Genomic DNA, 49,782 nt, shown 5'->3' on the forward strand with positions numbered 1-49,782 from the left:
ACGTTGCCACAGGACGTGGCGTTCTTAGTCTGCGTTCATTCGTGAGCAAGGCGCTTGCGCTTTTGTTCTTTAAATTTCAATAATGATCGGCAGGATCATTGGTTTACGCTTTGTTTTTTCAAATAAAAACTGTCCAAGTGATTTTTTGATGCTCTGCTTGATGACATTCCACTGGCTTTTATCCTGTTCAGGAAGCTCGTTGACGGTCTTTTCGGCAATCCGGTTTATGTCTCTCAGCAGGTCTTCGGATTCCCGTGCATAAATAAAGCCCCGGGAGATGGTATCCGGCCTTGATATCATTTTACGTTCACTCTTGCTCATGGTCAGCACGATCACAAGCATGCCATCTTCGGAAAGCTGCTTCCTGTCGCGGAGCACAATGCTGCCAATATCACCGACACCCACTCCATCCACATAAGTATCACCTGCAGGGACCCGCCTTGTCTGACGTGCTTCCCCGTTTTCAATATCAACGACATCCCCATTTTTAATGATAAAAGTGTTCCCCTTTTCAACACCGATTGATTCAGCAAGCAATTTATGATGATGAAGCATTCTGTATTCACCGTGAATAGGAATAAAATATTTCGGCTTCATCAATGTGAGCATGAGCTTTAAATCCTCCTGGTAGCCATGCCCGGACACATGCATTCCTGTGGAGCTGCCTGAACCGTAAATCACTCTTGCTCCCAGTTTAAACAGGTTGTCAATGATTTTAGAAACATCCCGTTCGTTCCCTGGGATTGGGGAGGCAGCCAGAATCACCGTATCTTCAGGATGAATTTCAGCGTCACGATAATTTCCGGAAGAAAGGCGTGAGAGGGCAGCCATCGGCTCACCCTGGCTGCCGGTACAAAGTATGCAAACCTTTTCAGGAGCGAGATTCATGGCCTCTTTTGGGTTGATGATCATTCCCTCTGGTACGGTCAGATACCCTCGTTCAATGGCTACATCCACCACATTCACCATGCTTCGGCCAAGCAGGACAAGCTTCCGGTTTGCTTTAATGGCCGCAGCGACCACCTGCTGGACACGGCTCACATTGGAGGCGAATGTGGAGATGATGATTTTGCGGGGTGCTTTCATAAATGCTTCCTCAATGTTCTCCCCGACAATATGCTCGGTAGGCGAAAAGCCGGACCGCTCTGCGTTTGTGCTTTCTGAGAGAAGTGCGAGGACTCCTTCCCGCCCGATCTCAGCCATCCTGTGGATATCAGCATGCTCCTGATTTACAGGTGTCAAATCAAATTTAAAATCACCGGTATGGACGACATTTCCTTCTGGTGTTTTAAACACAATTCCCAGACAGTCCGGTATGCTGTGATTCACTTTGAAGAAGCTGACGGCTATCTCACCAAAATCAAGTTTAGTATCAGAATCAATGGTGATCAGCTCGGAGTCACCAAGCAGGCGATGCTCCGTTAGCTTTAATTCAATGAGGCCCAGTGTAAATCGCGTGGCATACACAGGCATATTAATTTTTTTCAGAAGATAGGCAACTCCGCCGATATGATCCTCGTGTCCATGAGTGACAATCAGGCCTCGTATTTTTTCCCTGTTTTCCTCAAGGTAAGTGATATCCGGGATGATCAGATCAATCCCCAGTAATGTCTCATCAGGAAATTTCCCCCCGGCGTCTATCACGATAATATCGTCATCATATTGAATCACATACATGTTTTTGCCAATTTCATTGATGCCGCCAAGAGAAAAGAGGGATAACTGCTTTCCGATTGACTCCATATGTACATCCTCCCGTTAGTCTTTTTTCTTAGCATTCCCGAATGGGCGTGCATTATCATGGGATTGCACCTTAACGGCAAAATAAGAATTTTACCCCTTTAAATCAGCAAATTAATCATTGACATAAAATACTGAAGCATGCATAATAATTCTAATCTTATGAAAATACCAACAGCATTGACAGGGAATCAGTAAATAGAACTCAGGCAAGAAGAGAGCGGGATTCACCGGCTGAAAGGTCCTGCAGCCTGCAAAGCTATTGAACCTAGCCCTTGAGCTGCCAGGCAAACCTGGCCGAATTTCCGGCGTTATAGGATTTTTAAAGCGGGCACTTGCAGTGTGGAGTGCCAATGAAGGTGGTACCGCGAAAGACAAAGCTCTTCCGTCCTTTTTTTAGGGATGGGAGGGCTTTTTTTATTCCGCTTCATGAAGCGGGCGAACGTTTTTTAACTTAAGGGTGGTGTCTTAGTGAAGAAGGAACGGATTGTTGTGAAAATAGGAAGCAGTTCGCTGACTAATAACAATGGCGGATTGTGCATGGAAAAGCTGGAGGGGCATGCAGCTGCCCTTTCACGGCTGAAGGAGAAGGGGCATGAAGTTATTTTAATTTCATCCGGAGCCGTTGCTGCAGGGTTTGCGGATCTTGGCTATCCTTCACGCCCGGTGACCATAGCCGGAAAACAGGCAGCCGCCGCAGTGGGCCAGGGGTTATTAATGCAGGGATATACGGAAGCATTCAAAAAGCATGGCATCGTTGCAGCGCAGTTGCTGCTGACTAGGCAAAACTTCCTTCATAAGGAGCAATATCAAAATGCACATGCCACATTGTCTGAACTATTGAAGCGGAATGTACTTCCGATCATTAACGAAAATGATTCTGTATCAATTGAGGAGCTGGCCTTTGGTGATAACGATATGCTGTCAGCACTTGTCTGCGGGCTGGTACAGGCACACCGCCTGATCATCCTGACAGATGTGAATGGAATTTATGATTCCAATCCCCGCACAAATTCAGAAGCAAAAAAGTTCAATTTTATTTCAGAAATAACCGAGGAATTGATGAATGCTGCTGCAGGGTCAGGCTCAAAGGTGGGAACCGGCGGAATGGTGACAAAGCTTGCGGCGGCAAGGACAGCTCTGGCACTGGGTGTGCAGGTTTTCATAGGTGTCGGGCATGGTGAGGAAAAGCTGATTGAGATCCTTGAAGGCAAAGGGGATGGGACTTGTATTGGCACGGGGTCACAGCCGAGTGTCAAAACCTCCAAGCAGTGGCTTGCGCTGCATTCTGTTCCGAATGGGAAAATAGAAGTGGATCACGGTGCTGCACAGGCCATAGTAACTCAGGGAAAAAGCCTTCTGCCTGCAGGTGTGACCAGCATAACAGGCCATTTTCATATTCAGGATGTAGTGGAAGTGATTGGCCCAAAAGGAGATTTGATCGGCAAGGGGCAGGTTAACTTCTCATCCGATGAGCTTCGGGCTATTAAAGGGCTATCCAGTGCGGAAGCCATGCAGCTGGCCGGGAGTGACAGCCGGGTTGTCATTCACCGGGATCACTGGGTAACCCAGAAAAGAAAGGAGAAAAGTTCATGGAGTTAATTCATAAAGGCCAAAAAGCGAAAAAGGCAGCGGCAGAGCTGGCGAAAAAGACGACACAGCAAAAAAATCGTGCGCTCGAACTGATCTCAGGACAGCTGATGCAGGAAAAGAATTTTATTTTAACAGAAAATGATAAGGACCTGGACGAAGGAAGGAAAAATGGAATGAGCGATGCTTTATTGGACCGTCTGAGGTTAAATGAAGCCCGCATTGAGGATATGGCAGACGCACTTCTCCAGCTTGTCCGGCTGGAAGATCCAGTTGGGGAGATTATTTCCGATTGGGAACGCCCGAACGGGCTTGAGATAACACAGGTCCGGGTCCCGCTTGGAGTTGTCGGCATGATCTATGAAGCGCGTCCCAATGTAACGGTCGATGCATCCAGCTTATGCTTGAAGACAGGCAATGCTGTTATGCTGCGAGGAAGTTCAACTGCCATTCATTCCAATAAAGCGATTGTGCAAGTGATTCATCATGCTTTGGATAAGAGTGACCTGCCGCGTGAAGCGGTTCAGCTTATTGAAGATACAAGCCGGGAAACTGCATCAGCTATGTTCAGGCTGAACGATTACCTGGATGTCCTGATTCCGCGGGGAGGAGCAAAGCTGATCCAGACAGTTGTTGAACAGTCCACAGTCCCGGTGCTTGAAACTGGTGCCGGCAATTGCCATATCTATATTGATGAAAGTGCTGCTAAGGAAATGGCGATTAGCATAGCGGTTAATGCCAAAACACAGCGTCCGTCCGTTTGCAATGCCTGCGAAACGATCCTTGTTCACAGAGATTGGCAGGGGCTGAACGATCTTGTTAATGCGCTAAAGGAAAAAGGGGTTGTGATTCATGGCGGTGAAGGTGTCAGCGGGGAAGGAATCATCCCGGCCGTGGAAGAGAATTGGGCCGCTGAATACCTAGGCTTGGAAGTCGCAATGAAAGTGACGGAAAGCGTGGACGAGGCCATTACTCATATCAACCGCTTTGGGACAAAACATTCTGAAGCGATTATTTCATCACACCCGGAAAATGTGCAAAAATTCCTGAATGAAGTCGATGCAGCGGCAGTTTACCATAATGCATCCACCCGTTTCACAGATGGCTTCGAGTTTGGGTTCGGAGCTGAAATCGGCATCAGCACCCAAAAGCTCCATGCCCGTGGTCCGATGGGGCTGCCGGCACTGACATCGACGAAATATATTGTGAAAGGGAATGGGCAGGTGAAGAAATAAGCTGCCATAACTTTTTAAAACTCTTGACCTATTTTCCTATTTATTGGTGCCTCTTAGAAATGAATGGTAAGATACATTTAGGTGAATGCGATGAAAATAAAGACATTATTTATTGCTCCTTATCCTGCTATGCTTCCATTAATTGAGGAATGCAGGAAAGAGGAAAAAGAACTGGACATTAAAATAGCAACTGGAAATCTGGGGCAGGCACTCCCCCATGTGTATAATGCCGAATCTGAAGGTATTGATATGATCATCAGCAGAGGTGGAACCGCAAAGCTGATCCAACAGGAAACAAATATCCCTGTTATCGATATTCAGGTATCCGGGTATGATATGCTTCGGGTGTTAACCCTTGCCAATGATTTTCCAGGTAAGAAAGCGATTGTGGGCTTTTCCAACATAACGCTTGGTGCCAAAACGATTACTGACATATTGGATATTGGTATAGAGGTTTTTACGATTCAAAAGGAAGAGGAAGTAGAAACCCTTGTTCTGGAACTGAAATTCAAGGGTTTTGAATTGATCATGGGTGACGTTGTAACGATGGAAGCTGCTGCTAAAGCAGGTCTCGAGGGAATCCTGATACAATCCGGCCGTGAAGCAATCTTTGATTCGTTCCAAAAAGTGAAATCGGTGTATCATTCTTTTCGCAGAAAACAGCAGGAAAACGACCTGCTTCGGGCAATCATAAAGAAGAATACTGATAATATTATCATTTTGGACAGTAATGCTGAATGTGTCTTTGAACAATGGAATACTTTTTCCTCTCCTCCCATTCTCGTAAGTGATATACAGACTCTTGTACACCGGAAGGGAAATGCAGAGTCTGTTGAAATGATAGAAGGTATTAAGGGAGACATGCTTAAAGTTCAGGTTTCAAACCTTGAAATTGCGAATGAAATCTATACTCAATTCATTATTAAAGAGCTTAATCATATGAAGAGTTCTTCAGAAGATCTTAACGTGGAATCAGTGTCGCAGCTGCCGATGATCATCAATGAGAGTGACGCAATGAAAGATTGTCTGGCTGCTATTTCTGCAGGAATAAACCGAAATTTATGGCTTTTAATTGGTGCTGCCGGCACTGGAAAAGGATTATTAGCGCGCTATATCCATTACTTAAAGCATCAGGGGGCCGGGTTGCTGCTTTCTATACATGCAAAGGAAACAAGAAGAGGTATGGATCCCTTTGATGACGACGTCCGATCTATATATGTTTACGGCGCTGAGGACATATCAGCAGAAGAGAAGCCCCATTTGTTAAAGCAGTGTCAAAGCTGGGCAGAATCAGGGAAAGAAGTAATTCTGTCCATGCCCAGTGAAATGCAGGAGTTCTATTCCCTTCTTTATAATGAAGAAGCCGTTCGCATCTATATCCCCTCTTTATTAGAACGCAAGGATGATATAAGAGCTTTAACAGCTTACTTTATTGCCCATTTTCATCAGCAGTATGGAACCTCCGCTGTAAAAATCAGGGAGGATGCGATGGAGCTGCTGGAGCAATATAAATGGCCTGGCAATACGGCTGAGCTGAAAGCATTCCTTTTTGATGTCTTAGCAGCTGAGAAAGGTTATACCATCAGTAAAGAGACTGTTTCAAGACAGCTGAATCTGAAGCACAGGCCAGTTCAAATTGAAGACAGTCTGTTAAATGGAACGTTGGATCAGATTGAAAAACGAATTATCGAAGCAGTTATGGAAGAAGAAAACCAAAATCAAACAAAGGTGTCAAAACGGTTGGGCATTAATCGGTCGACATTGTGGAGGAAGCTGAAGCAGTAGTATTCAGCTTCTTTTTTTTGTTTAATAAGTGTTTAAAATTGCAACAAATAATATAAATCTAGAAAATACCAAACTATATTTCTGTGAAAAGTGTTGAATTTTGCATTGAAAGCGTTTAATATAAAGCTGTAATCGTTTTCAATAATGTTTAAAATTGAAACATATATAAAGGGGATGTTAAAATTATGAAGATCAAAGCAACTCTTGAACGAATTCCAGGCGGAATGATGGTAGTTCCGTTGCTAATTGCAGCAATACTTAATACTTTTGCACCTGACTTGCTCCGTATCGGAAATTTTACTCAAGCATTGTTTGTTGACGGTGCATCAGCTTTAATCGCTTTATTCCTGCTATGTACAGGTGCTCAAATTAACGTAAAATCATTTGGTGTTTCAATAGGAAAAGGGGCAACCCTTTTAGCTACGAAGTGGGTAGTAGGTGCGGCATTCGGGTTAATCGCTTACATGTTTGCAGGTGAAAATGGCCTTTGGCTGGGTTTGGCTCCAATTGCAATTATTGCAGCTATGACGAACAGTAATGGCGGCCTATTCGTCGCACTTGTCGGCCAGTATGGGAGCAAGGAAGACCGTGCAGCTTATTCATTGCTGGCACTAAATGACGGTCCGTTTCTAACAATGGTGGCCCTATCCATATTTGGTGCTATGGGCTTTGTTGATGGCATGTTCTCACTGCAATCCTTCATTGCCGTACTGCTTCCAATCCTGGTTGGTATGGTATTGGGTAACCTGGATGAAGAAATGCGCGGATTCCTTGATAATGGAAGCTCCATGCTCATTCCATTTTTCGCTTTCGCCCTTGGAATGGGGATTGACTTCGGTGCCATTGTAGAAGGTGGTCTATCAGGTATTATCCTTGGCCTGTTAACAGTATTCGTAACGGGTACAGCTGGGTATCTAGTGTTCAAAGCCTTTAAGTGGAATCCAATTGTAGGTGCTGCTGAAGGTTCAACGGCCGGAAATGCTGTAGCAACACCAGCTGCCATTGCAGCCGCAAGCGCCGGGTTTGCACAGTATGCTGAATTGGCGACAGTTCAGGTTGCTGCATCTACTGTGACAACCGCAATTCTGCTTCCGCTCTATATAGCGTTTTTGGTTAAGCGTCTAGAGAGAAAAGGTTATGAGTTTAATGAAGGAAAACTGAAGAAAGTTAATGGTTAAGGATGTGGTTCTTGTGTCTGAAAAATTTGGCATTATCGCGGATGATTTGACTGGCGCTAATGATTCAGGAGTGCAGCTGGCGAAAAAAGGGCTGACTGCCACTGTTATGATGGATCTTACCGGGAAAAACATTCAATCTGACCCTGATGTCTTAATTGTGGATACGGACAGCCGTGCAAAAACACAAGAAGAAGCATATGAAGCAGTAGAAAAAGCTGCTTCTCTTCTTTTTGAAAAAGGCTATGCTCATGTCTATAAAAAAGTGGATTCAACTTTGAGAGGAAATATATCAGCTGAACTGGCAGCGCTTGAAAAGGTATATCAGCCGGAAATCGTTGTTATTGCCCCAGCATTTCCCAAAATGAATCGTACAACGGTATCTGGACATCATTATGTAAATGGTGAACTGATCACAGAAACAGAGTTTGGAAGGGATCCAAAGACACCTGTAACGGAAAGCTTTCTTCCTCACATGTTAAAAAAGGATGCAGGAATGGATATTGCATTGCTTGATCTGGCTTTGATCCGCGGGGACAAAGCAAAACTCCTTAAATTCATTGAAGAAGTTTTAGCGGCGGGTAAGAACTGGATTGTATGCGACAGTGAAAGAGAAGAGGATCTGCAGGTAATTGCCGAGATTTTCACAAGCCTTCAGAAAAAAACGGTTTGGACTGGTTCTGGTGCTCTAGTTGAATATTTACCCGAAGCATTAAAGCTTAAATCTCATAATGAAAATGCTCATGAGGAAAATAACATCAGGAAAACACTCACAGTTTCAGGGAGTCTGTCACAGGTTACAAGAAAACAGCTTTCCCGGATTAGAGAAATTGATCAATCTTATTTCGCAGAAATCAATCCTATCCAATTGGTTGATCAGTCAATAGATTTTGAAGAAGTCATTGAGAAAATTGGACAAAATCAGGATAATACCCATTTTGTTGTTTATGTAGATTCTTCCGATCAGAATCGGGATGCAGCCCGTATAGCGGGAGAGGCAATAGGATTATCAGGGAATGAGATTGGCGAACGGATTGCCATGGGACTGGGGAAAATTGCAAACAGACTTGTAAATAAGTTCCCGGAACTCGACGGCTTGATTTTAACAGGCGGGGACATTGCAAAAGCTGCTTGTTCAGAATTGGGTATACAGGAAATGGAGCTCTATGCAGAAATAGAGCCGGGTCTCCCTTTTGGCCGGCTGCGCAGCAGGAAAAAAGGCTATTGGGCTGTAACAAAAGCAGGGGGATTCGGCAATGAGCAATCCCTGGTGAATGCAATACATTATATGACAAGAAAGGTTGAGTGCAATGAGTCAAACTAAACCAGTAGTAGGCATTACAATGGGGGATGCAGCGGGGGTAGGACCGGAAATAATTTTAAAAAGCCTTGCCGATGCTGAAATGTATGAAATAAGCAACCCGCTTGTCATTGGTGATAAAAAAATTTTAGAGCGGGCCAAATCATTTGTTAACAGCGGGCTTGTTATTGAAGCGGTAAGCGCAGAGCAATTACGCGAGATCCCATATAAGCATGGGGTAGTACATTGCCTTGATTTGGACCTTCTGCCGGAAGACCTCCCAATTGGGCAGGTGTCTCCGGAGGCTGGGAACGCAGCATTTCAATACTTAGCCAAAGCGATCGAAATGGCAAAAGAAAATCGGATTGATGCGATCTGTACTGCACCTTTAAACAAGGAAGCATTACAAAAGGGCGGCCATATGTATCCAGGCCATACAGAGATTTTAGCGGTTTTGACCAATACGAAAGATTATTCCATGATGTTATCCGCACCAAACTTAAGAGTTATCCACGTGACAACACATGTCGGAATTATTGATGCAGTAAAAATGATCAACCCGGAAAGAGTGTATCACGTACTGAAGCTGGCTCATGACACATTGAAAAAAGCCGGCATTGAATCACCTAAAATCGCTGTTTGCGGAATCAATCCTCATGCAGGCGAAAATGGATTATTCGGATATGGCGAAGAGGAAGAAAAAGTCGTTCCTGGAGTAGAGAAAGCACAGGCAGAGGGGATTAATGCTATAGGGCCGCTGCCGGCTGACACATTATTTTTCAGAGCTGTGCGAGGCGACTTTGATATTGTCGTAGCCATGTATCATGATCAGGGGCATGGGCCAGTTAAGGTATTAGGGCTGGATGCCGGGGTTAATATCACAGTCGGCCTTCCCATCATCCGTACAAGCGTTGATCATGGTACAGCCTTTGATATTGCCGGAAAAGGCATAGCTGACGAGAAAAGCTTAATGGAGGCAATGCGTCAGGCAGTAGAGCTTGCTCCAAAGAATAAATAGGCTTAATTTAACCTGCCCGGGGATTATCAGGCTTCCTTGGGCAGGTTTTTTTAATCGAATAACGCTGATTCTATTATTAATAAATTATAAAAATTGATATCGTTACCCTCCCGCTTAATGCTAAAATAATAGAAAAACACAAAAATGAGGACTATATGAGTAAACGGACAGGTCAAATTTCACTTGTGATTATTTCGGTTCTATTTACCTCTTATCAAACCATTTTCTCGCATGAAACGTTTTTTACTTTTGATTTTTTTCTATTTACAGGTATTGCCTGGTTTGTAGGCTGGCAGTTTGACAAAAGCAGGTACTATGCAGATAAGGCGCGGGCCAGCGAGGAAAGCTATAAAATGCTTCTGGAATCACTTCCGGTTTCCGTGCTCATACATAAGGATTTTGAAATTTTGTACGCAAACTCCTCTGCCGTCAGCGGATTGTCGGCATCAGATAAAGGTGCACTAATTGGCAGGTCGCTTCTTGACTTTATCGAAATGGACTATAAGGGCCGATTGCAGGAGCGATATCAATACATAAAGGCAGAAAAGCAGCTTATAAACAATATAGAATATCAGGTAAAACGTTTGGATGGAGCCAGGAGGTATTTTGAAGTTTCATCACTTTATGTGGAATTTGAAGGAAAAGAGGCAGTGCTCTCGATCGGAACAGATATTTCTGATAAAAAAAAGGAACAGGAACAGCTTCTGCAAAAATCGGAGAAGCTTGCACTTCTGGGGCAAATGGCAGCCGGCATCGCGCATGAAATCCGGAACCCGCTTACATCAATCAAAGGGTTTGTTCAGCTTTTTAAATCCAGCAGCCAAAAAGAAGAGTATTTTGATATTGTGCTTTCGGAATTGGATCGCATTAATGGAATCGTCGGTGAATTTTTGGTGCTGGCCAAGCCGACTGCAGACATTTTTGAAAAGCAGGACCTGACAAAATTAATCAGCGAAGTAATTCTCCTGAGCAATACACAGTCCATTTTAAATAACGTGGAAATAAAAGTAGAAAATAATCTTCATTCCCCAATGATTCATTGTGAAAAAAACCAATTGAAGCAGGTATTCCTGAATATCATTAAGAATGCGATAGAAGCCATGCCAGACGGCGGCCAATTAACTATTAAAGTCATGAAAAAGACCGGCAATACCATTTCCGTTCAATTCCTAGATCAAGGGGTAGGCATTTCGGAAGACCGGATTCCAAGCCTCGGGGAACCCTTCTATACAACAAAGGAAAAAGGAACCGGGCTGGGTCTGATGATTTGCTATAAAATTATCGAAAACCATAATGGCCGCTTAACCATCGAAAGCAAAGTTGGGGAAGGCACGAAGATGGAAATTGAACTTCCATTTGAGGGGGCTAATGTAGAAGGCAATGAAAATAGAAAAAACGTTCTGATTTAGAGAGCTGCAGTGCATGTAAAATGCACTGCCTTTTTTATCCGCAGCAAAAGTGCCACTTGCATAGAATGTTATAATTATAGTAAATAAATTAATTACGGTGATTATAGTGTTATATTTTCTTTTGCTCGGCTTTCTTTTTATAGGGGCTGTTGTATTTATCATACTGAAACAAATTAATATCAATACGGCTGCAATGGCGGCTGTGATGGCATTTGGCATTGTGACACATGGCGTTTTGCTCAATTATTTTGGAATGCCTTTCTTTTTGGGAAGCTTGGGCAAGATTCTCAGTATAGCAGATTTAGCGTTATGGCTGGCATTCCTCGTCTCTATTGGAATAACCATTTCCAAAGGAGAGTTCAAGGAGCTGCATTACTCTAATCCCATTAATCGTTTTGGCATTGGAACCTGGGTGGCCGGTACTTCGATTTGCGGCATTATGTTCTTCAGGCAGTTTGGAGCAGGTGCGGAAGCCCAGGCGCTGGCGATTCTGAATGCGGGCTTATGGATAATTTATATTTGGATCAGCATAAGAGGTTTCAAGGAACTGGGAGCTGCACCTATTGGCCGGCAGGCACATGGTGTTCTTCTGCTGACCACGGTCAGCACTCAATCTCTCGTGCTCCTTTTTAATACTGTCTTTAAAGAGGTGCCCGGCTTTCTGAATGCTGCTCTTATTTTTACTGGGTTTCTCTTTTATTTTATCAGTGCCTGGTTTATTCTGAAGCGTTATGCTGTTCGCGGATGGAATTTAGCGAAGGACTGGAATAATACCAATTGCATTTTTCACGGTGCTTTATCGATCAGCGGACTTGCCATGTTCAAGTCGGGCATCGCTGCAGGTTCGATTGCCATGTGGTTTTGGCTGGTTGTTTTCCTGGTCTTTATGGTTGTTGAGGCTATTGAAATTATAAGGCTCATTTTGCGCATTCGAATGTATGGCTTAAAAGAGGGCATCTTCAACTACGATGTGACACAGTGGAGCCGGATTTTTACTTTAGCAATGTTCTTTACGTTTACCTTTTTCATCGAGAGCCCTTTGCAGGCTATCATCCTGAATACAGGCATCTGGATCATTTTATTGTTATTGGTTATTGAAATATATTTAAGTGCTGATTCATTAAGAAGGAAACATGTCCGGATTCAGAAAGGAAAGGTCGATTTAAACGCAAGTTAAATTTGGCTATACGCAAATAAATAGAGTTATACGAAAGTAATTTCAGGCTATGCGATAATAAATATATTCCGAGTGAAGGAAAGTTTATAATTTCTTAAAAAAAGAGCCAGTCACATGCAATTTTGCAATGTGGCTGGCTTTTTAGGCCTTTTGAACGGATTTTTAATTAGGCACTTATCCTGAGTATAGGACAAGTTTGCTTCCGGGAAGGCTGAAGGTAAGGAGGCGATGTATAAATGGGTACCTTTGAAGTGTTGTCTTTGATGATCAGTTTCGGTATGTTTGTTATCGCCATGCTCCAGTTCACAGATAGAGACAGGAATTCATGAACACGCTCGCGAGCGTGTTTTTTTTAGAGATAAGAAAGGAAAATTTTAACTTCGAGAAGTGTCTAGCTCCAGTGACTGCCCCCTCGAGGTCACAAGCCTGTCCAGTTTCGGCTCCTAGGGACTCGAGACATAAGCCAATCCCTTCCAGAAGGAAAGAACACCTTCTTGCAGGGCTCGTCTTATGCTTGTCGTCCCTAAGCAGTCGCCTCCACATTTCGGTTTGTCTTGTTTCGGCTCCAAGGAACTCGGGGTCATAAGCCGTTTCGTTCCAGAAGGAAACGGCTGCTTATAGGAACCGTCTTATCCCTGAGGCCCGCAGGACAAGGAAGGCTTCGTCAGCATAATCATCGCACGACCAAAAGCGACAGCTTTTGGGAGGACGTGGCGTTCTCAGTCTGCGTTCCTTCGTGGGCAAGGCGCTTCCGCTTTTCTTAATTTGAAAGCTCCTTCTTTATGTCTTCTGCAGTTGTATCGATTTCTTCTCCCCAATGGTCATTGACCTTATTGAGCACAATTTTGCCTTTTGCATCCATAATTGCATAGCCTCTGTAGGCAGTGTCGCCATTTTTCATACCAGCCTGTTCAATGAGCTTCATATCCGGATCAGAAATAAAAGGGAGGCTTTGACCCATCTTTTCCTCCAGAGCCTGATAAAGCTCAAGCTGCTGCTCAGGCTGATCATTGCTGACGATGTACATATTGGCATCCAGATCTTCTAATTTATCCATATTCTGATGCAGCTCGACCAGCTGTTGCTGACAGAGTCCTCAGGTGTATGTTGTGATAAAGAAGAAGACACTTGGCTTGTCCTGCGGGAAGGCAACTTCATTGCCGCTTTGGTCCTTTAAAGTAATCGGTTCCTGTGCCTGATCTTTACCGCAGGCTGTCAGAACAAGAAGTACGATTGCTAATAGGAACATGAACTTTTTCTTCATATGATCTCCATTTCTTGTAGTTATTATCTTTTCATTATGGCGGACTTTTTCGTTTTTCTCAATAAAAATGCACGATTGAGCGTTTAATCATAAAACAAACACACTCCTTTTTACAAGAGTGTGCGTTTTTTTGAAATATTGAGGGTTGTTCTAATGGATGAGCTTGCTTCGCTGCACTTTATAGATGAGCTTATCGAGCTCTTCTGAGTACATGAGCGTTTCAGGGTGTGACAATCCCTTGTTTTTTCCAACAGAAATCATCTTTTTGCGCAGGACATCGATGTCGTTGTGAAGTTTTTTTATAGCAGTCGAAGGTGTGTTCATTGATTCGGCTCCTAATCCGGGGATGAAATATTATATTCTATTATCGACAAATTAACCGGCAAATAAACAGATTCGACAAAACTTATAAAAAGATTACAAGTTTCTACAATGGTGAATGTGACCCATTCAGAAAGGCTTGTATTAATATTCCTGTAATCTATTATTCTCCCAGGTTTTACATAATATTAGAACAGGGTTAATATTTCGTCACTATTCTTAATGTGTAAACCATTATAGATAGGGGACGGAGACATTGAAGAAGAAAATGATTTCGGTTATTAGTGCGGCAGTTATTGGGCTAAATGCGTTTGGAGGAGGTGCGGCTCTGGCTAAAGACATGCATAAGGACATTGTAAATGTGTCACATCGCGGGGCTTCTGCTTATGCACCTGAGCATACAATCGCTGCATATGAAATGGGCGAGAAAATGCATGGGGATTATATTGAAGTGGATTTGCAGATGACAAAGGATGGGCATCTCATTGCGATGCACGACGTGACGCTGGACCGGACGACAGATGGAACAGGATCCGTAAAGGATTATACTTTAAACGAAATAAAGCAGCTTGATGCAGGAAGCTGGTTTAACGAAAAGTACCCGTATGCAGCAAAAGCGGATTACGAAGACTTAAAGGTGCCGACACTTGAAGAGGTTTTCAAGAAGTTTGGAAAAAATAACAGCTATTACATTGAAACAAAATCACCGGATGTTTACCCTGGCATGGAAAAGGAACTGCTGCGCCTGGTTGAAAAGCATAAGATTAATAAAGATAAACTGCTCGTCCAGTCATTCAGCCCTCAAAGTCTTAAAGTGATGAATGAATTGGACCCTTCTATTAAACTTGTACAATTAATTTCATATAAAGCGAACGCAGAAATAACTGATGCAGAGATTAGGGAAATAAAGCAGTACGCGATGGGCATTGGTCCTAATCATACGTATTTAAATGAGGAGTATGTTCAAAAGGTTGTGAACAGCGGTCTTGAACTGCACCCGTATACTGTCAACGACAAGGAAAGAATGAAGCAGCTGATTAATTGGGGAGTAACCGGTATGTTCACAAACCATCCGGATTTGCTTCATGATGTGAAAAAAGGGAGATAAATAGAAGAACTCCGTGAATCATTTCCGGAGTTTTTTTGTCTATAAACCAACACCTCCATAGTGAAAAATTGCTAAAAAGGGCTTGAACATGCTTTTTTAAAGTGATATGATTTTTATTAGTTCAAAAATCTGTCACATTTTGATTTGAGATAGCGAACCTGTCGTCGGTTAAAATGCCATCAGATTCTATTAGATTAACAGTTGGTCCTTTAAGCAGCGCATCCTGCTTGATACTAACCGTCAATCCTTCTTCAGCATACCCCAATACGGGAATGCGGGAGAGATTGGCGGTTTTTTTGTTTCAGGAAACCATCTTGAAACCGCTTTACTAAGGTATAAGTATTACGAGGGGGAAAAAGAGTGAAAAAGACAAAAAATCGGTGGCTGATTGCCGCCTCGGCCGTAGGGATTCATATCTCCATCGGTTCGGTTTACGCCTGGAGCAACTTTACCAATCCATTGATTGAGCAGTTTGGCTGGTCATCAAAGGAAGTACAGCTGACCTTCAGTTTGGCGATTCTATTTCTGGGATTGTCAGCAGCATTTCTTGGCCACTTTGTTGAAAAGCATGGACCAAAAAAGGCTGGTCTTCTGGCAGCAGGATTTTTCGGGGCCGGTATGCTTGGAGCCGGATTGGCCGTAAATATGGGTTCATTGCCATTTTTGTACATAACCTATGGCGTTCTTGGGGGAATTGGTTTAGGGGTAGGCTATATTGCACCTGTATCCACACTGGTAAAATGGTTCCCTGACCGCCGCGGATTTGCAACAGGCCTGGCCATCATGGGATTTGGCTTTGCTGCAGCGGTAGCGAGTCCTGTCATGGATGGTCTGATTAAATCTGTTGGTACTGCTAACACGTTCTTTATTTTAGGTGCAGCATACTTGATTATTATGACATTATCATCTTTATACCTAGAAAAGCCGCCTGAAGGCTGGGCACCTGAAGGCATGAAGGAAAAAGCTGCAGCCGGAAAAATCAAAATTAAACAGGATTTAGCACAGTTAACGGCGAATGAAGCAATAAAGACAACCCGATTCTATTATTTATGGTTCATGCTGTTCATTAATGTAACGTGCGGAATTGCGATTTTATCTGCTGCAAAGCCGCTGGCACAGGAAAGCATAGGCCTGACAACGGCAGAAGCAGCCACGCTTGTCGGAGTGCTTGGCATCTTTAATGGACTGGGCCGTCTTGCATGGGCATCCATTTCTGACTATATTGGCCGCCCGAACACGTATACGATTTTCTTCGTATCACAGATCGCCCTATTCCTTTTGCTGCCGATCACAAAAGAAGCGATTCTTTTCCAGATTATGCTTGCTGTTGTGTACACCATGTATGGCGGAGGATTCTCATCCATCCCGGCTTTTATCGGCGACGTTTTTGGAACGAAGCAGCTTGGCGCCATTCACGGCTACATCCTTACAGCATGGGCAGCAGCTGGTCTAGCAGGCCCGATGTTTGCAGCATGGATGAAGGATTCAACTGGAAGCTATGCTTCAAGTCTGACAAGCTTTGCCGGACTTTTTGTGTTGGCACTCATTGTGTCAATCCTAATCCGTTTTGATATGAAAAAATTGCGCAGGCAAAATGAAGCAAATGATCGTTTGGCAAGTTAAATTTTAATAATAACAGCATTCAAGATAGATAGTGTCTAGCTCCAGCGCCTAGCCCCTCGGGTCATAAGCCAAATCACTCCAGAAATCAGGACAAGGAACGCTTCGTCAGCGATACATCGCCCGACCCAAGCTTGCTTAGGGAGATTTCCTGCGTGATTCGTCTTATGCCTGCCGGACTTGCACAGGATGTGCTGGCTTCAACGTTCGCCACAGGACGTGGCGGTTTTTAGTTGAAGTTCATCTGAGCAAGGCGCTTCCGCTTTTCTATTGGTATGGCACTTGGCAGCGACCCTGCTAAAGACTAACCGCCGCAGAAATCAGCATCTAGTATTTAGAGGCTTTTTGCGGCGGTTTTTTATGAAAAAAGGGAAAATTTAATCCATTTACCCATATACAATAATAAATGCAACTTAACCATTGAGAATTAAGAGATTCAGGATCTCTATTAAATAGAAAAAGATAAAGGAGTGTTTCAGATGGGAAAAACAAAACATCCAGGACCTCAGAATAAAAAGGCCATGCCGGATCCAAAGCATTGGGTGAGTCCGATTCCGTTCGGGCTTGGCAAAATAAAGCCAAAGCATATGAGGGATACAGCAAAAATCCTATGGGAAAACAAAGATAATATCGGCTATGCCACAAATATACTGACAAAAGGTGTCTGCGACGGCTGTGCGCTTGGCGTTTCCGGTCTTTATGACCAGACGCTTAAAGGACCGCATGTTTGTACAACACGTTTAAATGTTCTTCGTTTAAACACAGCCGGTGCGATTAAACCGGACATTTTGCATGCTGATATTGATGAGCTGCGCAAATATGACAGCACGGAGCTTCGCAAGCTAGGCCGCATCCCTTATCCGATGATCCGCAGAAAAGGGGAGCGGAAATTCTCCCGGATCACTTGGGATGATGCGATGAACATGATTGCTGAAAAAATGAAGGTGCTCGATCCAAAGCAGTATGCGTTCTACCTGACGAGCCGCGGAATTACGAATGAATCCTATTATGTGGGCGCAAAAGCAGCCCGCTTCCTGGGAACGAATCATATCGATAATGCAAGCCGTATTTGCCATTCTCCTTCTAAAACCGCGTTAAAGCGTTCCATTGGAGTAGGTGCTTCCACAGCCAACTACCTTGACTGGATCGGAACGGATGTCCTTTTATTCTGGGGAAGCGTAGCATCCAACAGCTCGCCAGTATCATCCAAATATATGCTTGAAGCGAAAAAGAACGGCACAAAAATTATCGTCGTTAATCCATATAAAGAGCCGGCGATGGACAAATACTGGATTCCATCAAATCCTGAATCAGCTTTATTCGGCACAAAAATCGCTGATGACTTTTATCAGGTCAACATCGGCGGAGACATTGCCTTTATGCACGGCATCATGAAGCATTGGTTCGACATGGAGAAAGCGGAGCGCGGTTCTGCCATCAACCATAATTTTGTGAACGAGCATGTGAATGGCTACGAGGATTTGAAAAAGAAAGTGAAAGAGCAGCTATGGGAAGATATTATTAAATCTTCCGGTGTAACGAAAGAGCGTATCATTGAGCTTGCGGAACTGCTTGCGAACAGCAAAAATGCTGTCTATGCATGGGCTCTTGGCCTGACCATGCATTCTTTTGCGACAGATAATATCTCACAGGTTGCGAATCTTGCGCTGCTTCGCGGCCATCTGGGCCGAAAGCATAATGGTTTGATGCCATTCCGCGGCCATTCATCTGTACAGGGAAGCGGTGAAATGGGTGCCGATCCATTCGTATTGCCTGGCGGTGACTTTTATGGAGACAATTTTACCCGCATTCAAAATCTTTGGGGCTTTGAGCTTGAGAAATGGCAGGGTGATATTGTCGGGGTGACACTGGAGAATATTCTGCTGCCTGAAGACCATGAACGGAAAATCAAGCTTTACTATCTATCAGGCGGTAACTTCCTTGAGACAATGCCAGATCCTGATTTTATCGAAAAAGCTCTTTCTGAACTGGATATCCGCGTTCACCAGGATATTATTTTAAATACGTCTACCCTTGTTGATGCAAAAGAAGCGGTAATCGTGCTGCCTGCTAAAACAAGGTACGAGCAGGAGGGCGGCGGTACCTCCACTTCAACGGAGAGAATGGTGTACTTCAGTCCTGAAATTGAAGGAAATAAAAACAAAATTGAAGAAGCACGCGAAGAGTGGAAAATTTATATCGATCTGGCAAAACGCGTAAAGCCTGAAACTGCCCATCTTGTTGATTTTAAAGATGCACAGGAAATCCGGGATGAAATTGCAGTGGCGAACCCGAATTATGATGGCATCCAGCATCTGAAAAAAGCAGGGGATGTCTTCCAATGGGGCGGAGCATGGCTTTGCGAGGACGGCATTTGCCCGACTCCGGATGGAAAAGGCACACTGATTACAGTCGATATTCCTGACCTTGGCAAAAAAGAAGGCCAGTTCATCGTCACATCCCGCCGCGGCAAGCAGTTCAATTCCATGGTCTACAAGGAAGTGGACCCGCTGAATGGCGCCGGACGATACGATGTATTAATGAACGCAGAAGATGGAAAAGACTTAAGCATTGCAGAAGGTGAAGGCATCGTCCTTTACAACGGATTCGGTGTCTTCCAGGGAAGAGCTAAATTCGTCGATATCGCCCGCGGCAACGTCGAAGTCCACTTCCCTGAAGGAAACTTCCTATTGCCAAGAGGCCGCTACGAAAAATTCGCGGGCATCCCTGACTACAACATCACGGTTACCCTCGAAAAAGCGGACCGCTACAATGCACGCAAAGACGTGGAATACAACGAAAAACACATCGCTGAAGATGAAATTGATGCACCAGCATAAAAGGAGGGAGATGGCTTTTGGGCCATCTCTCTTCTATGTTTGAGGGGGATTTTGAAAGGAGCAGGCGATTACCGGCCAAATTTGAATATCATTCAATGAAAATGGTAGTTAATGCGGATGAATAACGCCGAAAAGTGAGCAGTCCGCTGGAAAATGGTAGTTAATCGGAGGGAATAACGCCGAAACCGAAGTAGTCCTCTAGAAAGTGGGAGTTAATCGGGATGAATAACACCGGAACCGAAGTAGTCCTCTGGAAAGTGGTAGTTAATCGGGATGAATAACGCCGGAACCGAAGTAGTCCGCTGGAAAGTGGGAGTTAATCGGGATGAATAACGCCGGAACCGAAGTAGTCCTCTAGAAAGTGGTAGTTAATCGGGATGAATAACGCCGGAACCGAAGTAGTCTTCTGGAAAGTGGGAGTTAATCAGAAGGAATAACGCCGAAAAGAGAGCAGTCTCAGGGGAAATGGTAGTTAATCTGGATGAATAACGCCTAAAATGGAGCTGTCCTAGGAAAAATGGGCGTTAATCTATAAAGTGATAAGCTAACAAGAACTGTCTGCCCAATTACCAAAATAGGCTCGTCCTCCTGCGACATCCATTATTTCCCTTCGTCATATATATTGAGGTGAAAATAATGAAGAAAATCAAACAGGCAATTGCAGCAGGAGTCATTTCTCTGGCAGTTATTTTTTCAGGGGGAGCAGTTTTGGCGGACCACGGCGGAGATAAAGAAATAGCTGTGGTAAAAAAAGGGGATACACTATATTCTCTGGCTAAGAGGCATCATCTGAGTGTAACGCAGATTAAGGAGCTGAATGATTTAACAGGTACGACCATCTATCCCGGTCAGCGTCTCATTTTATCCGGGGAAGAAGCTGGATACCATAAGATTATTGCCGGTTCTTTCAGTAAAAAAGAGAATGCGGAAAAGCGGGCAGCATTGCTGAAGAAAAAAGAAATCCCTGCCGCAATTAGCACGGCTGTCATTGATGGCAAAACCTATTACCGTGTGCAGGCAGGTGCTTTTAAGGACAGGAGGAATGCTGTGAATGGGCTGGAGACAGTCAAAAAAGAAGGAATTAAAGATGCCTTCATTCTTTCCAGCGGCGAGCTTCAAATTTTTGGCTTAAAGCCTGGAGATGCCTATGATGACATCATATCGAGAATGGGAAAGCCAAAAAAGACTGAGACACAGCTCAATATTAAAACGCTTTACTACCAGGCTGATGGTGCCGGTGTAAGGGCAACCTTAAATATGAAGGATGGTACAATTGGAAGCCTTGCTGTATATCCGGAATATTTAAGCCCGCGTATGTTACCTGCTCTTCCCTTTACGAAGGCCGAAGTTGTTAAAATGTATGGAGATGCTAACAAGACAAAAACGGTCACTTGTTACGAATCAGCCAAGTGTGAAGAGTTAACCTACCAGCTTGATCATTTCGAACTCAAAGTCCGGATTGACAGGGATCAAACCACTGTTCAATTTCTTGAAATAACCGATCTATCTTATCGATAATTCTATTTGGAGGCCTCCTGAGCCTCCGTTTTTTTTGAAGGAATATTCTTCCTTTTGAAGAATACCTATATATCTGGGTATTATTTACCAAATCAGGAGGGAAGGTTATGGAACAAAGAAAATGGATACCGATAAAGGAAATGGACGGATCAAATACGCTTGTTTGGGGTGATAAGCCGGAAGTGATGCCTGAACAGGCATTTATCTCACTGACAAGAGGGGAAGGATTAAATCTCATTCAATTGTTTATTAATCAGGTGCTGACATTATTGGTAATGAATCAGATGAAAAAAAGCACCGGGTCTACTCTATGCTGAACTGAATGGAGAACTAAAGAAATGGAAGGGAACCGGGCAGACCATGACCGTATGGGACGGAAAGCTGATGCCGAAATTCCGTAATCACAATACACATGGTTTTGCGATGAAATTTTTTACTTGGATCATCCATCGGAAAAACACAAAAAACTACTATCTTACATATTCTGTAAATGAGACAATCCCCACCGTTCCTGAGGTGAGAGAAATCTTAAGAAAATACGGCAAGTTTTATGATGGAGGTGTTCTTGCCAGGAAGGCTGCACCGCCAAAATTTGAGAAAGATAAGAAGTCTTCATAAAAACCAGCTCCAATTATGGTTTTGGAGCCGGATTTTTTTGCTTTTCTGAAGATTTACTAATCACACCCATTATTCCGCGCGTCACTAGGAAGGTCGCCAATATAGATATGAAGCTATAATAGGAATTCCATGATTTCTTATATTTGATTAACTGTGTGTGTTTTTCAAGAAAATGCTCTGCGATTGCCGAGGGAACACTAAAAATCAGGGACTTCAGCAGGATGCCCCATAGTCCGCTATTTCGGGTCTGCTGATTAAAATAAACACACGTGACAGGAAAAATGATATAGCTAAATAATACACTGACATCAAACGTTTTAAACAGATTAACCGGGTACTTGAGATAGCCTTTTCGCACTAAGAGATTATCTAAGAAGGTGGCAATATAGCTTTTCAAAAAGAACACGATAAGCCAGTCTTTTATAGGAGGCTTTCTGACCAGATGAAAAAAAGCCCCAATTCCGAAAATAAACAGGCTGCGCAGCAGATTTCGTTCAAACTTCCGTCCCAATTGCAATTTCTCCTTTTTAACCTGGTGTTACTAAAAAATCAGGTTAAGACTTTAGTATAACTTTAATGCATTCCTCTGTTTTCAGATCAAATGATTCATAACCATGCTTTCAGCTTTTCATGTGTTTCCATTGTTTCAAGGTAGCCAAAGCCTAATTCGTCCATAATTACGCCCTCCTTTTAACTGTTAATGTTTCTTCTTTCAACTGCTTTATGCGTAATTCACAGTGACGGGCAGAAGAAATAAATACCACAGGTTTCGAAAGTGGGAAATGAGCAAAATGAGTATATATCTGTAGGGAGGATTATTTATGATGAAAGAAATGGGATTGAATGAAACATAGGAGCTTCATGAGCTTCTGGTTTTTAAAAACCTGGTCTCACTAAATCGTTGGCTATGGGCGGGCTTGTTCAGGATTCGACTTTAAAAACGGTATTGCAGGACAGTGAGGCTAATTTGAAAAAACAGCTGGAAACGGATATGAAAATTACTGAAACCGCATTGAAGCTAAGTGAAAAGAGTTAATAGGTCCAGACAGGAAAAAACTTCTATTGAATCCTCGTGTAAATTATATTATTATAATAAAACAAGCTGCATTGTACGTAATCATACTAAAGTTTTAACCTTTAAGCTGAAATAGGGAGTTTAACATCGGAACAGGAATGACAAGCCTCTGTCTATAAGACAAGGAGGACAGGCAGGAATGTTTCTGCGAACACCCACTTTGAGGAGTGGTGGTTTAAAACTTTCTTATCACAGTTACGGCAAAAGCGGCTACATACTTATGTTATCAAACCAGTTTCCAATCGGGGGCTGGTTTTTTTACATATTTAAATTATAATTACTCTGTAATTAAAGCATCAGGAGGAAAAATGAAAAAACTGCTTAAAATTATTTTATGGATCATCTTGCTATTAGGAATTGCCTTTTTGCTCTTTGAAGTATCGAAGTCCAGGAACTTTCAGTTTTTCGGCGGCCTTGTTAATAAAGCAGAAACAGAGGACAAAGTCGCAGCCATGACTTTTGATGATGGACCTGGCGTTAATACCGATGAAATCTTAACGATTTTACGGGAAGAGGATGTTAAAGCCACGTTCTATTTAACAGGAAAAGAGATTGAACATCATATGGAAGATGCAAAAAAAATTGTGGGAGAAGGGCATGAAATCGGCAATCATTCCTACTCTCATTCACGTATGGTATTAAAATCTCCCACTTTTATCAAAGAAGAAATTGAGAAAACAGATGATTTAATCAGGCAGACAGGCTATGAAGGAGAAATTCATTTTCGCCCTCCATACGGGAAAAAGTTATTTCTCCTGCCTTACTACTTGTCTAAACAGGAGCGAAAGACGGTTTTGTGGAATATCGAGCCTGAAAGTTTTCCGGACATTGAAGGGGATGCAGATAAAATCACGGAGTATGTGGCGGAAAATATAGAACCAGGCTCCATCATTCTTCTTCATGTCATGTATGAAAGCCGGGAAGAGTCTCTGAAATCTGTTAAGAAAATAATTGCTTCATTAAAAGAGCAAGGATACCAAATGACCACCGTTTCGGACTTGCTGAAACATCAAAAATAGAGCTGTCTATACAGCTCTATCTCCCTTTTACCCCATACAGAATGCAGCCAACCCCGCAGATCACCCATAAGATCTTGCTTAATGAAACTTTATCAGCCATTCCGGTCAATCCAATGACTGTCGTCAAGAGAAGCACAGGCGGTCCAATAAGGGCCAGTGAACTATTCACAATCAATGCTTTTTCGATATCATTCATTTTTAAAATTAATAGTGCAACAAAGATTTCAATGCTACCGGAAATAAGGCGCAGAATGGCCATACCGAGAATCGCTTTATCAAGAAAAAGAAACATCACGTACCTCCTAAACCTTCTTGTCGTCATTATATGAGAGCTGACCGAAATGAAGGACAAGTTTTCAAAAGAAAATATTTCATAAGTATTACAAATGTTACGAATTGCAATGATTGGATGTTTTTCCAGAATCCTTAGGATGCTCCTGGAAGTATTTCTCTTTGCTTAAAGACTAAAGTATTTCTTAGACTATAAAACTTAAAAAAACCCCCTTGCAGGAATCCCAGATGGAAGAATAATGCAAAATCGGCCGAGAGCTTTTACTTAAATAATCTATTCTTAACGCGGCTGTAATCCTTTTCCATAAGGGATTCAGTAAAATAAAAGAAAGGGGGAATGGCTATGGAAAAAGCTATTTTAGATCATAATGACTTATTGGAAATGCTGGATGGATTGTTAAGAGAACCAAAATTATTCTGGGAAGATTTCTACGAAGACCGGGATAAAGAGATTCCATTTTTCAAAGTGAAAGGGCCGGATGAAAACCTGTCTGAGTATATTCAAAATGGCCTGCAGGCGGGGAAGGTACTCGAAATTGGATGCGGCCCAGGAAGGAATGCTGCTTTTCTTTCGAAGAATGGGGCACAAGTGGATGCTATTGACTTTTCTGAAAAGGCAATCAAATGGGCAGGTGAAAGAGCAAATGAAGCACAGGTAAAAATTAATTTTGAATGTGTATCTCTATTCGACTTTCATTATGAACCTCAAAGCTATGATTTTGTTTATGACAGCGGCATGTTTCATCACCTTCCGCCCCATAGAAGGCTTACATACCTGGAAATAATCAAAGCGGCACTCAAGCCTGGAGGGAAATTTGGATTGGTATGCTTTAATCCGGATGGAGCACTTCCCACGCCGGATTGGGAGGTATATCACATTGGCAGCCTAAAGGGAGGCATCGGATATACGGAGGAACGATTGAAAGAGATCTTTCAAGATGACTTTCATTTTCTGGAGCTTAGAACGATGAAAAAAATACAGCAGCCCAGTGATCTATTTGGGGAAGATTTTTTATGGGCGTGTTTGATGAGCTTAAAATAAATTCAGGAGGAGAACATGACTAGGAAAGTGACTGTTACCCCCTATAATCCTGATTGGGAATTTAAATTTCAAAGTGAGTCAGAGTTACTCAAGTCCATTTTTCAAGAAGAAATTCGGGCCATTCACCATATTGGGAGCACTTCGGTTCCTGGTCTGGCAGCAAAGCCCGTCATTGATATAATGCCTGTCGTAATAGATATTGAGAGGGTTGACCGCTTTAATAAGGAAATGATTTCACTGGGTTATGAGCCCCGTGGAGAAAACGGACTGCCTGGCCGGCGGTATTTTCAGAAAGGGGGAAATCTGCGGACACACCATGTCCATATCTATGAAAAAGGGAGTCCTGAAATCACGCGCCATCTTGCTTTTCGTGATTACCTAAGAGCAAACGGAGAAGACGCAAAACAATATGGAACCTTAAAATTGGAGTTAGCGAAACAGTATCCCTTTGACATAGATTCCTATATAAAAGGGAAGGAAGCACTTGTGCAGGAAATTGAGATGAAGGCAATGGAGTGGTACAAAAAGAAGCATTCATTCTAGGCAGTTTAATTCCGTTCATAACATCTTCGGATTGAAACTGGGGAAAACAGTTTAATAGAGTCCGAAGTCGGGTTAACTTCGGACAGAAAAAGCGGAAACCGCGTCGGCAGAGTCGGAACCCGGGACAACTTCGGACAGAGAAAGGGGAATTTGCGTTCGCAGAGTCCGAACCTGGGTCAACTTGGGACACAGAAAGGGGAAATTGCACTCATAGAGTCGGAACCCGGCCCTACTTCGGCCAGAGAAAGCCGAAACTCCGACGCCAGAGTCGGAACCCGGCCCTGCTTCGGCCAGAGAATAGCAAAATACCACTCATAGTGTCCGGACCAGCCATGACCTAAAAATGGACAAGCAAAAACCTTTCCGCACAATCCAATCCAGCTATGACTTCAGGTAACAGCAGCATAATGTTTGGCGGTCCTAATCGAATCGGCTTGCATCTTCAGTCCATTTATTATTCATAATTCCGTTCAATAATGAAATGAGCATAATCCCCGCGGAACATCGTTTTGGAATACTCGATTAAGCTTCCGTCTTCAATATGGGCATAGGTCTCAAGCGAGAAACACGGTGTTTCAGGTTTGATGTTTAGCAGTTCACTAATTTCTTCTTCAGGGAACCCTATTTCTAAATGCTCCACTGTCTTTTGGATTTTTAATCTGTATTGATTCTGCAGCAAATGGTATAAGGATTTTTCACAGGCCTCCCGGTTCAAGCTGGGGGTCTTTTTCCATGGCAGGAAGGCTTTTTCATATTGAAGGGGCTCTTCATCAGCAAACCTGATTCGTTCGAGAACATTAACCGGGTCGCCTTCTGACAGGTCAAAGACTTCTGCTAAGAAGGAGTCGGCAGGGATGACTTCCAGGTTTATGACTTTTATGAGCGGGTTCTTTCCCTGCATCGCCATTTGCTTTGAAAAGTTTTCCACTGTAGAGGTCAGGCGCTGCTTCACTTTATTGCTTGATACAAATGTGCCTCTGCCTTGCTGGCGATAAATATGGCCTTCTATGCTCAGCTGCTGGAGTGCTGTTCTAATAGTCGTCCGGCTGACTCCGTATTTTTCACAAAACTCCGCTTCTGTCGGCAATTTGGTATCCGGTTTGTATTCACCGTTTCTGATAAGTTCAAGAATGCTTTCTTTAACCTTTAAGTGCAGGGCGCTTTCCTCGGCAAAACCGTCTTTCATTCCCGTTCCTCCTACTCTGTTCTTCTATCTATTATTCCATAGAATATATTGTCATATCAATTATAAAATAATTTGTAATAACAAATTTTAAAAATGTATTGAAAAATAGAATATTTGTAATTACAATTAGTTTCAAGCATAAGGTATTAAAAGGAGGTGATGACTTCAAAAAAGAAATATCTTTGAATTAAATTGACTGAATAATCTGTTTTATTGACGGTACTATTAAGTTAAGCAATTATTTTATTTTTTTGAGATCGCTTACAGAGAAAAAAAGGGGGGTAATCATGAATATTTTGTTGTGCTGTTCGGCTGGAATGTCTACAAGTCTCCTGGTGACAAAGATGAAAGCTAGCGCTGAAAACCAGGGGATCGACTGTAAAATCTGGGCTGTTGGCAACGGGGAGGTTCGAAGCCATATTGATTCGGCAGATGTCCTGCTGCTGGGACCGCAGATTCGGTTTATGACCGAGCAATTAAAGAAGGAGGCAGGAGGCAGAATTCCGGTAGCTCCCATAAACCCGATGCATTATGGCTTATGTAATGGCGAGGAAGTATTAAAGCAGGCTATCTCATTGATAAAGGGTGAATAGTGATGATGACGTTTATTGAGAAATATATCATGCCTTATGCTGTGAAATTCGGCAATAACAGGCATTTGCTTGCTATCCGGGATGCCTTGATCGGGATGATCGCCATCACAATGGTGGGATCGTTTGCTGTTCTATTTAATAATTTGGGGGAAATCATTAAGCCGTACGGCAGACTCATGGAAAGTATTTTCGGCGAATCCTGGAAAACACTTGGCGGAGATATCTGGTGGGGCACCTTTGCCTTCTTAACCATATTCGCTGTATTTGGCATATCCCACAGGCTTGCCAAATCGTATGGGGATGATGGATTCGAGGCGATGCTGGTTGCCGCAGCCTGCTTCTTCCTCTTAATCCCTCAGGTAGGCCAGGTGCCGGATACGGAAGGTGCCTGGGGCTTCATTGGCTATGGATACTTTAATGCAACGGCTTTATTTACAGGAATTGTAGTGGCACTTCTTGCGACCGAATTATTTATCCGTCTGACCAGGATAAAAGCCTTCATTATCAAACTGCCGGACGGAGTTCCACCAGCCGTTGCAGGGGCTTTTGCCAAACTGGTGCCGGGCATGCTGACGATTTTCCTATTTGGAGTGGCAGGCCTTCTGTTCAGAAAAATGACAAATGGTGAATTTTTGAATGACTGGCTGAATACAACCCTTGTAGCACCTTTGACAAATGCTGCCGATTCACTGCCATTTGCGATCCTAATAGTCTTTCTGGTACATGGTTTTTGGTCGGTTGGCCTTCATGGACCAAATATTCTTGGGGGTGTTACAACGCCTTTATTTACATCTCTTGGAACCAAAAATACAGATTTATATGCTCAGGGAGTGACGGATCTTGATAAGTATGCCATTCTCGCAGGGCCATTTCTGGATGCCTTCGTATATCTGGGCGGCTCAGGAGCAACTCTCGGACTTATCATTTCCATGTTTATTGCAGGACGTAAGCGGCATAAGCAGCTGCTTGCATTAGGAACGCCGCCTGGTATTTTTCAAATCAATGAACCATTATTATTCGGGCTTCCAATTGTGTTAAATCCAATCTGGCTGATTCCGTTTATTTCAGCACCAGTCATCATGACGGCAGTAGCGTATCTGGCTATTAAATGGGGCCTTGTTTATCCAGTGGTTGTGGCAAGCATCCCTTGGGTGACGCCTGCAGGAATTGGCGGCTATCTTGCAACAGGAGGACATATCTCCGGTGCAGTGCTGGCACTTGTGAATTTAGCCATTTCCATTGTCATTTACCTGCCATTTGTCTATATAACAGGGAAAATGGATGAAAAGAAACTGAAGCAGATGCAGCCGGAACAAACACCAACAATTCAAGGTTAGGCGGGTTAAAGAATGGATAAAGAAAAGCTTTATCAAATTTCATTTCAGCTTATTTTGCACAGCGGGAATGCCAGAAGTCTCGCTATGGAATCCATCCGGGAAGCAAAGGCAGGCAAGTTCGATGCGGCGGAAGCTAAAATCCGGGAAGCCGAGGAGGAATTTGTGCTGGCACACAGACATCAAACGGAGTTAATTCAGGGCGAAGCTTCCGGAGCTCAATTCGATCTGCCCATCATTCTTGTCCATGCCCAGGATCATTTGATGAATGCACTCACTGTCAAAGACATGGCACAGGAATTCATCGACCTATACAAGAAACTAGACTAAGAGAGGTAACAGAATGGCACAGCAACCAGATAGTATAAAGATTGCCGTGATCGGCGGAGGTTCAAGCTATACACCTGAATTAATTGAAGGATTTATCAAAAGACATCAGGAATTGCCTGTCAGAGAAATTTGGCTTGTGGATGTGGAGGAAGGACGAAATAAGCTCGAGATTGTAGGGCAATTAGCGAAACGGATGGTTGAAAAAGCCGGTGTTCCCATAGAGATTCAGCTTACATTGGATAGGAAAAAAGCGCTTAAGGGTGCCGACTTTGTTACAACCCAATTCCGTGTAGGACTTTTGGCTGCAAGAGCGAAGGACGAGAGAATTCCGCTGAAATATGGAGTGCTGGGCCAGGAAACCAATGGACCGGGGGGGTTTTTCAAGGCCCTCCGAACCATTCCAGTCATTATGGAGATCTGCCGTGAAATGGAAGAGTTGTGTCCAAATGCATGGCTCATCAATTTTACCAATCCAGCAGGGATAATTACAGAAGCAGTCCTGCGATACAGCAGCATCAAAAAAGTGGTTGGTTTATGCAATGTGCCGATTGGAATGGAGATGGGGGCAGCACAGTTAATGAATGTGGACCACAGCAGAGTAAGGATTGATTTTGCCGGACTCAATCACCTTGTCTATGGACTTGATGTCTATGTCGATGGAGTGAGCGTCAAGGAAGAGCTGCTGAAAAAGCTTACAGACAAAGAAAAATCAATCACAATGAAGAACATCCATGCGATGGGATGGGAACCGGAATTCCTGCAGGCATTAAATGTGCTTCCTTGTCCTTACCATAATTACTACTATAAGACCCGTGAAATGGTGGAAGAAGAAATTAAAGCAGCTTCAGAAGGCGGTACACGGGCTGAAGTGGTTAAAATGCTGGAGGATGAGCTGTTTCAGTTATATCAGAATCCAGATCTTGCTGAAAAGCCTTCCCAGCTTGAAAAAAGGGGAGGCGCTTATTATAGTGATGCGGCATGCAGACTCATTCATTCGATATATACAGATAAAAGGGATATACAGCCGGTTAACACCCGGAATAATGGTGCTATTGCAGGCCTTCCGTCAGATTCAGCCGTGGAAGTCAGCTGCATTATAACGAAGGATGGGCCAAAGCCGTTAGCGATCGGAGAACTTCCAGTTTCAGTCAGGGGACTGGTTCAATCTATTAAATCCTTTGAAAGGGTGACCATAGAAGCGGCCTTGACTGGTGATTATAATACTGCTCTGCTGGCACTGACAATAAATCCGCTGGTGAGTTCCGACAAAATAGCGAAAAAAATACTTGATGAAATGCTCGAAGCCCATCGTTGCTATTTGCCGCAATTTCAATAAAATTTTGCAGGGCAGCATTATTTTCAGGCTGCCTTGCATCTATTTAACCGGAGGCCTCTAAATATGATAAAACTCATCGTCAATGCAGATGATTTTGGATATAGTCCCGGCGTGAATTATGGAATTTTGCACAGCTATTTATATGGAATTGTCAATTCCGCCACCATGATGATGAATATGGCCGGAACCAGGCAGGCCCTGGCTATGACTAAACAATATCCGGGGTTACGAACTGGCGTTCATTTAGTCCTCACAAGCGGGAAGCCGTTATTAACAGATTTAGTGACCTTAACTAATAAAGAAGGGTACTTTAGATCTCAGGGGGATTTAGAGGGAATCTCTCTTGAAGAATTGGAACTGGAGTGGTCTGCACAAATTGACCGTTTTATCGGGGCTGGTCTTACGCCTTCCCATTTGGATAGCCATCATCACGTTCATACACGCGAAGAGTTTCTCCCAGTAGTTCAGAGCCTGTCCAATAAATACGGTCTCCCCTTCAGAGTCAATGGCAATTTTGCGCTTGAAGGGGTCAAAAGCCATACGGACAGGTGCTTATTCGATTTTTACGGAGATGGCATTCAGGAAGACTATTTCAGCACGCTGGCAGAAAAGGCTGAAGACGGGGAAACAGTGGAAGTCATGTGCCATCCGGCATTTGCAGATCAATTGCTTATGGAGGGGTCTTCTTATAATTTAATGCGCTTAAAGGAACTCAGAATACTATGCTCTGCAAAACTTCCGTCTAATATAAAACTGATATATTAAAAAAACAGTGTCCGTCTCGGGACACTGTTTTTTAGTCAATTACTTCTTTATTTTCTTCATCTCATCTGCAACAAACTCAACGTCTGTTCCAACAATGATCTGCAGGTTCGTTTTGCTTAATTTCATGATTCCTTTAGCACCATGTGCCTTCAGTGCGCTTTCCTTCACTTTTTCCATATCCGCAATGTTTAAGCGCAGGCGTGTCGCACAGTTATCAATAGAAGTAATGTTGTCAGCACCTCCAATATCTTTAATAAAATGGCTTGCCATAACTTCATACTTGCTGTTGCCCGTTGAGACTGGTTCATCTTCATCTTCCACGATATCTTCGTCCTCTTCACGCCCTGGCGTTTTCAGGTCTAATGCTTTAATTAGTGCATAGAAGATAACGAAGTACAGAATAGCGTAGATGACGCCAATTCCCAACAGCAGCAGCGGCTTTTCAGCGATATTAAAGTTCAGTGCAAAATCGAGTGCTCCTGCTGAGAATGTGAAGCCATCTCGTATGCCCAGTAAGGATGTTACCCACATGGAAACCCCGGTTAAGATGGCATGCACTCCATATAAAAGAGGTGCGATGAACATAAAGGAGAACTCGATCGGCTCTGTAATACCAGTCAGGAATGAAGTCAGCGCAAGACCGATGAACATTCCGGATACCGCTTTTCTTTTTTCAGGCTTAGCAGTTGCAATGATCGCAAAAGCTGCAGCCGGCAGACCGAACATCATCACAGGGAAGAATCCAGTCATGTAAGCTCCTGCTGAGGGATCTCCTGCAAAGAAGCGGGCAATATCTCCATTAACTCCTTCAAATTCGCCGAACTGGAACCAGAATAAACTGTTCAATACATGGTGCAGACCCAAAGGTATTAAAAGACGGTTCATAAAGCCGAATAGTCCTGAACCTAAAGCGCCAAGACCAATAATCCAATTGCCCAGTGCATCGATTGCGCCCTGGATAGGAGGCCAGGCAAAACCAGCAATTGCAGCCAGAAGAATCATAGTGACGGAAGTGATAATCGGAACGAAGCGTCGTCCGCTAAAGAATCCGAGCCAGTCCGGAAGCTTAATATCATGGAAGCGGTTATACAATAAACCAGCAATAATACCAGCAATAATTCCGCCCAGTACTCCCATATTTATATTTTCATCGATGGCAATTGCACCCTCGGTCAGCACCAGAAAACCGATGGCGCCGGAAAGGGCAGCAGCCCCGTTATTATCCTTCGCAAATCCCATCGCAACCCCAATGGCAAAAATAAGTGCCAGGTTCGCGAAAATAGCATTGCCGGCATTCGCGATGAACGGAATACCCAATAAATCATCCTGTCCAAAGCGGAGCAATAGACCAGCGGCAGGCAGGACGGCAATCGGAAGCATTAATGCCTTACCAATTCTCTGTAGAAATCCTAACATATTGATCTCTCCTTAATAAAAATAATGAATAAGAAAGCGTTTTACTAAACTGTCGTAATCATACCAAAATATAAATATAGTTGTCTATACCATTTTTAAAAGAAAAAATTTATATACTTTTTAAATTTAGGTTTCTCAGCGACTTAATTGGTATAGACAACTATACTTTAAGGTGTTACGATATGAAGTATAAATGGGTTTATTTTATTCCAATATTTTGCCTTCTTTAGTGCAAATATATACTTAATCAGCTTATTGCAGGGAGGAACTCATGATGGAGATTATTAAAGTAAACAACTATGAAGAAATGAGTAAAACCGCAGCAGAATACATCACCAGGAAGGTATGCCAATTTCCTGAAGCTTCACTCGGATTGGCAACTGGGAGTACACCTGTGGGAACATATAAACGTTTGATTGAAGATCACCGGGATAACGGAACATCATATAAAAAGGTGACAACCTTTAATTTGGATGAGTATATCGGCCTTTCTGGAGAAAACCCGCAAAGCTATCGATATTTTATGGATTCTCAATTGTTTAACCATCTCGATATTCTTAAGAAAAACACTTTTGTCCCAAGCGGTACGGCCGAGGATATGGAAGCAGAATGCCGAAATTATGAAAGTAAGCTTAAAAACCATGGCGGCATTGATCTGCAAATTTTGGGCATCGGCAATAATGGGCACATTGGCTTTAATGAGCCAGGCACGCCGTTTTCATCTAAAACTCATATTGTTGATTTAGCAGATTCCACTATTAAAGCCAATGCAAGGTTTTTTAATACGATCGAAGAGGTGCCGACCCAAGCCATTACCATGGGAATCGATACGATTATGCAGAGCAGGGAGATCCTCCTGCTTGCTTCAGGTGGAGCTAAAGCCGATGCGATTGGGCAGCTTCTTGGAAATGGACTTAATGAGCAGTTTCCTGCATCTGTATTAAGGAATCATCCGAATGTAAAAGTGATTGCAGATGAAGCAGCACTAAGCGCATCCAAAGTCAGGGTATAAATGGGGTAGGAAGTATGCTGGAGAATTATCTGAATGACATAAAAGATTTATTGTCCCTTGTGGAAAAAGAAGAGGGACAAAAACTGAAGAAAGCAGCCCGTGCAGTGGCTGAATGTATCCTAAACGATGGAATTATTCATGTGTTTGGCTGCGGGCATTCTCATATGCTCGGAGAAGAGCTGTTTTACCGTGCAGGGGGTCTTGCCCCCATTAAACCTATTTTCGTTGAGGACTTAATGCTGCATAAGGGTGCAGTCCGTTCTTCTTCCTTGGAAAAGGAAAATGATTATGCCGGGGGATTTATGGAGAATGCTGATATCCGTCCGAATGATGTTGTGATTGTGGCATCCACTTCAGGCCGGAATCCAGTACCGGTGGATGTAGCTGAAATTTCAAAAGCCAGCGGGGCATTCGTGATAGGAATTACTTCCCCGCGCTATGCTGAAACTCAATTCTCCCGCCATAAACACGGAAAGTATCTGTTTTCATCAGTGGACCTGGCGATTGACAACCATATCGAGCCAGGAGACGCATTGATGCAGCATTCATCAATGGGCATTAGTTTCGGCTCCGCATCCTCTATTATTGGCTTTGCGATTGTAAACAGCCTGATGGTGGAAGCAGTTGAAGTGATGATTGAAAGCGGGTTCGAACCGCCTATTTTTAAAAGTGGAAATGTAGATGGAGCAGATCAGCATAACCGAGAGCTGGTGAAAAGATATAAATCCCGAATTCCGCTTCTGGAAGGATAACGGAATGGATTTAACAAAGGCGATTGAACTGACCAGGCAGGCAATGATTGAAAGCATATATTCTAAGGGGCTAACTGATGTAGATACTTTGAAATTAAGCCAGGAACTGGATAAGTTAATTGTTGAATCACAGCGATTGAAACGAGAGGCTAAAAAATTGGACCCTTATGAGGTTATTTGCAAATAGGTATGAAGAAATTGCAAATAAATAAGATAATTTGCAAACAGCCTGGGCAAACCTGCAAATAGAATGGCAAACTTGCAAATAGAATGGGAAGACTGCAAATAAAATGAAATTCTAAAAACAAGTAGAGACCAATTTGCAACTAAATGCTGTAATTTGCAAATAAACGAGGAAAACTTGCAAATAGACGCAGAAAACCCGCAAATAGCCTCTGCCAATCGATAACGAAGCCAAATTCCAACACATAAAAACCGCTCAGGCCATCATACCTGAGCGGTTTTTCCGTCCTATAGTGCATCTTTTATCACTTTTTTCGAATAGATCACAGACAAAATTCCGAAAATCGAATAAAGAACGGTGTAAAGCGCCATTACCAGGATCATCGGCATCCAAAGCTCGCTGCCGAAGAAGAACCATCCGGATTTTACAGCAAAATAGCTGTGGATAAGGCCGACCACCAGCGGAATTCCAAAGTTGAATGCCATTTTGGATCGTATTCCACGCAGCAGGTCTCCCTGTGTAAAACCTAGTTTCCGCAGGATTGTGTAATTTGGCTTTTCATCCTCACTCTGATCCATTTGCTTGAAATAAAGGATGCAGCCCGAAGTGACCAGGAAGGTCAAGCCAAGAAAACCGACAATAAACATAACAAGCCCCATATTCATTTTCTGCCTTTTGCTCATTTCCATCTGGGACTCGGCACCTACGCTGAATTCCATATCCTTAAAAAGTGCATTCGCTTTTTCGACATCGCTGTCCTTTTTCATATCCACACCGATGAAAAGTGAATGCACCAGCTGGATCTCTGGATCAAGGTCAGCTTTCAGCTCGCCATATACCTTTTCATCCACAATGGCCACTGGCAGTCCGCCAGATGTAAAATAAAACGGAATGACAAAGTCTTTATTCAATCCTAAATATTTTTGTTCAATGGCTTTTGTTTTTCCTTTGAACTCAAGCTTTCCTGAGTCCTTGAGCGTCATGAACTTCTCCAGTGCATCGTTATATCCTGTCAGAACAGTTTCTTTCGGAGAAAGCTCCACGCCGGAAATGGACTTTTCGCTTACAACAGGCAGGTGCATGTTTGGCGAATCAAAACCCATTTCGTCCAGATTAACATCCAGGATGTCCTTCATATCGGCTTCCACCTGTAATACTTCAATGGTTTGATCCTTATAGTCTAATCCATTTTCTTCAAGCCTATCCGCAAACTTATCTGCATCCTCCCGGCTTGTGAATGAAAAGTGGGAAGGAAGACTGTCCTGGGCTGATTTTTCCGCTGAGTAGTAGGAAATATAGCTTAATGACAGCAGCCCGATCGCAAGGGCGGACACAGTTGTAATGATCGTTAAAAGCAGGGCACTCGACTTCATGCGGAACATGATGGAGGACAATGAAAGAACTTCATTAACATTCAGGTATCCATCTTTCCTTTTGCGGATCAGGCTGGCGATGAAGCTTACTGATCCTTTGTAGAAAAGGTAGGTTCCAATGATAACAGAAGCAAGGATGACCACCATCGCGAGGAACAGCTCGTTCATGGATGTGAAATCCCCGCCAAATAAGAGGGAAGAGATATAATAGCCGGTTATGATCAGGGCTAAACCAAGCACCCCCAGGATCATTTCCAAAATGGACAGCTTTTTGACTTTTCCTTCTGCATTCGAAACCACCCTGAATAAAGATAGAATGGTTTGCCTTTTGATAAAAACAAAATTCATCAGCATGATAAAAATATAAATAACCGTAAAGACGATGACAGTCTGCAAAAGCGCCTCACTTGAAAAGTGCAAGGAAGCAATTCCTTCAACACCTGTCAATTTAAAAAGGACCATCAGTATTAACTTTGAAACCGAAAAGCCAACAAAGATCCCAATGATCAAGGACCCAAAATACAGCATAAGATTTTCCAGGCTAAGCAATCTGAAAATCTCATTCTTGGTCATTCCAATCAGCTGAAACAGCCCGATTTCCTTGCTTCGCCTTTTGATAAAAATCGTGTTGGCGTACAGAAGAAAGATTGAAACAATCGCAACGAGCAGAATGGAGGCCGTTTTGATGGCAGCCGCGCCTTTAATCGAACCCTTTGCTTCAGACATGGAGGGATCATATTGCAGGGTGACAAAGGCAAAATAGAGCGCGACACTGAAAATGAGCGCGAAAACATAGAGATAATAATGTTTCAGGTTCTTTTTCAGATTTCGGAGGATGATGGTATTAATGCCCATGCTGCACACCGCCCAAAACGCCTTGTGTCTTCATAATATCATTGAAAAAAGCCTGTCTTGATTGATCACCTTTATTCAGCTGCGTATAAACCTGGCCATCCTTGATGAAAATAACCCGGCTGCAGAAGCTTGCCGCCACAGGATCATGGGTAACCATGATGATGGTTGCTTTCCTTTTCTGATTTAAATCACTTAACTTATTTAACAAGTCTGAGGCTGACTTCGAATCCAGCGCACCTGTCGGCTCGTCAGCGAAAATAATGCTTGGCTCATGAATAAACGCACGAGCTGCAGAAGTGCGCTGCTTTTGCCCGCCGGAAATTTCGTTCGGATATTTATCTTTTAATTCTAAAATCCCAAGCTCAGCCGCAACAGCTGCAAACTTCTCATCTGCCTCTTTTTTTGGTGTTTTGCTGATGGAAAGCGGAAGAAGGATATTTTCCTTCACTGTCAATGTATCCAGGAGATTATATTCCTGAAAAATAAATCCGAGATGCCTCTTGCGGAACTCAGCGAGCTGTTTTTCCTTCAGTCTTGTCATTTCCTTTCCTTCAATGTTGATTTGCCCGCCGCTTACACTGTCAATAGACGAGAGCACATTGAGAAGTGTGGTCTTCCCTGAACCGGAAGCGCCCATAATGCTTACAAATTCACCCGTTTCAATTTTCATATCAATTCCTTTTAATACTTCCTGCCTATTAAATTTATTGCCGTAGCTTTTATGAATCTTTTTGGCTTCAAGTACAGTCATGTGTTACCATCCTTTCTTTTATAGCTTAATTATAGAAGGGTACGTCTATGTAAATCCTTCGATTGGACGAACAAACAGCAAAAGCATGTGACATTTTTGTCACATGCCTGTTATGCTGACGAAATCATTTCTGGTAGGGAAGACAAGGGTCATGATGGTGCCTTTGCCTAAAACAGACTCCACAAGGATTTTTATTTTTAGCTGGTCTGCGGCTTTTTTGGCTAAATACAACCCCATGCCTGTTGCTGCGTTTTCATGATGATTTCCAGTAGATGTGAACCCCTTCTCAAAAATCCGCGGCAGATCTCTATGATCAATTCCTCTGCCAAAATCTTGAATCCTTAAGGATATTTTACCGTCATGTGTGGAGCTTGAAATCAAAATGTCAGATTCCTCACTATATTTCACAGCATTAGTTAAAAGCTGGCGTATGATAAAGCTGAACCATTTGGCATCGCTCAAAGCTTCTGTTTCTTCCATTTCCATTTCAAAGCCAATGCCTTTTTGCATGCACCAGGACTGCAGAGATTTGATTTCACTGAACAGTATATCTTCGAGATGAATCATTTCAATATACAAGTCATTTTCCATCGAAGGAATTCGCTTTTGATGCAGCTGCTGATCAAGAAGAAGGTGGATGCGCAGCCATTCATATGTAAGGGCAGATTTAAGATTTTGATCCTCGATCCGGTCAATCATAAGATGCATGGCCGTCAAGGGTGTCTTGACTTCATGAATCCAGGAGAGCAATTCATCTTTTTCCTGCTCGAGCTGTGTCCAGTTCCGGGTGTACTCCTGTTTAAACCGCTCGGTTTGGCTGACCAGGCCTGACTCTATTATTTTTTCAAAAGGACTTTCAGATTCCGGTATGCTCGACAGATCTAAATTATCTTCCCGCTCAGCTATTTCTTTGTAAAACTTTGTTTCCTTTTGATAACGAATTAAAAAGAATCCAGTAAAAATGATTGAAGATAAAAAGACGTAATAAAGGAAGGGTTTAAGGGATAGGGCTGAATCGATATATACTACAAAGGCAGCAAGCACCTGAAGGAAACCAAACAGCAGGATCCAGCTTAACCGTTCCCTGATATATTTCCTAAACATGCGAGGCATCCTCTTCAATTGCTATATATCCCTGGCCGACCTTTGTTTCAATCCTTGCGCCAAGCCCAAGTTCATCAAGCTTTTTCCGCAGTCTGTTAACATTGACCGTCAGAGTATTGTCACTAATGAACCGTTTGTCATCCCATAGGCTATTAATGATCTCATCCCTGCTGACTATTTGATTTTTTCTTTCTATCAGAAGCTTTAATATGTAGATTTCATTTTTCGTTAATTCTATAGAACCACTCTCATTTGAAACGGTATTCTTTTCGAAATCAACCGCCGCACCGCACCAGGTCTTGAGATTATTCTGAACGGCACTATAGTTATAGACACGCCTGAGGATTGCCTGTATTTTGGCAATCAGGACTTCGAAGTGAAAGGGTTTTTGGACAAAATCGTCAGCGCCAAGCTGCATGGACATGACCATATCTGTGGGGTGATCGCGTGATGACAGGAAAATGATCGGCACATTCGAATGTGAACGGATCATCCGGCACCAATGAAACCCGTCGAACTTAGGAAGCTGGATATCAATAATGACCAAATCTGGCTGAATGCCGGCAAACTCCTTCATAACATCACTGAAATCCTGAATTCCATGAACTTCATAAGACCACTGGGAAAGCCGGTCTTTGATTTCAGTAAAAAGGGAGGCATCATCCTCAATTAAAAGCACTTTAAACAATTTGCTCACCACACTTTTGCATATTCCTTCCATTATTGTATAGGAAAAGACCAAAGTCTGCCAGAATGTTTCGGGGCTGTGTTAAAATAAGGTAAAAAGCAGGTTTTTTGCATGGAAATCTTTATCTACATCCTTATTATTTTGATTGCATCCATTTTACAGACAAGCACGGGATTTGGCTTCTCAATCCTGGCCACACCGTTTTTGCTGCTTCTTTTTGAACCTAAAGAAGCCATTCAAATCAATTTGATTTTATCTTTATTCATTTCTGCTGCCTTATTTTCAAAAATCACGAAGGATACAGACTTTGGAGTTCTGAAAAGGTTCGCAATTGGCAGTGCAGCCGGGCTGCCTATCGGTATTGGAATTTTTTTGTTTTTGGACATTTCCCGGCTGAAGATAGCTGTCAGTTTCATTATTTTGCTTTTAACACTCCTTTTGATGGCGAATTTCCGTGTGAAAGAAACAAGCCGGAGGGATTATTCAGTGGGCGGATTGTCAGGAATCATGACAACCAGCATTGGCATGCCCGGTCCTCCGCTTCTGTTGTATTTTTCAGGAACGGATACTGAAAAAGAGCGGCTTAGGGGAACTACTTTGGCTTTTTACTTGTTTATCTACTCGGCCAGTTTGGTAATTCAGATTATCTTTGCAGGGACCAATAAAACAATTTGGCTTTCAAGCTTGTATGCTTTGCCGCTGGTGCTGCTGGGTCTATACCTGGGACAAATTTTATTTGTTAAAATCAATCAGCGTTTTTTTAAGATTTTTACATATATTATATTGATTTTCACTGGAGTTTACCTGCTGATTGAATGACTGAAAGAATTCCTTTAAATATCACGAAAACGGTGTACGCGATGAGTAAAAAACAGGTCTATTGGAGCTTAAGCTTCCTGTTTTCCTTCTTTGGTTTTTACCTTATAGAACATGTTTTTACGGTAAAACCCAATGTGATTTCCGGCAATGGAAATTTAGGCATCCTCATCATATTTCTTTGTACACCTGTCTTTATTTCCAGTTGGGTTTATACTTTTAAACTGGCAAAAGCATTACTATTGAAAAATAACAAAATGGCTATAGGGATTTTGCTGTTTTCGCTTGCTGTCAGTGCTTTGCTGATGGTCGGAATTTATGATTACACAAATGAACTGATCTCGGCTCTTGGAGGAAAACCGGATAACCCGGAATCAAGAATTTACCGTTTTGGCTGGTTTAATCAATACACTAATAGTCTTTATTTTAATGTTTTTACCTTTTTCTTATCGCAAATCATAGCAGTGGTTTTTGGCATTTTTTCAGCTATGAGGAGCTCAAAACTATATTAATATGTTAAGAGCAGATTATGGCACAGTGGAATAAGGCTTTCAATTTGGGGTAATTCAAAGAGCCCTTTTTACCACTGCGTAATAGTTTCAAGGATATTAAAGAGTCTTTTATACTATCATTGCACGAGGATATCCCTTGTTTTAGATACAAAGCTATGAATTTCAATAGACGTTTCCCTTAAAATTCCCCCAATTTACATCTTTCAGCCCCGGTCCTACAATTAATTATGTGAAAAGTTAAAAAATATAGACTTTTCATTAAGAAAGGGCGGGAGAGAGAAATGAAAGTGAAAAAAGGGGTACCCTATAAGGTGCTGGCTTCTGCATTGGCAGCAGCAATGCTATTCGGGGGAACTGTCTCGGCACAAGGAGCTCAGGATGATGAGATTAAGGCTCCAAGTGTTGAGGACATTGTCAAACAGGGGCAGAAAATATTTTTGGACCAGCAATACCAGGCTGAAGCAAATGCAGTGGACAAGCTGGGATATAAAGATCTTATAGAAAAAGGGTTAACGAAACCATATGAGCCTAATGAAGTTTTACGTGTAATTGTTGAAGTCGAACAGCCGGCTGATATTGAAAAAACGAAACAAAGCAAAAAAAGTAAAATGAAAGCAAAACAAGACGAGGTAATTTCAGCCCTTTCCAAGAAAAAATCCTTCAAGAAAGTGAAGCATCGCTTTTTTGAAGGGTTTAATGGGTTCAGTCTGGAAACCGAGTTTCGCAATGTAAAAGAAATTCAGGATATTCCTGGTGTCACCAACGTACATATTGCGAGAACATTCCAGCCATCCATGGGTGCCAGCAAGGAATTAGTACAGGCACAGAAAGTCTGGGAGCGGCATGGCTATGAAGGAGAAGGGCTGCTTGTTGCTGTCGTTGACTCAGGATTGGATTATACTCACCGGGATATGACATTGACGGATGAAGGGAAAGACCAGCAGAAATGGTCTGAGGGAGGAATCCAGGCAAAACTCTCTGAAACGGCAATTAATGATGTTTGGTATAGTGACAAAGTGCCGACAGGCTATGACTGGGCCGATGAGGATACGGATGTCATCCCCCGCGGACAATATGGAAGCCCGCATGGCATGCATGTCGCCGGTACAGTAGGTGCTAATGGCAATGAAGAAAAGGATGGGGTCAAGGGGATTGCTCCCGGTGTCCAGTTATTAGCTGAAAAAGTCTTTTCCGATAACGGCGGGGGAGCTTATGAAGATGATATTATTGCCGGAATTGAACACGCTGTTACTATGGGGGCAGATGTCATTAACATGAGTCTTGGGTCAGATGCCGGCTTTGTTGGAGAAGAAAATGACCCCATCCAAAAGTCAATCCGGGAAGCAACTGAGCAGGGTACCCTGGTAGTAGTGGCTGGAGGCAATTCATCTTACAGCACAAAAAATAATATTATGGAGGCCTCTGCTAAACCTTATGCAGAAAATCCGGATATCGGCACAGTCGGGGAACCTTCTGTCAGTCCATTTGCGCTATCAGTAGCATCCTATGAAAATACTAAATTGCATATGAATGCACTTAGTGGTGAAAAAGGTTTGCAGCTTCCATACCAGGATCAAACCCATGTTAACCTCAAACTCTCAAATGTGTTAACAGCAGGTGAAAGCTATGAAATGGTATATGTGGGGGAAGGGAAGACAGCTGATTTTGCCGGGAAAGATGTTGCAGGCAAAATAGTCGTAGCAAAACCAAATCAAAAATATGGTTTATATACCTATGTCCAATCGGAAGCCAGAAAAAATGGTGCCAAGGCAGTTATCCTTGTACCGCCTCATGATGAAGCGGATTTTCCTTTCTTGTATTTTAGTCCATACTTAACCCCTGCAGCTACTACCAGCAAAGAGGATGGGAATTCCTTAATTTCACAGCTGTCCAAGGGACAAACAGTGAAAATGCAGATGAGCAAAGGTGTTTGGGTCGATAATGCTGATAAAGATAACATGTCAGACTTTTCTTCTTTTGGAACGCCGCACACGCTTGACTTCAAGCCTGAGCTATCAGCACCGGGCGGAGGAATCTATTCCACTGTTCCCGGCAATGATTATGAAATTATGAGCGGTACGTCCATGGCTGCGCCTCATGTCGCAGGCGGATCAGCTTTGCTGCTGCAGGCTTTATATGAAAAAGGATTGCCGCAATCCAAAGAAACGGCATTAAAAGCGAAGATCGCATTAATGAATACGTCGAAAATCATTCAGGATTCGCGTTCTAGCAATCAAGTCCCTTACTCACCACGCGTTCAGGGATCCGGATTAATGCAAATTCAAAATGCCATCAAAACTCCTGTACTTGTGACAAATAAAAACGCTCCTTTGGAACAGGCAGGAGCAGTTGCACTTAAGGAGATTAATGAGAAAGCACACTTCAAACTGAATGTTGAAGCACTTCGGGATGCAGATGTGAAAGATTTGGAATATAAAGTGTACGTTGATGTTTTAACAGACGAAGCAGAAACAAAAGAGTTTGACCTGGACAACGACGGTAAGTTGGATGCCAAGGAATATTTAACAATGACCAGCAAGCGGATTTCAGGTGCTTCTGCCATCGTAAATGGTGAGAAAGTGACAGATGAAAAAGGAAAAACACTTAAAATTAAGCCGGGACAAAACAAAAGTCTGGATGTACAGATTCAATTGCCGGATAGTCTAAAAAAGGAAACATTTGTCGAAGGATATGTCCGTCTTGTGCCAACAGGAAAAAACAGTGATGCCGCTGTGCCGCTGACAATTCCATATATGGGCTACTTTGGACAATGGGACAAGCCGCAAAACCTAGACCCGGCTGCATGGGAAAAAGATGCCTTCCTGGGATATACAGTCCTATGGAACGATGAAGGCGCACGATTCCCAATGGGATATGACCCGTATACTGGAACCTTTAATATGGACCGCATTGTGATTTCTCCTAATGCTGTTTTGCCGGGTGTTTTCCCAACTTTTACAGCTCTCCGCAATTTACAAAAGACAGAAATGTACGTGGAGAATGTTAAAGGGGACATGATCAACTATTTAGGCGACTTCAGTGAATTTACAGGCAAGCCTTGGAAGTTCCGCAAAAATATCATGGCTTTCCGTGACTATATGATTAACGGCTATTTATGGGACGTTAAGGATCAAAACGGGAATTTCGTTAAAGATGGCTCTTATCAATATGTGATCAAGACAACACTTGATTACAAGGATGCCAAGCCCCAGGAAGTAAGGCTTCCGGTTCACGTAGATTCAGTTTCACCAATCGTCTCGGATATTCAAGTACAGCCAAAGGACGGCCAATATGAGATTTCCTTCAAGGCAGAAGATAACGAAGGGGGAAGCGGCTATAATGGTGCCATCATCTGGCATAACGGGAAGTATATGCCGCTCGAACCTGGAAAAACTTCTGCCCTTGTAAAAGAAGAACCGAAGAGCGTAGTAGTTTTAGGAATTGACCATGCATTAAACCAGAGCTATGCTGTATGGGGAGATCCTTCCTATATAGATGAGGGGATGCTAGTGAGCTACTTCAGTGTTTATCCTAATAAAAATGTGAATGCAAACACCCCTGCCGGCATCAATGCATTTGCAAATAACCGCGTAAACTGGACAGTGAACATTAAAGATGAAGCAGGAAAAACCGTTGATACAATCAATGTTGAAAACGAACATGAAATTCACTTGAAGTGGACTCCAGACGCAGATCTTCCGAATGGGACTTACACCATTAGTGCGGATGTATCAAGTAAGCAGGGCTTTAAAGTGACCACGAGTCCTAAAACGGTTACAGTATTTCATAACTAAAACGATCAAAAGCCATGGACGGTAAAAAGGTCCATGGCTTTTTAATATTTTTCAATGCCTTAGGTTCAAGCTGAAACAGATGTGTTCAATTTTTTTAGGGACGCAGATTCCTTCTTCCCATGAAGGAAATAATATAAAATGGCTGATAATAAAACAAAGATTGCCATCATACCATATAATCTGCCATAGCCTGTAATCGGAATAATGAATCCCAGCAAATAGGGGCCAAATCCCAAGCCTGCATCAAGAAAGATAAAGAACGTTGACGTCGCCAATCCCATCCGATGAGCGGGTGTCAGCTTGACGGCCACTGCCTGGGTGCAGGACTGCATGTTCCCAAAGCCCAACCCAATTAGCGCACCAGCCAAAAGCAAGGTGAAACTGCTGTTTGCTGTGCTAAGGACAAACATGCCTGCCGCCAATAAGATAAAAGCGGGGTACATAACATAATTTGCTCCTTTAAGATCCATCAGCCGTCCGGTAAATGGACGCGAAACCAGGACAGCGGCCGAGTAGATGAGAAAGAAAAAGCTCGCAGCCTTCACTAAATCGACTTCTATCGCATAAAAATTGATAAAAGAGAGGACACCGGAATAACCGAATGCGATTGCCAGTGTGATGAATGCAATCGGGACTGCTTTTGGCTCGATAAAGCTGGAAATTTGGAAGCCCTGCTTTTTCACACCAGAGGCTTCTATTGCAGGAACATATAAAAAGAAGGATGTTATCAGGGCAATGATGCCGATGGCCAGACAGAAGGCAAAAATCAGTTGGAAAGAAACCTTTTGCATCATCAACAAGCCAATAAATGGCCCAACAGCCGTCGCCAGTGTTGTACTCATGCTGAAGTAGCCAATTCCTTCCCCCTTGCGTGCTGCAGGAATAATTTGTGCCGCGATGGTTCCAGTCGCGGTGCTGGCCACTCCTAAAGCAATGCCGTGAATAAACCTGGTAATCAGCAGGAAAGCAATCCCAATGTTCACGAAATACAAAAGAGTCGTCAGTGTAAAAAAGATCAAGCCGATAAATAGTGTTTTCTTGCGTCCAATTTTATCAATGGACCGCCCGATATATAGCCTGCCAATGAGCGTTCCAATGATAAAAATGCCTGTCACAAGCCCGGCCTGGCTGGTGGTGGCACTATAGTAATCCACTGCAAAAACAGCGATGGTCACCATCAGCAGATAGAAAATCAAAGTTAAGAAAAAATTAACCGATGAAACAATAATAAAATCCTTTGTCCAAAGCTTCGAATTCAATTTATAACTCTCCCTGCATTAAATTTTTGCGGATCAGGCTCATCAGACGAATTCCTTCCAGCTGTTCCTCCTCTGAAATTCCTTGTAAAATTTCCTGTTCGAATTCATCGATTGTGGCGCGGACTTCCTGATAAACCTTTCTGCCTGCACCAGTCAGCTGCATTCTTTTTTCCCGTTTGTCTTTAGTTGGAACCGATTCTAAATAGCCCATTTCCTCCAATTTTGCAATCGTCCTTGTGACCGTTGGTTTTTCAACGCCAAGGTAATGGGAAAGCTCTACCAATGTAACGGAACCATCATTATACATGGAATACATGATGGACCACTGAGCCCGGTATAATTGATGCTTGCTTAACTCAGTATTCAGCCTATTTTCAAATGGGCGATACAATAGCACGAGCTGATGAAAAAAACGCTGGAATGTTTCGATCTTAATAACCTCCTAAATGGTTACTTTGAGTAATAGTTATCTAGAGTAACTAATTATTTATCCATTATACCTCTCTAATCGGTGACATGTAAACAGGCCAAATCTTTATTTGCAAGACAGCTCTCCATTCAATAAAAGAAGGCAGATTTGTGACATTGTGTCATATTCAGTTGACGTGTGACATGATGTCATATACAATTCAATTGTAAGGATGACACAGTGTCACATAGAGGTGAAAGCATTGACTGACATTCATTTGCTAATTTCTAAATTGAGGGAACAGGGAGTAAATGCTGCAATCTGCAAAAAACCAGCCAGTACTAAACCACCCAAAAATAAGGTTAAAATTCAAAGGAGTCCATATGGCCACAAATACACCCGAGCAAATTACACTGAGAGAACTAAGGACAGATCTAGTGCGTTTTATGATGTCCTACAAGTTCGCATTGGAAGAAATAAACACGAAATTAAATATCCTTAAAGAAGAATTTCAGTATGTGCATGACTATAATCCGATTGAGCATGTAAAATCACGAATTAAATCTCCAGAAAGTATATTTAAAAAGCTGCAAAGAAAAAAATTGGAGATTTCTTTAGAATCCGTTAAGCAAAATATTAGAGATATTGCGGGTGTCCGCATTACCTGTTCCTTTGTTTCCGATATCTATAAGATCAAAGATATGCTTGAAAGCCAGAAAGATATAACCGTGCTCGAATGCAGGGATTATATTCAGCATCCCAAGCCAAATGGCTACCAAAGCCTTCATCTGATTGTCCAGATCCCCATTTTTATGTCTGACAGGGAAGAGCTTGTTCCTGTGGAGATTCAAATACGGACGATTGCGATGGATTTCTGGGCGAGCCTCGAGCACAAGATTTACTACAAGTACAATAAAGAAATTCCGCAAAGAATAGTGAAAGAACTGAAAGAGGCAGCTGACACAGCTTCACGCCTCGATCGGAAAATGGAGAATCTCCATGATGAAATGATTGCTTTAAAACAGCTGGATGATGATGAAGCCATGACTTTTTCGCCCGAAAGCCTGCAATTTCTGCTGGGCCATAAAGGGATTAAAACTTAAAGGAGACGAAATATATGCAAGTGTGGACAGATATGCCGAATTTCGTAAAAAGGGAGCTTGAGCAGCTTGAAGAAATAGTATCTCCCATCATGAAAAAAGCTTCCAGATATATTTTTTGGTCTACACCCTTGATTATTCTGTCACTAATCAATCTCATGACCTTGTTTTTCACAGTTCAGGATGAGAAAACATCGCCGGCAGCCATTCTGATTTACGCGATTATTGGTGCGCTCGGTTTCGCACTTTCTAAAGAAGGGAAGCATCAGCAGCTGGAAATTCAAAAACTGAGCTTACAGTACATGAAAGAACGGATTTCTAAAAGCCAGTGGGCTTCTGACCCTATTAAAACGAGATATCAAGCATTGATCAATGAGAACCCCAGAAAGGCTGTCCCTTATTTTATCCAATTCTTAAAGGAGGAAAAAAGAGACTGGCAATAAGGAGGAACAAAATTTGCCGAAAATTACTTTTTTCAATTTGCCTGAAGACAAACGGGAAAACTTAGTTCTAGCGGCCAAAAAGGAATTTGCCCGCGTCCCGCTTTATCAGGCATCCATATCCAATATCATAAAAGATGCCAAAATCCCGCGTGGCAGCTTTTACCAGTATTTTGACGACAAAGAAGATGCGTTTTTCTACTTATTAAATAGCCATGTGTCTGCTTATAAGATGCACTTTCTTGAAACGCTCCAAAAAAATAATGGTGATATTTTTGATGCGATGATTGATTTTTATACAGCCATTATTACAGAAGAAAAAGAAAATCTGCAGTTTTTGAGGAATTTGTTTCTTAATATGACGCACCGGATCGAAAATGTTATGGCAAGAAGCTTCGGGGAAAATGACCTGAATGAAAATTTTAAGAAAATCAGCAATCTGATTAATAAGGATCGGCTGAATATTGAGGACGAGCAGGAGCTTTTTCATATGATGCAGATTATTTCTTCTGTCACGTTTCATAATATCGTTAAAAAATTTGCGGGGGACCTGCCATTCGACGAAGCTGTCCATAATTACAAAAAAGAAATCTATTTACTGAAAAAAGGGTTCTTATCAGAATGATTTTCAGAAAGCCTGTCTCTAAAAGGATTAGAGACAGGCTTTTTTGGGAAGGTAAAAAATAGCATGGAGCTTATTCCTTATTAGGGGAATAAATAAAACAATATTCAGGGAAAGGGGCTATTTATGACGAACAAGAACAGATGGCTGATTGCCCTTTCAGCCGTCGCCATTCATTTATCAATTGGTTCGGTCTATGCATACAGCGTTTATCAAAATCCATTGAAAGAAACGCTAGGCTGGGAAAAGACCGATGTCTCACTGGCATTTACCATTGCCATTTTTATTCTGGGAATTGCGGCAGCCTTTTTTGGCCGGTTTGTAGAAAAGCGGGGGCCAAGAGTGTCAGCCATGATTGCTGCTGTCTTCTTTGGAATTGGGATTATTGGATCCGGGTTTGCCATTCAATTGGAGAACTATATCCTATTCCTGATTTTCTTCGGTGTCATTGGGGGGCTGGGTCTCGCCTTTGGCTATATTGCACCTGTCTCCACACTGGTAAAATGGTTTCCTGACAGAAGGGGACTTGCCACAGGGATGGCAGTTATGGGCTTCGGTGCAGGGGCGCTCATTACAAGCCCGATTGCCAGCAGATTAATGATTGCCACATCAATTCCGACAACCTTCTACATCCTTGGAATCAGTTATTTTGTACTGATGATTTTGGGAGCGCTTTACATCGCTAAGCCGCCTGAAGGATGGGCACCTGAAGGAATGGAAGAGAACAAGGAAGAGAGGCCGGTAAAAGCGGACCTGGCACAGATGACTGCCAATGAAGCAATTAAGACGAAGCGTTTCTGGCTGCTTTGGTTTATGATGTTCATCAATATTTCTGCAGGCATCATGATTCTCTCCGTTGCCGCACCAATGGCACAGGAAATCACTGGAGCCAGCGCCATCACCGCAGCTAGCATTGTAGGCATTATGGGCCTCTTTAATGGAGGCGGAAGAATTGGCTGGGCGTCTGCATCCGATTATCTTGGAAGAGGAAATACATATATGACCTTCTTCCTGATCCAGGTTGCTGCATTCTTCATTCTTCCATTCATCACAAACTCGTTTGTCTTTTCTGTTTTCCTCTATATCATTGTTTCATGCTATGGGGGCGGATTTGCATCGCTTCCGGCCTTTATCGGAGACCTGTTTGGAACCAAACAGCTTGGCGCGATTCATGGCTATCTGCTTACATCGTGGTCGATCGCCGGTGTGGTCGGACCTATGCTTGTCTCGAGCATCTATGAAAATACGCAAAGCTATACGATTACCTTCTATGTATTTGGCACCATGGTTGCCATCGGCTTCATTGTTTCCCTGCTGATGAAGCGCGACATCAAGAAAATCAGAACGGCTAAGAAAGAAAAAAGAACAAGCGGCCAGCTTGTGACTGAATAAAGAGAAAAGCTCCTGCCGGGTCAGCTGGCAGGAGTTCTTTATTAGAAGCTAAGTATATAATTTTTGAACGT

General features: G+C 42.8%; 46 protein-coding genes, 1 other RNA gene and 1 pseudogene. 34 read left to right on the plus strand and 14 right to left on the minus strand.

Annotated elements, in window-relative coordinates:
* Positions 1-69 precede the first annotated feature (69 nt).
* A complete protein-coding gene (locus CE058_RS23400) occupies positions 70-1,743 on the minus strand; it encodes a ribonuclease J (RefSeq protein WP_163145199.1) in 1,674 nt (557 codons plus the stop codon).
* Positions 1,744-2,211: 468 nt separating this feature from the next.
* On the opposite strand from CE058_RS23400, the gene proB reads away from it, so the two are divergent.
* The 9 genes from proB (at position 2,212) to CE058_RS25290 (ending at position 12,758) form a co-directional block, all read left to right on the plus strand.
* On the plus strand, positions 2,212-3,342 hold the full coding sequence (gene proB / locus CE058_RS23405) for a glutamate 5-kinase (RefSeq protein WP_163145200.1): 1,131 nt from the start codon (positions 2,212-2,214) through the stop codon (positions 3,340-3,342).
* On the plus strand, positions 3,333-4,565 hold the full coding sequence (locus CE058_RS23410; protein WP_163145201.1) for a glutamate-5-semialdehyde dehydrogenase: 1,233 nt from the start codon (positions 3,333-3,335) through the stop codon (positions 4,563-4,565). The genes proB and CE058_RS23410 overlap by 10 nt, the downstream gene beginning before the upstream one ends.
* A 90-nt stretch (positions 4,566-4,655) precedes the next feature.
* Positions 4,656-6,350 (plus strand): sigma-54-dependent Fis family transcriptional regulator, encoded by a 1,695-nt coding sequence (locus CE058_RS23415; protein ID WP_163145202.1) that lies wholly within the window; start codon positions 4,656-4,658, stop codon positions 6,348-6,350.
* 185 nt (positions 6,351-6,535) lie between these two features.
* The gene (locus CE058_RS23420; RefSeq protein WP_163145203.1) at positions 6,536-7,528 is read left to right on the plus strand and encodes a 2-keto-3-deoxygluconate permease; all 993 of its coding nucleotides are present in this window, start codon (positions 6,536-6,538) and stop codon (positions 7,526-7,528) included.
* Between the two features lie 13 nt (positions 7,529-7,541).
* Positions 7,542-8,849 (plus strand): four-carbon acid sugar kinase family protein, encoded by a 1,308-nt coding sequence (locus CE058_RS23425; RefSeq protein ID WP_163145204.1) that lies wholly within the window; start codon positions 7,542-7,544, stop codon positions 8,847-8,849.
* A complete protein-coding gene (pdxA, locus tag CE058_RS23430; RefSeq protein WP_163145205.1) occupies positions 8,836-9,843 on the plus strand; it encodes a 4-hydroxythreonine-4-phosphate dehydrogenase PdxA in 1,008 nt (335 codons plus the stop codon). Before CE058_RS23425 ends, pdxA begins: the two co-directional genes overlap by 14 nt.
* A 155-nt stretch (positions 9,844-9,998) precedes the next feature.
* Positions 9,999-11,252, plus strand: a complete 1,254-nt coding sequence (locus CE058_RS23435) for an ATP-binding protein (protein ID WP_163145206.1) — start codon at positions 9,999-10,001, stop codon at positions 11,250-11,252.
* A 106-nt stretch (positions 11,253-11,358) separates the two neighbouring features.
* On the plus strand, positions 11,359-12,429 hold the full coding sequence (locus CE058_RS23440; protein WP_286168149.1) for a TDT family transporter: 1,071 nt from the start codon (positions 11,359-11,361) through the stop codon (positions 12,427-12,429).
* Between the two features lie 236 nt (positions 12,430-12,665).
* The gene (locus tag CE058_RS25290; protein WP_226618119.1) at positions 12,666-12,758 is read left to right on the plus strand and encodes a putative holin-like toxin; all 93 of its coding nucleotides are present in this window, start codon (positions 12,666-12,668) and stop codon (positions 12,756-12,758) included.
* A gap of 431 nt (positions 12,759-13,189) precedes the next feature.
* Here CE058_RS25290 and CE058_RS23445 read toward each other — a convergent pair.
* From CE058_RS23445 to CE058_RS23450, 3 genes and pseudogenes are all read right to left on the minus strand, one after another.
* Positions 13,190-13,510: pseudogene (locus CE058_RS23445) on the minus strand (redoxin domain-containing protein); the annotation flags it as partial.
* 15 nt (positions 13,511-13,525) lie between these two features.
* Positions 13,526-13,693 (minus strand): hypothetical protein, encoded by a 168-nt coding sequence (locus CE058_RS24900; protein WP_197087752.1) that lies wholly within the window; start codon positions 13,691-13,693, stop codon positions 13,526-13,528.
* 150 nt (positions 13,694-13,843) lie between these two features.
* Entirely contained in the window at positions 13,844-14,017 is a 174-nt protein-coding gene (locus CE058_RS23450) for an aspartyl-phosphate phosphatase Spo0E family protein (protein WP_082139027.1), read from the minus strand.
* Between the two features lie 253 nt (positions 14,018-14,270).
* Here CE058_RS23450 and CE058_RS23455 point away from each other — a divergent pair, with 253 nt between their 5' ends.
* From CE058_RS23455 to CE058_RS25210, 6 genes are all read left to right on the plus strand, one after another.
* Complete coding sequence (locus CE058_RS23455) at positions 14,271-15,122, plus strand: glycerophosphodiester phosphodiesterase (protein WP_163145207.1); 852 nt, start codon at positions 14,271-14,273, stop codon at positions 15,120-15,122.
* A gap of 360 nt (positions 15,123-15,482) precedes the next feature.
* Entirely contained in the window at positions 15,483-16,745 is a 1,263-nt protein-coding gene (locus tag CE058_RS23460) for an L-lactate MFS transporter (RefSeq protein ID WP_048011319.1), read from the plus strand.
* 476 nt (positions 16,746-17,221) lie between these two features.
* A complete protein-coding gene (locus tag CE058_RS23465; protein WP_163145208.1) occupies positions 17,222-19,582 on the plus strand; it encodes an FdhF/YdeP family oxidoreductase in 2,361 nt (786 codons plus the stop codon).
* 636 nt (positions 19,583-20,218) lie between these two features.
* Positions 20,219-21,100 (plus strand): LysM peptidoglycan-binding domain-containing protein, encoded by an 882-nt coding sequence (locus CE058_RS23470; RefSeq protein WP_163145209.1) that lies wholly within the window; start codon positions 20,219-20,221, stop codon positions 21,098-21,100.
* 107 nt (positions 21,101-21,207) lie between these two features.
* Positions 21,208-21,417, plus strand: coding sequence for a hypothetical protein (locus tag CE058_RS25205; RefSeq protein ID WP_286168151.1), 210 nt, complete (start codon positions 21,208-21,210; stop codon positions 21,415-21,417).
* A gap of 67 nt (positions 21,418-21,484) precedes the next feature.
* Complete coding sequence (locus CE058_RS25210) at positions 21,485-21,718, plus strand: hypothetical protein (RefSeq protein WP_286168152.1); 234 nt, start codon at positions 21,485-21,487, stop codon at positions 21,716-21,718.
* Between the two features lie 13 nt (positions 21,719-21,731).
* On the opposite strand, the gene CE058_RS23480 is transcribed toward CE058_RS25210, so the two are convergent.
* Positions 21,732-22,229 (minus strand): CBO0543 family protein, encoded by a 498-nt coding sequence (locus tag CE058_RS23480; RefSeq protein WP_048011315.1) that lies wholly within the window; start codon positions 22,227-22,229, stop codon positions 21,732-21,734.
* 585 nt (positions 22,230-22,814) lie between these two features.
* On the opposite strand from CE058_RS23480, the gene ssrS reads away from it, so the two are divergent.
* Positions 22,815-23,010: non-coding RNA, 6S RNA (gene ssrS, locus CE058_RS23485), on the plus strand.
* Between the two features lie 91 nt (positions 23,011-23,101).
* On the plus strand, positions 23,102-23,812 hold the full coding sequence (locus CE058_RS23490) for a polysaccharide deacetylase family protein (protein ID WP_163145210.1): 711 nt from the start codon (positions 23,102-23,104) through the stop codon (positions 23,810-23,812).
* Between the two features lie 16 nt (positions 23,813-23,828).
* Here CE058_RS23490 and CE058_RS23495 read toward each other — a convergent pair whose 3' ends face one another.
* Positions 23,829-24,104 carry a YqhV family protein gene (locus tag CE058_RS23495; protein WP_048011313.1) on the minus strand — a complete coding sequence of 92 codons (276 nt, stop codon included), beginning with the start codon at positions 24,102-24,104 and terminating at the stop codon, positions 23,829-23,831.
* Positions 24,105-24,446: 342 nt separating this feature from the next.
* Between CE058_RS23495 and CE058_RS23500 the strand changes: the two genes are divergently transcribed.
* A complete protein-coding gene (locus CE058_RS23500) occupies positions 24,447-25,145 on the plus strand; it encodes a class I SAM-dependent methyltransferase (RefSeq protein ID WP_048011312.1) in 699 nt (232 codons plus the stop codon).
* A 15-nt stretch (positions 25,146-25,160) separates the two neighbouring features.
* Entirely contained in the window at positions 25,161-25,688 is a 528-nt protein-coding gene (locus CE058_RS23505; RefSeq protein WP_163145211.1) for a GrpB family protein, read from the plus strand.
* A 454-nt stretch (positions 25,689-26,142) separates the two neighbouring features.
* Here CE058_RS23505 and CE058_RS23510 read toward each other — a convergent pair whose 3' ends face one another.
* Positions 26,143-26,874: a GntR family transcriptional regulator gene (locus CE058_RS23510; protein WP_163145212.1), complete on the minus strand. Its 732-nt coding sequence runs from the start codon at positions 26,872-26,874 to the stop codon at positions 26,143-26,145.
* Positions 26,875-27,161: 287 nt separating this feature from the next.
* Between CE058_RS23510 and CE058_RS23515 the strand changes: the two genes are divergently transcribed.
* The 5 genes from CE058_RS23515 (at position 27,162) to chbG (ending at position 31,232) form a co-directional block, all read left to right on the plus strand.
* Positions 27,162-27,467 (plus strand): PTS sugar transporter subunit IIB, encoded by a 306-nt coding sequence (locus tag CE058_RS23515; RefSeq protein WP_163145213.1) that lies wholly within the window; start codon positions 27,162-27,164, stop codon positions 27,465-27,467.
* Positions 27,468-27,469: 2 nt separating this feature from the next.
* Positions 27,470-28,804: a PTS sugar transporter subunit IIC gene (locus CE058_RS23520; protein WP_163145214.1), complete on the plus strand. Its 1,335-nt coding sequence runs from the start codon at positions 27,470-27,472 to the stop codon at positions 28,802-28,804.
* A 12-nt stretch (positions 28,805-28,816) separates the two neighbouring features.
* Entirely contained in the window at positions 28,817-29,131 is a 315-nt protein-coding gene (locus tag CE058_RS23525) for a PTS sugar transporter subunit IIA (RefSeq protein WP_163145215.1), read from the plus strand.
* Between the two features lie 13 nt (positions 29,132-29,144).
* Positions 29,145-30,467 carry a 6-phospho-beta-glucosidase gene (locus CE058_RS23530; protein ID WP_163145216.1) on the plus strand — a complete coding sequence of 441 codons (1,323 nt, stop codon included), beginning with the start codon at positions 29,145-29,147 and terminating at the stop codon, positions 30,465-30,467.
* Positions 30,468-30,530: 63 nt separating this feature from the next.
* On the plus strand, positions 30,531-31,232 hold the full coding sequence (chbG, locus tag CE058_RS23535) for a chitin disaccharide deacetylase (RefSeq protein WP_163145217.1): 702 nt from the start codon (positions 30,531-30,533) through the stop codon (positions 31,230-31,232).
* Positions 31,233-31,271: 39 nt separating this feature from the next.
* Here chbG and nagE read toward each other — a convergent pair whose 3' ends face one another.
* The gene (nagE, locus tag CE058_RS23540) at positions 31,272-32,648 is read right to left on the minus strand and encodes an N-acetylglucosamine-specific PTS transporter subunit IIBC (RefSeq protein WP_163145218.1); all 1,377 of its coding nucleotides are present in this window, start codon (positions 32,646-32,648) and stop codon (positions 31,272-31,274) included.
* A gap of 274 nt (positions 32,649-32,922) precedes the next feature.
* Here nagE and nagB point away from each other — a divergent pair, with 274 nt between their 5' ends.
* The 3 genes from nagB to CE058_RS23555 are packed head-to-tail and all read left to right on the plus strand — an operon-like array spanning position 32,923 to position 34,599.
* Positions 32,923-33,660 (plus strand): glucosamine-6-phosphate deaminase, encoded by a 738-nt coding sequence (gene nagB, locus CE058_RS23545; RefSeq protein WP_204260574.1) that lies wholly within the window; start codon positions 32,923-32,925, stop codon positions 33,658-33,660.
* A gap of 14 nt (positions 33,661-33,674) precedes the next feature.
* A complete protein-coding gene (locus CE058_RS23550; protein WP_163145220.1) occupies positions 33,675-34,412 on the plus strand; it encodes an SIS domain-containing protein in 738 nt (245 codons plus the stop codon).
* A 4-nt stretch (positions 34,413-34,416) separates the two neighbouring features.
* Positions 34,417-34,599 (plus strand): aspartyl-phosphate phosphatase Spo0E family protein, encoded by a 183-nt coding sequence (locus CE058_RS23555; protein WP_286168155.1) that lies wholly within the window; start codon positions 34,417-34,419, stop codon positions 34,597-34,599.
* 284 nt (positions 34,600-34,883) lie between these two features.
* Here CE058_RS23555 and CE058_RS23560 read toward each other — a convergent pair whose 3' ends face one another.
* The 4 genes from CE058_RS23560 to CE058_RS23575 form a co-directional block, all read right to left on the minus strand.
* Positions 34,884-36,824: an FtsX-like permease family protein gene (locus CE058_RS23560; RefSeq protein ID WP_163145221.1), complete on the minus strand. Its 1,941-nt coding sequence runs from the start codon at positions 36,822-36,824 to the stop codon at positions 34,884-34,886.
* Positions 36,814-37,575 carry an ABC transporter ATP-binding protein gene (locus CE058_RS23565; protein WP_163145222.1) on the minus strand — a complete coding sequence of 254 codons (762 nt, stop codon included), beginning with the start codon at positions 37,573-37,575 and terminating at the stop codon, positions 36,814-36,816. The genes CE058_RS23560 and CE058_RS23565 overlap by 11 nt, the downstream gene beginning before the upstream one ends.
* Positions 37,576-37,674: 99 nt before the next feature.
* On the minus strand, positions 37,675-38,679 hold the full coding sequence (locus CE058_RS23570) for a sensor histidine kinase (RefSeq protein ID WP_163145223.1): 1,005 nt from the start codon (positions 38,677-38,679) through the stop codon (positions 37,675-37,677).
* On the minus strand, positions 38,672-39,367 hold the full coding sequence (locus CE058_RS23575; protein ID WP_163145224.1) for a response regulator transcription factor: 696 nt from the start codon (positions 39,365-39,367) through the stop codon (positions 38,672-38,674). The genes CE058_RS23570 and CE058_RS23575 overlap by 8 nt, the downstream gene beginning before the upstream one ends.
* Before the next feature lie 111 nt (positions 39,368-39,478).
* Here CE058_RS23575 and CE058_RS23580 point away from each other — a divergent pair, with 111 nt between their 5' ends.
* The 3 genes from CE058_RS23580 to CE058_RS23590 all read left to right on the plus strand — a co-directional run bounded on the left by CE058_RS23580 (position 39,479) and on the right by CE058_RS23590 (position 44,489).
* The gene (locus CE058_RS23580; protein ID WP_163145225.1) at positions 39,479-40,186 is read left to right on the plus strand and encodes a sulfite exporter TauE/SafE family protein; all 708 of its coding nucleotides are present in this window, start codon (positions 39,479-39,481) and stop codon (positions 40,184-40,186) included.
* Between the two features lie 41 nt (positions 40,187-40,227).
* Positions 40,228-40,695, plus strand: a complete 468-nt coding sequence (locus CE058_RS23585; protein ID WP_163145226.1) for a hypothetical protein — start codon at positions 40,228-40,230, stop codon at positions 40,693-40,695.
* A gap of 281 nt (positions 40,696-40,976) precedes the next feature.
* A complete protein-coding gene (locus tag CE058_RS23590; protein WP_163145227.1) occupies positions 40,977-44,489 on the plus strand; it encodes a S8 family serine peptidase in 3,513 nt (1,170 codons plus the stop codon).
* A gap of 65 nt (positions 44,490-44,554) precedes the next feature.
* Here the strand turns inward: CE058_RS23590 and CE058_RS23595 are convergent, their stop codons facing one another.
* Together CE058_RS23595 and CE058_RS23600 are read right to left on the minus strand one after the other, a co-directional pair.
* Positions 44,555-45,748 (minus strand): MFS transporter, encoded by a 1,194-nt coding sequence (locus tag CE058_RS23595; RefSeq protein ID WP_163145228.1) that lies wholly within the window; start codon positions 45,746-45,748, stop codon positions 44,555-44,557.
* A 1-nt stretch (position 45,749) separates the two neighbouring features.
* A complete protein-coding gene (locus CE058_RS23600; protein ID WP_163145229.1) occupies positions 45,750-46,145 on the minus strand; it encodes a MarR family winged helix-turn-helix transcriptional regulator in 396 nt (131 codons plus the stop codon).
* A gap of 395 nt (positions 46,146-46,540) precedes the next feature.
* On the opposite strand from CE058_RS23600, the gene CE058_RS23605 reads away from it, so the two are divergent.
* The 4 genes from CE058_RS23605 (at position 46,541) to CE058_RS23620 (ending at position 49,711) form a co-directional block, all read left to right on the plus strand.
* Positions 46,541-47,260, plus strand: coding sequence for a GTP pyrophosphokinase (locus tag CE058_RS23605; RefSeq protein ID WP_048011293.1), 720 nt, complete (start codon positions 46,541-46,543; stop codon positions 47,258-47,260).
* Between the two features lie 14 nt (positions 47,261-47,274).
* Positions 47,275-47,700, plus strand: coding sequence for a DUF5392 family protein (locus CE058_RS23610; RefSeq protein ID WP_048011292.1), 426 nt, complete (start codon positions 47,275-47,277; stop codon positions 47,698-47,700).
* A gap of 13 nt (positions 47,701-47,713) precedes the next feature.
* A complete protein-coding gene (locus CE058_RS23615) occupies positions 47,714-48,322 on the plus strand; it encodes a TetR/AcrR family transcriptional regulator (RefSeq protein ID WP_048011291.1) in 609 nt (202 codons plus the stop codon).
* Between the two features lie 123 nt (positions 48,323-48,445).
* Positions 48,446-49,711 carry an L-lactate MFS transporter gene (locus CE058_RS23620; protein WP_163145230.1) on the plus strand — a complete coding sequence of 422 codons (1,266 nt, stop codon included), beginning with the start codon at positions 48,446-48,448 and terminating at the stop codon, positions 49,709-49,711.
* The last annotated feature ends 71 nt before the right edge of the window (positions 49,712-49,782 follow it).

It is taken from the genome of Bacillus sp. 22-7 (assembly GCF_010628845.1).
Classification (GTDB): domain Bacteria; phylum Bacillota; class Bacilli; order Bacillales; family Cytobacillaceae; genus Cytobacillus; species Cytobacillus firmus_B.

Bases quoted from the DNA above. Each gene is read 5' to 3' on its own strand.
- CE058_RS23400 (WP_163145199.1), bottom strand. From the start codon at position 1,743: ATGGAGTCAATCGGAAAGCAGTTATCCCTCTTTTCTCTTGGCGGCATC.
- CE058_RS23410 (WP_163145201.1), top strand. From the start codon at position 3,333: ATGGAGTTAATTCATAAAGGCCAAAAAGCGAAAAAGGCAGCGGCAGAG.
- CE058_RS23415 (WP_163145202.1), top strand. From the start codon at position 4,656: ATGAAAATAAAGACATTATTTATTGCTCCTTATCCTGCTATGCTTCCA.
- CE058_RS23420 (WP_163145203.1), top strand. From the start codon at position 6,536: ATGAAGATCAAAGCAACTCTTGAACGAATTCCAGGCGGAATGATGGTA.
- pdxA (WP_163145205.1), top strand. From the start codon at position 8,836: ATGAGTCAAACTAAACCAGTAGTAGGCATTACAATGGGGGATGCAGCG.
- CE058_RS23435 (WP_163145206.1), top strand. From the start codon at position 9,999: ATGAGTAAACGGACAGGTCAAATTTCACTTGTGATTATTTCGGTTCTA.
- CE058_RS25290 (WP_226618119.1), top strand. From the start codon at position 12,666: ATGGGTACCTTTGAAGTGTTGTCTTTGATGATCAGTTTCGGTATGTTT.
- CE058_RS24900 (WP_197087752.1), bottom strand. From the start codon at position 13,693: ATGAAGAAAAAGTTCATGTTCCTATTAGCAATCGTACTTCTTGTTCTG.
- CE058_RS23450 (WP_082139027.1), bottom strand. From the start codon at position 14,017: ATGAACACACCTTCGACTGCTATAAAAAAACTTCACAACGACATCGAT.
- CE058_RS23465 (WP_163145208.1), top strand. From the start codon at position 17,222: ATGGGAAAAACAAAACATCCAGGACCTCAGAATAAAAAGGCCATGCCG.
- CE058_RS23470 (WP_163145209.1), top strand. From the start codon at position 20,219: ATGAAGAAAATCAAACAGGCAATTGCAGCAGGAGTCATTTCTCTGGCA.
- CE058_RS25205 (WP_286168151.1), top strand. From the start codon at position 21,208: ATGGAACAAAGAAAATGGATACCGATAAAGGAAATGGACGGATCAAAT.
- CE058_RS25210 (WP_286168152.1), top strand. From the start codon at position 21,485: ATGCCGAAATTCCGTAATCACAATACACATGGTTTTGCGATGAAATTT.
- CE058_RS23490 (WP_163145210.1), top strand. From the start codon at position 23,102: ATGAAAAAACTGCTTAAAATTATTTTATGGATCATCTTGCTATTAGGA.
- CE058_RS23495 (WP_048011313.1), bottom strand. From the start codon at position 24,104: ATGTTTCTTTTTCTTGATAAAGCGATTCTCGGTATGGCCATTCTGCGC.
- CE058_RS23500 (WP_048011312.1), top strand. From the start codon at position 24,447: ATGGAAAAAGCTATTTTAGATCATAATGACTTATTGGAAATGCTGGAT.
- CE058_RS23505 (WP_163145211.1), top strand. From the start codon at position 25,161: ATGACTAGGAAAGTGACTGTTACCCCCTATAATCCTGATTGGGAATTT.
- CE058_RS23510 (WP_163145212.1), bottom strand. From the start codon at position 26,874: ATGAAAGACGGTTTTGCCGAGGAAAGCGCCCTGCACTTAAAGGTTAAA.
- CE058_RS23515 (WP_163145213.1), top strand. From the start codon at position 27,162: ATGAATATTTTGTTGTGCTGTTCGGCTGGAATGTCTACAAGTCTCCTG.
- CE058_RS23520 (WP_163145214.1), top strand. From the start codon at position 27,470: ATGATGACGTTTATTGAGAAATATATCATGCCTTATGCTGTGAAATTC.
- CE058_RS23525 (WP_163145215.1), top strand. From the start codon at position 28,817: ATGGATAAAGAAAAGCTTTATCAAATTTCATTTCAGCTTATTTTGCAC.
- CE058_RS23530 (WP_163145216.1), top strand. From the start codon at position 29,145: ATGGCACAGCAACCAGATAGTATAAAGATTGCCGTGATCGGCGGAGGT.
- chbG (WP_163145217.1), top strand. From the start codon at position 30,531: ATGATAAAACTCATCGTCAATGCAGATGATTTTGGATATAGTCCCGGC.
- nagE (WP_163145218.1), bottom strand. From the start codon at position 32,648: ATGTTAGGATTTCTACAGAGAATTGGTAAGGCATTAATGCTTCCGATT.
- nagB (WP_204260574.1), top strand. From the start codon at position 32,923: ATGGAGATTATTAAAGTAAACAACTATGAAGAAATGAGTAAAACCGCA.
- CE058_RS23550 (WP_163145220.1), top strand. From the start codon at position 33,675: ATGCTGGAGAATTATCTGAATGACATAAAAGATTTATTGTCCCTTGTG.
- CE058_RS23555 (WP_286168155.1), top strand. From the start codon at position 34,417: ATGGATTTAACAAAGGCGATTGAACTGACCAGGCAGGCAATGATTGAA.
- CE058_RS23560 (WP_163145221.1), bottom strand. From the start codon at position 36,824: ATGGGCATTAATACCATCATCCTCCGAAATCTGAAAAAGAACCTGAAA.
- CE058_RS23565 (WP_163145222.1), bottom strand. From the start codon at position 37,575: ATGACTGTACTTGAAGCCAAAAAGATTCATAAAAGCTACGGCAATAAA.
- CE058_RS23570 (WP_163145223.1), bottom strand. From the start codon at position 38,679: ATGTTTAGGAAATATATCAGGGAACGGTTAAGCTGGATCCTGCTGTTT.
- CE058_RS23580 (WP_163145225.1), top strand. From the start codon at position 39,479: ATGGAAATCTTTATCTACATCCTTATTATTTTGATTGCATCCATTTTA.
- CE058_RS23585 (WP_163145226.1), top strand. From the start codon at position 40,228: ATGAGTAAAAAACAGGTCTATTGGAGCTTAAGCTTCCTGTTTTCCTTC.
- CE058_RS23590 (WP_163145227.1), top strand. From the start codon at position 40,977: ATGAAAGTGAAAAAAGGGGTACCCTATAAGGTGCTGGCTTCTGCATTG.
- CE058_RS23605 (WP_048011293.1), top strand. From the start codon at position 46,541: ATGGCCACAAATACACCCGAGCAAATTACACTGAGAGAACTAAGGACA.
- CE058_RS23610 (WP_048011292.1), top strand. From the start codon at position 47,275: ATGCAAGTGTGGACAGATATGCCGAATTTCGTAAAAAGGGAGCTTGAG.
- CE058_RS23620 (WP_163145230.1), top strand. From the start codon at position 48,446: ATGACGAACAAGAACAGATGGCTGATTGCCCTTTCAGCCGTCGCCATT.